Consider the following 57671-nt stretch of genomic DNA (forward strand, 5'->3'; position numbering starts at 1 on the left):
CGGGTCGAGCACCAGCGTGCGCTCGAACGGCACGTCGTCGCCCGCACCCTCGAGCAGCAGCGTCGGTGGGGTCGACGAGACCTGCAGGCGCGTCGAGGGGCCGAACCGGTCGTCGTACTTCTGCCCCGTCGCGGGCGTGAACACCACGTCGAGGCGCACCCGCGGCGCGAGGTCCGTGACGGGCCGCTGCGTGCGGTGCGAGCCGCCGTCGACGGTCGCGTCGACCACGCCGGTCAGCGCGACCCGCGTGACCCGGTGGGCCGCGGACTCGACGACGAGCAGCACCGCGTCGGCACCCTCGCCCAGCACGACGAGGCCGCTCGGCTCGGCCAGGCCCGTGGCGATCGTCGTGACCTCGCCCGGCTCGTCGTCGGTGCGCGACGGGACGTAGCGGCGGACCGCGCCGTTGTACGTGTCGGCCACGGCCACCGAGCCGTCGGGCAGCACGGCGACGCCGAGCGGGTGCTGGAGCCGTGCCTCGTCGGCCCGCCCGTCGCGGTGGCCGAAGTCGAACAGGCCTTCGCCGACGACCGTGCGCACGGTGCCGTCGCCGATCGTCGCGTGCGTGGGCGTGACGACGCGCAGCGCGGAGGTCTCCGAGTCCGCGAGCCAGATCCGCCGGTCCGGGCCCACGGCGAGGCCCGACGGCTGCGCGAACCACGCCCCCGGCAGCGGGCCGTCGAGCAGGCCCTCGTTCATGGTGCCGCCGACGTGCGCGATCGAGCCCTCCTTGTCGTCGAACGCCCACAGCGTGTGGTTGCCGGCCATCGCGACGACGAACGCGCCCCACTCCTGCGACCACGCGACGTCCCACGGCGACGAGAGCCGCACGGCTCGCGCGGGCCCGGCGAAGCCCGCCCCGGTGCCGCCGCCGAGCGCCGCCGACACGTTGTCCGACGCACCGACCATCAGCTGCTCGCCGGTCCCCGCGACGGTCGTGACCGTGCCGTCGTCGAGCCGCACGCCGCGCAGCGCGTGGTTGACGGTGTCCGCGACCAGCACGTCGTACCCGAGCCACGGCCGCAGCTCGTCGGGCACGAGGCACAGGCCGTTCGGCTCGCTGAACCGCGCCTCGTCGGGGCCGCCGTCGACGAGCCCGCGCTCGCCCGCGCCGATGCGCCGCACGAGCGTCTCGCCGTCGGCCTCGAGCTCGGCCAGCGAGTGGTGGCCCGCGTCGGCCACGAGCAGGTGCCCGTTCGGCAGCGCGACCGCCTTCGCGGGGAACCGCAGCGTCCCCGGCGTGGCCTGGGGCGGGACGTACGGTCCGGACCCGCGGTGCAGCGTGCCCTTCGCGTCGTGCTCCGCGACGAGCTCGCGGACCAGCACCTCGAGGTTGTGCCGGTGCCCCTCGCCCGCCATCTGCGCGACGACGTACCCCTCCGGGTCGATCACGACGAGCGTCGGCCAGGCCCGCGCGGCGTACGCCTGCCAGGTGTGCAGCTGCGGGTCGTCCAGGACGGGGTGGTGCACCTCGTACCGCTCGACCGCCGCCGCGAGCGCGACCGGGTCCGCCTCGTGCACGAACTTCGGCGAGTGCACGCCGATCACGACGAGCACGTCGGAGAACTCGGCCTCGAGCTCGCGCATCTCGTCGAGAACGTGCAGGCAGTTGATGCAGCAGAACGTCCAGAAGTCGAGGACGACCACCTTGCCGCGCAGGTCCGCGAGCGTCACGTCCCGCCCACCGGTGTTGAGCCACCCGCGGCCGACGAGCTCCGACGCACGCACCCGGGGCAGCCGCCCCGCCTTCACCTCAGTCACCCCCCCATTCTCACCGCTCCCACGGCCGCCCCCCGCCGACCCCGCCGACCCCGTCGTTCCTCCGGCTCTGACACGTCGATCCCGGAGCGACCACGGTCTCGTCGTCCGTCCCCGCCGCGACCCCGCGGTTGCTCCGGCTCAGCGGTCGCACACCCGGAGGAAGCGCGGGGTCGCGGACCACCCGTGGGGAGGGATCGCGGGGGCGGGGGTGGTCTGCCACGATCGGCTGCATGAGCGTGGGCTTCGTGCTCGGCGGCGGTGGCGTGCGCGGCGCGGTGCAGGTCGGGATGCTGCGGGCGCTGTTCGAGCGCGGGATCGTTCCCCAGGTCGTCGTCGGGACGTCGATCGGCGCGATCAACGGCTCCGCGGTGGCGGCGGACCCGACGCCGGCGGTGGTCGAGCGGCTCGCGGAGGCGTGGGCGTCACCCGCGGCCGCGGCGGTCTACGGGGACTCGTGGCCCAAGCAGCTCGCGCGCCTCGTGCGCTCCCGCACGCACCTGAACGACCCGAGCCCGCTGCGTGAGCTGGTCGCGGGCATGATCGGCGCGGACACGCGGTTCGAGGACCTCACGGTGCCGCTCGCGGTCGCGGCGGCGTGCATCGAGCGGGCGGCCGAGAAGTGGTTCGACTCGGGCCCGGTGCTGCCCGCCGTGATGGCGTCCGCGTCGGTGCCGGGGATCCTGCCGGCCACCGAGATCGACGGCGAGCACTACGTCGACGGCGGGCTCGTGAACTCGATCCCCCTGTCGGAGGCGTGGCGGCGGGGTGCGACCGCGGTGTACGTGCTGCAGGTCGGGCGGATCGAGGAGCCGCTGACCAACCCGGACCGGCCGTCGGACGTCGCCCGCGTCAGCTTCGAGATCGCGCGGCGGCACCGGTTCTCCCGCGAGGTCGACGAGGCCCCGGAGGGCGTCACGGTGCACGTGCTGCCGGGCGGCGGTCCGACGAAGGGCGACGACAAGCTCTCGTCGTACAAGCGGATGGACACGGTCCGTGCGCGGATGGACGCGGCCTACGCGGCGAGCGGCGCCTACCTGGACGGGCGATGACCGACCAGGGCGGTGCGCCGATCTGGCGGCTCCCGCCCCGCTGGGTGCGCCGCGTGGTGCTCGCCCCGCTCGTCGTGCTGCTCGCGCTCGTCGTCCTGCCCGTGGGCGTCCTGCTCGCGGCGTTCGTCGGAGCGGTGATGACGTGGCTCCTGCCCGGCCGGCTGCGCCTCGTGCGGGCCGTGTGGATGGCGGTGTTCTACCTGTACTGGGACGCGGTGGCGCTCGTCGTCGCGTTCGCCCTCTGGGTGGGCAGCGGGTTCGGGTGGCAGCTGCGGGCGCCCGCGCTCCAGCGCGCGCACTACGTGTTCGCCGCGCGGATGCTCGACGTGCTGTTCTGGCAGGTGCGCTGGACGTTGCGGCTGCGCATCGTGGTCGAGGACGCGGACCTCGGGCACCTCCTCGAGGGGCGGCCGGTCGTCGTCGCGAGCCGCCACGCCGGGCCGGGGGACTCGTTCATCCTCGTGCACGCCCTGCTCACCCGGTTCGACCGTGAGCCCCGCATCGTCCTGAAGGACACCTTGCAGTGGGACCCCGCGATCGACGTGCTGCTCAACCGCCTGCCCACGCAGTTCGTCACGCCCCGCAGCGCGCGCCCCGCGGCCGGACCGGGCATGTCCGACCTCGTCGGGGACCTCGCGCGCGGGCTGGACCACGACGACGCGCTGCTGATCTTCCCCGAGGGCGGCAACGTGACCCCGCGTCGCCGGCTCGGCCGCATCGAGGCGCTGCGCCGCGCGGGCCGCACCGAGCTCGCCGCGCAGGCCGAGCAGATGGCGCACGTCATGGCCCCGCACGCCGGCGGCCTGCTGTCGGCGCTCGACGCGGCCCCGCAGGCGGGCGTCGTGTTCGTCGCGCACACCGGCCTCGACCGGCTCGTCACCGTCGCGGACATCTGGCGCGAGCTGCCGATGGACAAGGAGATCGTCATGAAGGGCTGGTCGGTGCAGCCGGACGACGTCCCGCGCACGACCACCGATCAGGAGGCCTGGCTGTTCGACCACTGGCGCCGCATCGACGAGTGGATCGCCGACCGCCGGTCCTGAGGCGTCAGTTCGCGCGGTCGAGGAGCCAGATGCGGGGGTGGTGGCCCTTGGCGTAGACGCGCACCGGGGGGTGCGCGCGCCACAGGGCCGCCGCCTCGCGCACGGCGGCCTCCATGACCTTGACCTCGTGCGTGAGCACGACGAGCCGCGCGCCGGGTGCGGAGGCGGCGTGCGCGGCGCGCAGCAGGCCCGCGTGCACCGCCCGTGCGTCGGCGTGCGAGCCGTGCAGCGTGCCCCACGGCGGGTCGGCGAGCACCAGGTCGGCGGGCTCGGTCGCGGGGCCGGTGGGCCACACCGACGGGTCGAGCGCGTCGGCCCGCACGAGCGTGACCTGGCGGGTCAGCCCCGCGGCCTCGAGGTTCTCGCGCGAGGCGGCCAGCGCGTGCTCGTCGAGGTCGATGCCGACGGCACCCGCGGCTCCCCCCGCGAGCAGGCGCTCGACGAGGAGCGTCCCCGAGCCGCACATGAGGTTGAGCACGCGGTCCTCGTCCCGCACGCCCGCGAGCCGCACCATCGCGGCGGCGATGGTCGCGTTCGCGGCGCCGGGGAAGTCCGCCACGCGCCAGGGCCGGGCGGACAGCGGGCGCGGGCCGACGCGCACGAGCACGTCCCAGCCCGGGTCGGTCCGCTCGTCGCGCCGCGCACCGCGCCGGACCTTGACGACGAGCTCGCCGTCGGTCGCGTCGTGCTTGAGGCCCGTCGCGCGCGCGAGCTCGTCACCGAGCCGCGCGAACACCGCCGAGTCCGCGCCCGCGGCCTCGAACCGGAATGTCGACGACCCCGCGACGCGCAGCGACGCGTACGCCGCGTCGACGATCCTCTGCAGGTGCTCGCCCGACAGCAGGGACTTGGGGCGCGGCACGTCGTGGTGCAGGACGACGAACGCCGCGACGGCGGTGCGCAGGCGGCGCACCTGGGCGAGCCGGTCCCCGGGGAGGTCGACGACGAGGGCGTCGTCCCGCCCCGGCACGGGGCGCGGGTCGACGGCGAGGACCTCGCGCACCTCGTCGGCCAGGACGTCGCCCAGCCCGCCGAGGAACGTCAGCTCGACGCGCGTGCGGCGCGGCGACGGAGGGCTCGCGACGCGCGCGGGCGCGGGACGGCGGCGGCCCGACGAGCCCGCGCGTCCCGACGAGGGTGCGCGGTCCGACGAGCCCGCTCGGCCCGACGAGCCCGCGCGGCCTGCGGAGGCGTGCGGGCGGCGGCCCTGCTGCGGCACGCGGGTCAGGCCGTGAGCGCGGCGGGCACGCGCTCGTCGGACGAGGTGGTGACGTCGTCGTCGGAGGCGGTCGCGGCCTCGTCGGCCACGGGGGTGCCCGGCAGGACCTGCACGCCGACCGCCCGCAGCACGAACGACTCGGTCTGCACGATCGCGCGCTCGCGCTCGGGCCCGTCGTCGGGCACGCCCCGGCCGGACAGGCACGCGTTGACCAGCGGGACCGTGGTGTCGAGGTCCTGGTCAGGGAAGACGCCGGACGCGATGCCGTCGGAGAGGATCTCGCGCAGGATCCGCTCGACGACGACGACGTGCTCGCGCACGCGCGCCTGCGTCTGGCGGGACAGGACGCTGCGCAGCTCGGGTCCGGGCGCCAGGTGGTAGATGCGCTTGAGCTGGATCTGCTGGCTGACGTAGGTGCGCAGCCGCTCGACCGGGTCGTCCAGGTCGTCGAGCGCGCGCTGCAGCGTTGCGGCGTACTCCTCGGTCTCGTTCGTGATGAACCCGACGAGCAGCGCCTCCTTGTCGGGGAAGTGGTTGTAGACGGCGGTGCGGCCGACGCCGGCGGCCTGGGCGATCTCGGCGAGGGTGATGGCGTCGAAGCCGCGCTCGGCCATCAGGGTCGACAGCGCTGCGAACAGCTTCTGCCGGGTCTGCTCGCGGTGCTCGTGCAGGGACCCGCCGATGATCTTGGGCATGCTGACAGCATGACACAACATGTCAGATCCGCTTCACGCGCCCTGTGCGCGAGCGCGTAGCCGCGGCGTCCTGGGGTGGATGCGTGTCGGGGGTCGCATCTAGCGTCGGGGGTCGAGCGACGTGGCGCGGCACGGGCCGGCACGACGAGACGAGGACGAGGGTGACGACGTGGTGCTGATCGGTGCGCACACGCGCGGTGACGACCCGGTGGCGGCCGCCGCCGAGACCGGCGCGCAGGCGGTGCAGGTGTTCCTCGCGGACCCGCAGGGCTGGAAGAAGCCCGTCCCGCGCGAGGACGCCGACGCGATCGTCGCGAGCGGTCTCGGGGTGTACGTGCACGCTCCCTACCTGGTCAACGTCGCGTCGACCAACAACCGCATCCGGATCCCGAGCCGCACCATGATCGCGCAGCACAGCGCTGCGGCCGCGACGCTGGGCGCGCGCGGGCTGATCGTGCACGGCGGGCACGTCGGCGCGGGGGACGACCTCGCCGTGGGCGTCGAGAACTGGCGCAAGACGTTCGAGCGCGCCACGTTCCCGGTGCGCGTGCTCGTCGAGAACACCGCGGGCGGCGAGAACGCGTGCGCGCGCACGCTCGACGCCATCGCGCGGCTGTGGGACGCGATCGGGCAGTACGACGTGGGCTTCTGCCTCGACACGTGCCACGCGTGGGCGTCGGGCCTGGACCTGGAGACCGTGGTCGAGCAGGTCACCGCGATCACCGGCCGGATCGACCTGGTGCACGCGAACAGCTCGCGCGACGAGGCGGGGTCCAACCGGGACCGGCACGCGAGCTTCGCGCACGGCACCATCCCGCCGGAGCTCATCGCGCACGTGGTGCGCGAGGCGGGCTGCGACGCCGTCGTCGAGACCCCGGCCGAGGGCCAGGCCGAGGACATCGCGTTCCTCAAGGCCGCCCTCGCCGGCTGACCCGCGCGACCGACCGGGGGCGGACCGGCACCGTGGCAGAGAAGGGTGCGAGAACGGCGGTGGACCCTCTCGTCGTCGAGAGGTCGCATTGCTAGCGTGCGGGGGCATGAGCGAACCCGACACGATCGTGCCCGACGAGAAGGACTGGACCTGGGTGCTGTACGAGCGGTGCGGCGAGTGCGGGTTCACCGCCGCGGACGTCGACCCGCGGCACATCGGGCCGACCGTGCGGGACCTGCTGCCGCGCTACGTCTCCGCGCTCAGCCGCACGGACGCGCGGGAGCGCCCGGCGCCTGCGGTGTGGTCGGTGCTCGAGTACGGCGCGCACGTGCGGGACGTGTTCCGCATCTTCGGTGAGCGCCTCGCGCTCATGCTCGAGCATGACGACCCGCTGTTCGAGAACTGGGACCAGGACGCCACGGCCCTCGCGGACCGGTACGACCTGCAGGACCCGTCGGTCGTGGCCGACGAGCTGGTCGAGGCGGGCGAGGCGACGGCGGCGGCGTTCGACGAGGTGCCGCACGACGCCTGGGAGCGGACGGGCCGCCGGTCGAACGGCTCGTTCTTCACGGTCGGGACGCTCGGGCAGTACTTCCTGCACGACGTGGTGCACCACCTGCACGACGTCCGCGCCTGACGCGCGTCGTCGCCGGGCGCGCGTTGTCCACAGGCTTACCCACACCCGTGGGTATCCGCGCGTACGGGCTGTGGACGAGCGCGCGCCGACCGGTGGACGAGACGCTCCGGAGGGTGGACGGCCGGTGGACGACCGGGCGAAACGTGTCACTCGCACCAAGTGACACGGACGAAACACAAGCGCAGCATCCGTGCCCTAGCGTCCGCTCCCATGAACGTCACGCTGCCCGTCGAGCTCTCCGACCAGCACGTTCTCGCCCTGCCCCAGGGCACCGACCTCCTCGCGCTCGCGCGCGCGTGGTTCGCGGACGCCGCATGGGAGCGCGAGCCCGCGACCGCCGCCCCCGTCGCCCGGCCGATGACGGGTGCGCGGTTCCGCGGGATCGTCGTGCAGGACGCCCCGAGCGCGGTGCCCGGCCGGCTCGCCGTGGGCGGCGCGGTGCTCGTCGGGCCGCGTCCCCTCACGTCCGACGAGGTGCGTGCGACCGGTCTGCGCGCCGGCGAGGCGCTCGACCTCTACGGCGTCGAGGGGCCCGCCTCGCCCCAGCTGAGCGCGTGGTGCACGGCCGCCGCGCGGCACGCCGGCGGTCTGCTCGTGCCCGCGTCGCGCACCGACGTCGTCGTCCCCGACCCGCAGGGCGCCCCCGGGCTGACCCTGTGGTCGCCGGTCCCGCTCGCGCCGCGCGACGTCCTGCCGCTCGTGCGTCCGGCGATGGTCGGGGCGCGCGTCTCGCCCACGGAGGTCCCGACGCAGGTGGGCGGCGGACCGCAGGAGTGCGCGGTCACGGCCGTCTTCGACTACGACGGCACGGTGACGCTGCGCTCGGCGCGGTCCGACGACGTGCCCGCGGTGCTCGCGACCCTCGACTGGCGCGAGTACGGGCCGTGGGCGTACCACGTGCGCTGGCAGCCCGCGGACGGCGAGGACCCCGACTCGTCGCTGTCCGCGATCGCACGCCGGCGCGTCGCACCGACGATCGCGCGCGTCACGGCGGCGCTGTGGCGTGCCGCGGGCGGGACGGTCGTCGACGAGGGGGGCTTCGTCGTGCGGTCCGACGAGGTCACCCGCCGCGCGGTCCCCCCGCGCTGATCACTCGAACGCGGGCGACCCCGCCGGCACCAGGTCGACCTGCACGGACAGCCTCGAGCCGCGACCCTCGGTGAAGATCACGCCCCGCAGCGGCGGGACGTCGTGATAGTCGCGGCCCCAGCCCAGCACCACGTAGCGGTCGTCGACGAGCTGGTCGTTCGTCGGGTCCGCGTCGACCCACCCGGCCCCCGGGACCCACACCGAGACCCACGCGTGCGACGCGTCCGCGCCGCGCAGCTTCTCGCGCCCCCGCGGCGGGAGCGTCTCGATGTACCCGCTGACGTACCGCGCGGGCACCCCGTGCAGGCGCAGCGCCGCGATCATCAGGTGCGCGAAGTCCTGGCACACGCCCGCACCCTGCGCGAGGAGCTGCCGCTGCGTGGTGTGCACGGTCGTCGACCCGGTGCGGTACGTGAGCTCGTGGCGGATCCGGTGGCACAGGTCGACGAGGACGTGCGCGAGCGGCCGACCGGGCACGAACGACGGCTCGGCCCACGCCCGCACCTCGTCGACGAACGTGACGTGCGTCGACGGGAGCACCATCTCACGGACCTGCACCAGCACGTCGGAGGAGAACGCGGCGGCGGCCGAGCCGGTCGCCACGGCCTCGGCCGCGTCGTCCCACGCGACCTGCGGGAGCGCGCCGGCGTCGGGGCGGCCGCGCGTGATCTCGATGGTCGAACGGGCGGTCACGACGAGCGTCGTGTGCGGCTGCGTGACCGCGTAGAACGTGGTGCGGTTGCCGAAGTAGTCGTGCTGGACCGCCGTGTCCGCGGGGGCGGGGTCCACCTCGACGTGGCTGGTCAGGACGGTCTGACCGGGCAGGTCCCGGGGCGTCATGACGGTCCGGCCGTAGGAGTCCGTGACCTCCTGCGGGTAGGTGTAGGTCGTGCGGTGCACGAGGTCGTACGTGCGGCTCACGGCACCTCCTCCTCGTCGCCCGCGTCCCACGGGTCGTCGAGGGCGCGCGCCGCGACGGGCCGCGCGAAGTGCACCGCCTCGATCTCCTCGGCGAGCGCGAGCAGGCGCCAGTGCATCGAGTCGAGGAGCTCGGCGAGACGCGTGCGGCGCCCGTCGTCGTCGGTCGTGGCGGCGGCCGCCGGGTCGAGCTCGGCGACCAGGTCCCGCACCTGCGCGAGGAGCCGGTCGCGCTCGTCGGTCGGCCGCGCGCGCATCGGGATGCCCGCGAGGTCGCGCTCGAGGCGGTCGAGCTGGAACGCCAACGAGCGCGGGTTGCTCTCGTCGAGCAGCAGCAGGTCGAGCACCGCGGGGACGCCCGTGTGGTCCCCGTAGCGGCGGCGGAACGTGATCGAGGAGTCGTGCGCGAGCACCACCGAGTCGACCAGGTGCGCCTCCACGGTGCGGGTGAGGGGCCCGACGAGCGTGCGGCGCAGCGACGCGACCACGTGCTGCGCGCGCTCGAGCCGACGGCCCGCGTCGAGCAGGTGCCAGCCGACGTCGCGCACGAGGCCCTCGGCGACCGTGCCCGCGACCGCGAGCAGCCCCTCGAGCGTCCGGTCGAGCACCGGGCGCAGGCCCGCGGTGGCGGCGCGCGCGTCGTCGACACCCAGGTCGAGCCCGCCCTCGGGCACCCGCTGGCGCGCGCGTTCCGCGCGCAGCGCGCGCTCGATGCGCGCGAGCGGGCCGAACGTGTCCGTGGAGAGCTGGTCGCGCACCGCGGCAGCCGCCTGGCCCAGGCCGCGCACCGACGCGGCGATCGAGCCGTCGAGGCCGCGCTCGAGCGTGAGCTCCCGCAGGGTCGGTGCGGGGCCGTCGGCGGGCGCGTCCGGGTCGCGCAGCGCGGCGACGAGCACGGCGAGCGCGCGGCCGCCCGCCGAGCGCGGCCGGCCGTGGAAGTCGTCCCACCGGTCGACGACGACCCGCAGGTCGCGCGCCTGGTCCTCGGCGCGCTCGGCGTAGCGGCCTAGCCAGAACAGGTTCTCGGCGGTGCGGGAGGACACGCCCAGTCGCGTGCGCCGCGCGGCGTCGACCTCGGTGACGCCCTCGGCCGCGTCCGGTGCCGCATCGCCCACCGAGCCGGAGAGCACCCACACGTCCTTCGCGACCGCGCCCGTGCGTGAGGACACCACCGGTCCGTGGGCCACCCGCGCGAGCCCGCCCGCCATGACCGTGTACGAGCCGCGGTGCGCGACCGCGAACGTGCGCAGCACCCCGACGCCCGGACCGTCCGGCCGCGCGACCTCGTCGGACGCCACGGGCTCGACGACCGCACCGCCGCCCACGCGCGCCTGCCCCGCCCACTGCCACGGCTCCGTGGCGATCCGCGCCGCGAGCTGCTCACGTGCCGCGGCGTCGAGCGTCCAGCCGAGCACCGCGTCCTGATCACGGGACAGCGGCAGCACGACGAGCTCGTCGAGGTGCGCGAGCACGTGCGACAACGACGACGCCTCGCCGCACCACCACGTGGGTGCGGACGGCAGCAGCAGGTCCTGGTCGAGCACCGTGCGCGCGAGCCGCGGCAGCGCCGCCAGCACCGCGGGGTTCTCCAGCACGCCCGAGCCCAGCGGGTTCACCACCGACAACGCACCGCCGCGCACCGCGCGGACCAGGCCGGGGACGCCGAGCCGCGAGCCGGAGCGCAGGTCGAGCGGGTCGCACCACGCGGCGTCGACGCGGCGCAGCAGCACGTCCACGGGCTCCGTGCCGCCCAGCGCGCGCACCCACAGCCGCCCGTCGCGAACCACCAGGTCGGACGCCTCGACCAGCGGCAGGCCGAGCATCGAGGCGAGGTAGGCCTGGTCGAACGCCGTCTGCGAGCCCGGTCCGGGCGTGAGCAGCGCGATGCGTGGCGCGCTCGCGGACGGCGGCGCGACGTCGTGGAGCGTCTGACGCAGCGCGCGGAAGAACGGTCCGAGCCGGGCGATCGGGGTCGCGCGGTAGACGCCGGCGAGCACCTGCGCGACGACGCGCCGTCCCTCCATCGTGTACCCCGCGCCGGAGGGCGCCTGCGTGCGGTCGGCCAGCGACAACCACGTGCCGTCGTCGTCGCGTGCGAGGTCCGTCGAGGCGAGCACGAGCTCGCGACCGCCCGGCAGGCGCAGGCCGTCGACCGCGCGCAGGAACCCGGGGTGCGCGACGACGGCCGTGGGCGGCAGGACCGTGTCCGTCAGCAGCCGCCGTGCGCCGTACAGGTCCTGCAGCACGGCGTCGAGCAGCTCGGCGCGCTGCGTGATGCCGGCCTCGAGGCCGGCCCAGTCGTCCTCGTCGAGAACGACGGGTGCCGGGTCGAGGCGCCACGGCTCGTGCTCGTCGGCCGCGCCGTACGTGACGCCGTGGTCCGCGAGCAGCGCCTCGGCCTCGGTGCGCGCCCGCTCCAGGTCCGCCGTCGAGGGCGCGTCGGCCTGCTCGGGCAGCCAGTGCCACGCCGGCGCGCCGGGGGGACCGGCGGAGGAGAGCGCGTCGATCACCCGTCGAGTCTGACGTACGCCCAGGCAGACCGGCCGTCGTCTCGCATCGTGAACGCGGCGGGCTGATTACTTGACTGTTTCAGTCTGGATTACGCAGGGTTGCCCCGTGGGGCCGGCCGTCGGGGGACGGGCCGGCCCCTCATCACATCCCGCCCCGCCACAGCCCCGACGCCACCGCAGCACCCCACCCACCCCCCGGCCAACCCACCCTGCCGACCCCCCGACCAACCCCCACCCGCCGACCCCGCGCTTGCTCCGGTCATGAGCGACCTGACCCGGAGCAACGACGGCCTCGCGGGGGTGGGGTCCGCCGACCCCGCGGTTGCTCCGGCTATGAACGGGCTGACCCGGAGTAACGACGGTCTCGCGGGGGGCGGGGCGGGTTGCGCCGACCCCACCGGCCGACCCGCACCGGCCGACCCTGTGGTTGCTCCGGTTATGAGCGGCCTGATCCGGAGCAATGACGGTCTCGCGGGGGTGGGGTCTGCCGAGCCTGCGGTTGCTCCGGTTATGAACGGGCTGACCCGGAGCATTGACGGTCTCGCGGGGGTGGGGTCCGCCGACCCCGGGGTTGCTCCGGTTCTGAGCGGCCTGATCCGGAGCATTGACGGTCTCGCGGGGGGGGTGGGGTCCGCCGAGCCGGTGGTTGCTCCGGTTATGAACGGGCTTACCCGGAGTGATGGCGGGCTCGCGGGGGGTCAGGGGTGGGGCAGGAGGGAGACGAGCTGGGCGCGGGAGCGGACGCCGACCTTGCGGTAGATCGCCGTGAGCCGCGACTCCACCGCGCGCACGGACAGGAACAGCCGCGCGGCGATCTCCCGGTTGCGCAGGCCGGCGACGACGAGCTCGACGACGTCCCGCTCGGCATCGGACAGCGCCGCGACGAGGTCGGACGAGCGTGCGTCCGACGAGCCTGCACCCGACGAGCGTGCCGCCGACGAACGTGCGCCCGACGAGTGTGCGACCGACGAGCGTGCGCCCGGCTGGCCGGGCGACGACGAGCCCGGCCCGGCGGGCGACGGGCCGGCCGGTGCGCCGGGGGCGAGGGACGCGTCGTCGTCGGCCCCGACGAGGTCCCCGGCCCACCACGGCAGACCGATGCGCCGGTAGGTCGCGGCCGCGTCGTCGCGCACGCGCTCGGCGCGCTCGCCCGCCCCCATCGCGTCGAGCCGCGCGGCGAACGCGGACAGCGTGCGGGCGAGCTCGTAGTCACTGTCCCGCGGCCCGAACATCACGGCGGCGTCCTCGAACGCGCGCACGGCCTCGTCGTCGGGCGCGAGCAGGGCCCGGCACCTCGCGAGCGCGAGCGCGGACCAGCGGGACGACGCGGCCGCGGACCGGCGCGCGAGGTCGTCGACGATGGTGCGCGCGGCGGCGGTGTTGCCGGTGCGCACGAGCACCTCGACGAGGTCGGCGTCGCACCGGTAGAGGTGGGGGCCGGGCGGGCCGGCGGAGACCATGCGGCACCGCATGAGGGCGCGGGCGGCCTCGTCGAGGTCGCCGGCGTGCAGCGCGCGCGCCCCGAGGTAGGCGTCGACGCGCGCGGAGATCGCGGGGTTGCGGCTGCCGCGGGAGATGTCGAGCAGCTCGTCCTCGCAGGCGCGTGCGCGGTCGGGACGGCCGGTCTCGTGGAAGTACCACAGCTCGTGGAACAGCCGGTAGGGCCGGTGCACGTGGGGCAGCTCGTCCTGCTCGACGAGCGCGGCGACGGTCGCGGTCGCGGCGCGCAGGTCACCGGCGAGGCGGTCGTTGTCGGCGTCGTAGAGCCGCGTGGTGACGACCCACAGCGGGTCGACGGCCGCGGGTGACGCGAGCAGGGTGCGGAACAGGTCGCGCGCCTCGTCGTACCGCTCGGCGTAGGTCAGGGCGCGGGCGCGGGTCATGAGCGCGGTGGTCGACGACGGGTTGGGGCCCACCTGGACGGCGACGACGGTGCTGCGCGAGCGGGCGCGCGCGCTGGACATCGCGTCGAACAGGATCGCGGCGCTCTCGGCGACGGTGTGCGCGGGCTCGTGCGCGACACCGAGGAGGGCGTCCATGCGGGCGAGGTACTCGGCGGCACGCACGAGCTCCCACCGCTCGGTGCTGTACGTCGCGAGCAGCGCGAGCAGCAGCACGGACTCGTCGGGCGCGGAGGCGCCGTGCAGCTCGAGCGCGCGCTCGGCGAGCGCGGTGAGCAGGCTCTGCGTCGCGACGTACTCGATGCGCACGCGCAGGCTCGCGACGACGAGGCGGGAGTGCGGCGACGCCTCCTCGACGGACTCGGCGATGTCGACGTAGCGCCGCGCGATCTCCAGGTGCCCGCGGTAGAAGTACGCGGCGGCGACGACGAGCAGGTGGTCGGCCGCGCGGGCGCCGGGCTGCGCGAGCAGCAGGGAGCGCTCGACGTACTCGAACGCGACGTCGGGAGAGCCCTCGGCGAGCAGCCCGAGCGCGGCGCGGCGCAGCGCCTCGGCCGCGCGCGGGCCGGGGTCGACGAAGCTCGCGTGCCAGTCGCTCGCGTACGGGTCGCTCACGTGCTCGACGGCGCGGCGGTGGTGCTCGCGGCGGCGGCGCGCGCTCGTCGAGTGGAACACCGCGGAGCGCACGGGCTCGCGCGTGAGGCTCAGCCACGCGCCGTCGCGTGCGACCCAGCCGGCCGCGACGAGCTCGTCGACGACCTCGAGCTCGTCACCGCCGCCCAGGTCGTCGGCGTGCGTGCGGGGTGCGAGCGCGAGCCGCTCGACGAGCGCGGCCTGCGCGGGTGGGAGCTGCGCGAACCGGCGCGCCACGTGCTCGACGCGGCCCGGCCGCAGCGGCAGCTCGAGCGGTGCGCTGCCCGCCGCCTGCGCGGGCGTGAGGCCGGCGAGCAGGTCCACCGCGTCGGCGGGTGAGCCGCCGCTGCGGTGGGCGACGACGTCCAGCACGGCGGGGTGGTGCCGCGCGGGCGCGAGGTGCCCGACGAGCGCGCGGGTGCGGCGCGCGTCGAGCGGCCCGAGCACGACCTCGTCGAGACCCCCGAGCTCGGGCGGGACGCTCTCGACGAGGAGCACGAGCCGCAGCCCGGTCCCCGCGAGCCGGCGCGCCAGGAACCCGACGACGGCACGGCTGCGCGGGTCGAGCAGGTCGGCGTCGTCGACGAGCAGCACGGTCGCGGGGGCGTCGTGCTCGTGCAGGAGCGTCAGGATGCGGTGGGCGACCACGACGACCTCGAGGTCCGGTGCGGAGCCGAGGCTCAGCGCGAGGTGCCGCCAGCGTTCGTCGTCGATCGCGTACAGCAGCGACGAGATCCCCGCGAAGGGCCACGACGACTCGGTCGGGTTCGCGCGCACGTCGAAAGCGCGCGGCAACCGCTCGACGGCCTCGCGCACGAACGTCGACCGTCCGGACCCGCGTGGGCCCCGGACGACGATCGCGATCTCCGAGGCGTCGCACGCACGTTGCACGCGCGCCAGCTCCTGCTCGCGCACGAACACGACGATCCCCCCTCGACGTCGGCCTCAGACTAGCCCGCGAAGCGGGCCCGTCCGGGGCCGACGCCGGGGTGAAACGCGTGCTCAGACCGGCACGGCGGCGGTGCGCGTGGCCGCGCGGGCGGCGTTGCGCATGAGCAGGCCGAGCATCACGGGACCGATCCCGCCGGGGACGGGCATGATCGCGCCGGCCACGCGGGCCACGTCGTCGGTGTCGACGCCGCCGCGCAGCACGGGCACCACGGTGCCGTCGTCGCGCGTCGTCGTGCCGACGAGCATCGGGTTGAAGTCGATCACGGTGGCGCCCGGGCGCACCCAGTCGGCCGTGACGACCTGCGGGTGCTCGAGGCTCACGACGAGCACGTCGGCGGTGCGGGCCAGCTCGCGCGCCTGCGGGTGGTCGACGGGCACGAGCGAGAACGGCGCGGACAGCGGCAGCAACGCGGGGGCGGCGACGCGCGCGACGACGTTCGCGACGGGGTTGCTCGCCATGAGCGGCGTCTCCGTGAGCAGCACGATGGTGCTGCCCTCGACGGGGATGTCGGACGCGGCGAGCGCGAGCAGCACGGCCTCGCCGACGAGCGGCAGCACCGCGTCGTCCTCGCGGACGTTGGACGCGAGCAGGCCCGCGGAGTGCCGCGGGTGCAGGCCCTCGAGCTCCTTCTCCGGGGCGATCGCCGGCAGCACGTCGCGCACGCCGATGTGCGCGGGCAGCGGCATGAGCACCATGATCCCGTGCACGTCCGGGTCGGCGTTGGCGAGCGAGATCGTGGCGAGCAGCGTCTCGAGCGAGGTGTCCGGGCCGAGCGTCACGTCCTCGCAGTCGATGCCGTACGCGGTCAGCGTGCGCACGTGCAGGCCGCGGTTGACGGCCAGCATGGGGTTGGGGTTCTCGACGCTGACGAGCGTGACGCGCGGCCGGACGCCGGCGGCCGCCGCGGCGGCGACGGCGGGGGCGACGAGGCTGCGCTGGAGCGAGCGCCCGTCGATGAGGGTGGCGGTCATGGGACTTCCTCTCGGTGGGTGTGGGTGGCGGGGCGACGGAGGGGCGTCAGCGGCGCAGGAGCCGGGCGAGGCGCAGCGAGCCGACGATCACGGGCAGCGTCACGACGGCGCCCGCGGCGACGCACGCCGCCGTGGTGCCGGGCCGCAGGCCGCCGGCGCGCGCGGCGGACCGGGCGGCCCGTGCGGACGCGACGAGCAGGGCGGGCGCGGTGACGAGCCCCGGGTTGTACTCGCGCAGGCGCACGGCGCGCCCGACATGGCTGGCACCGTTGAGCGCGAGCGCACCGGCCGCGGCGACCGCGGCGCCGGCCCGCACCGGCCCGGGTGAGTCCTCGAGCCCGCGGGTCAGGGCCGCGACCGCGGCGGTGATCACGGCGGTCGCGAGCGCCATCCGCCGCGGCCCGTAGTCCTCCGGCTCGAGGCCGACGCGCGCGAGCACGGCCGGGTCGAACGGTGTCCCGCGGTCGCCGAACGCGATCTCCTCGGCGTTGTGCACCGCGAACACCGCGAGCATCGTCGCGCGCTCGCCGCTCATCGGGTGCCGGCCAGGGCCGCGTCGTGGTGCGCGTCGGGTGCCGCGTCGAGCACCGACGACAGCGCGCGGGCGATCGTCGCGAGCGCGTCGTCGTCGCGGAAGATCGAGTAGTGGTCGCCGTCGACGGGTGCGTACGCGACGAGGCTGCTCGCGTACCGCTGCCACTCGCGCACGCTGGTGTGCGCGATGCCGAGCCGGTCGAGCACCTCGGGCGGCTCGGGCCGGGACGCCTCGACGACGAGCACGGGGCACGTGAGGTCCGCGTCGGGGGTCCACCGCTTGAGCGCGCGGTGGTTCTCCTGCCACATCGCGAAGAACCGCGCGAGCTCGTCGCGCACGCTCGTCGGCCACGCGGGCTCGACGACCCGCTCGAGGACCTCCCGCGGGTCGCGTGCGTGCTCGACGCCGGGCCGCAGGCGCAGGCCGGGGACGAGCGCGTGCAGCAGCGCGGGGAACGCGGCCAGGTAGTCCTCGGGACCGCAGTCGCCCGAGGTGTACGCGTGCGGGGGGTGCGAGTCGACCATCACGAGGTGCTCGACCTGCTCGCCCGCCTGCTCGAGCTGCAGCGCCATCTCCGCCGCGAGGTTCCCGCCGAACGAGTACCCGCCGATGAGATACGGGCCGTGCGGCTGCGCGGTGCGGATCGCGTCCAGGTACGTCGCGGCGAGCGCGCGCATGCTCGGGCCCTGCCCGACGAGCTCGGGTGGGTAGCCGATCGCGACGATGCCGAGCCGCGGGTCGACGTGCGGGGCCAGGCCCGCGTAGCAGGTCGTCGTGCCGCCCGCGGGGTGGACCAGGTAGACGGTCCGCTCGCGCGGCGCGGTGACCCGCACGAGCCCCACGGGTGCGAGCACGTCCGCGCGGGTGGCGGCGGGCGTGCGCGCCGGCGCCGCGGCGGGGGCGTCCGACGAGGCGCGGCGCGACACGACGGTCGCCGCGAGCGCCGCGACCGTGCGTGCCTGCTCGAGGTCGGCGAACTCGAGCGTCGGCTCGACGTCGTCGCGCAGCGTCGCGAGCAGGTCGACGAGCGTGAGGGAGTCGGCGCCCGCGTCGACGAGGTCGTCGTGCGGGGCGAGCGTCGGGTGCACCAGGAGCCGGCGCGCGATGGCGAGCACCTGCTCCTGCACCGGGCCGGCGAGCTCCCCGGACGGTGCGGACGTCCCGGACGCCGCAGCCACCGCCGGCGCCGCAGCCGCCGGCACCGCAGCCGCCGTGGGCGCCGCGTCGTCGAGCCAGTGCCGCGTGCGCGCCAGCGTGCGTCCGCCCCACGGCGCGGGCCGCCGCGCGCGGTCGGCGCGGCGGCGCAGCACCACGTGCACGTTCGTGCCGCCCATGCCGAACGAGCTGACGCCCGCGGCGTCGAGCCACGGCGCGTCCACGGCGCTCGTCGGGAACGCGAAGCCGTCCGTGGCGAGCAGCGGGTTCGGCGTCGTGAAGCCCGCGAGGGGCGGGACCACGCCGCGCTCCAGCACGAGCGCCGCCTTGATGACGCCCGTGACGCCGGCCGCGGCGTCGAGGTGGCCGAGGTTGCCCTTGACCGCGCCGAGGTAGCAGGGCGCGCTCGTCGTCCCCGTACCGGCGTCCCGGGCCAGGGCCAGCGCCCGCAGCTCGATCGGGTCGCCGATCGCGGTGCCCGTGCCGTGCGTCTCGACGTACCGCACGTCGTCGGCGGTCAGGCCCGCGTCGCGCAGCGCGGCCGCGACCACGGCGCTCTGCCCGGGGACGCTGGGCGCGGGGTACCCGACCTTGTCGGCGCCGTCGTTGTTCACGGCCGAGCCCGCGACCTCGGCGTACACGCGGTCGGCGGGCGCGTGCGACGTCCGCGTGAGGACCACCGCCGCGGCACCGTGCGCCTTGACCGTACCGTCGGCGGCCGCGTCGAACGGCCGGCACGTGCCGCGAGCGCTGAAGATGCTGCCCGCGCGGTGCAGGTACCCGCCCAGGTGCGGCAGGGACACGGACACGCCGCCGACGACCGCGACGTCGCACTCGCCCGCGAGCAGCGCGGCGCGGGCGAGGTGCACCGCGAGCAGCGAGCTCGAGCACGCGGACTGCACGACGACGGAGGGTCCGGTCAGGCCGAGCGCGTAGCTCGTCCGCGTGCACAGGAAGTCCTTGTCGTTCGCGAGCATCGCGGAGAAGTTCAGGTCGGTGGCGTCCCACAGCCCGGCGCGGGTCACGGGCCCCGGCAGGTACGTGCTGCTGCTGGACGAGCCGAACACGCCCACGCGCAGCGCGCGCAGGTCGCCGTCGAGGCCCGCGTCGTCCAGCGCCTGCCGCACGGTCTCGAGGAACACGCGCTGCTGCGGGTCCATGAGCGCGGCGTCGCGTGCGCTGATGCCGAACGCGTCGGCGTCGAACGCGGCGACGTCACGCAGCGCCGACCGCACGGGCACGAACGCGGAGTCGGCGAGCTGCTCGTCGCGGTACCCCGCCTGGTGCGAGTCCTCGCGGGGCACCTGCTCGAACGTCGTGCGCCCGTGCACGGTGAGGTCCCAGAACGCGTCGGGGTGGTCGGCACCGGGCACGCGCAGCGCGACGCCGACGACGCTCACGGTGTCTCGGTGCTGCTCGCGGTGGTCCCGCTGCTCGGGTCGGGCGTGGTCGCGGGGGGTGGGCTGCGTGGTCATGGCGGGCTCCCGTTCGTGTGGTCGGGTCAGCGGGTCGCGCGGCTCGAGACGAAGTCCGCGAGCTCGGCGGGCGTGGCGTGCTCGAACAGGTCGACGAGCGTGACGTCGGCGAGCCCGAGGCCGGTGCGCAGGCGCTCGTGCACCTGCATGACGTGCATCGAGGTGCCCCCGACGTCCATGAACCGGTCGTGCGGGCGCACCCGCCCGGCGCCGATGACGTCCTCCCACACGCGGGCGATGCGGTGCGCGAGATCGTCGGCGTCCTCGTCGGCGGCCGCGCTGGTTCCTGTGCCGGTTCCTGTGCCAGCGCCCCCACCCGCCGTCCCGGGGTGTGCCGCGTCGGCGCGGGACGCGGCCGGCGCGGGCAGGCGGTCCAGGTCGGGCTTGCCGTTCTGGTTGGTCGGGATCGCCGCCACGGGCACGATCGCGGCGGGCACCATGTACGCGGGCAGGCGCTCGGCGAGCGCGCGACGCAGCGCGCCGACCGCGTCGTCGTCGAGCGTCCGGCCCGGCGCGGGCACCACCCACGCCGCGAGGAACGGCTCGGTGCCCGCGGGGGCGAGCAGCCGCACGACGGCCGCGCCGACGCCCGCGTCCGCGGTGAGCGCGGACGTCACCTCGCCGAGCTCGATGCGGTACCCGCGCAGCTGCACCTGGTCGTCGACGCGGCCCACGTAGACGAGCTCGCCGTCACCGTCGCGCCGCACCCGGTCGCCGGTGACGTACGCGCGCTCGCGGCGGCCGTCGACGACGACCGTGCGGAAGCGCTCCGCGGTCAGGTCGGGCCGGCCCAGGTACCCCTGCGCGAGGCCCGCGCCCGTGACCAGCAGCTCGCCGCTCACCCCGGGCGGGCACAGGCGGCCGAACGGGTCGACGACCACGGCGCCCAGGTGCGCGAGCGGCTCGCCGATGAGGCTGCGCACCTGCGTGCGCGCCTCGGTGGGGGTGATCTCCCGGGCCGTGACGTGCACGGTCGTCTCGGTGATGCCGTACATGTTGACGAACCGCGTGCCGGCGCCGACGTGGTCGAGCCACGGGCGCAGGTCCTGCGGGTACAGGGCCTCGCCGCCGAACACCGCGAGCCGCACGTCCGGCAGCGTCGTGCCGGCACGGACGAGCACGTCGGACAGGCGGCGGAACGCGGACGGGGTCTGGTTGAGCACCGTGACGCGCTCGCGGGCGAGGAACGCGGCGAACGCCTCGGGGTTGGCGACCTCGTCCCCCTGCGGCACGACGAGGCACCCGCCGCGGGTCAGCGGGCCGAGCACCTCCCACACGCTGAAGTCGAACGCGAGGGAGTGGAACAGGCACCACCGGTCGCTCGGCTCGTGCGGGACGGCGTCGAGCGCCGCGTCCAGGAGCGCGGTCACGTTGTCGTGCCGCACGACGACGCCCTTCGGCTCACCCGTGGAGCCCGACGTGAAGATCACGTACGCGAGGTCGGTGCCGCGCCGGGGGGCGGGTGGCAGCTGCGCACCGTCGCCGCGGGTCAGCGCGAACCCGTCGAGCAGGTGGACGTCCGCGCGGCACGCGAGCGTGTGCTGCGCGCCGGGCTCGGCGAGCACGGTCACGCGGCCGTCGAGCTCGCGGGCGACGCGCGCGTGGATGAGCTCGGCGCGCCGCGGCGGCGCGGCCGGGTCGACCGGCACGTACGTGCGGCCGGACGCCATGACGCCGAGCATCGCGACGACCGCCTCGACGCTGCGGGGGAGCGTCACGACGACGAACGGCGAGGCGCCGGCCGCGTCGAGCGCGGCCGCGGTGGCGCGCACCCGTGCGACGAGCGTCGCGTAGTCCACGTCGAGCCCACCGGCCCGCAGCGCGACCGCGTGCGGCGTGCGCCGCGCGACGTCCTCGAGGTCGTCGACGACCGTGCGGCGCGTGCCCGGGCTCGCGGGCTGCTCGTCGGCGTCCGTGAGGACCACGTCGCCGATCACCGGGGCGTCGGGCGTGCGGGTCAGGGCGTCGAGCGCGGCGCGCAGCAGGCCGGGTGCGTCCGCGGCCTCGAGGTGGTCGGCCACCGCGACGTCGAGCTCCATGCGCTCGCCGTCGTCGGACGCCGTGACGGTGAGCGGGTAGGGCAGCGCGTCGCGGCGCAGCGGGACGGACGTGACGCGCGTGCCGGGCAGCCGCAGCACGAGGTTCTGCTTGTAGAACGTCACGGCGTTGTCGACGCCGTGGAACGCCCCGCCCAGCAGGTCCGCGCCGTCGGGCCCGGACAGGTCCAGGCCCTGGTTCGCCTGCAGCAGCCGGATCCCGGTGCGCACCTGCGCGGCGAGCTCGCGCCACGTCGTGGTCGCGTCGATCCGCACGGGCAGCGGGAGCGTGTTGACGAAGAACCCGATCGCGTTCTTCGCGCGGTGGCCGGCGCGGCCCGCGAGGGGCACGCCCAGCGCGACGGTCTCGCGGCCCGCGAGGCGCTGCAGCGTCGCGGCGTACGCGGTGAAGAACGTCGTCGCGGCGCCGTGCTCGGTCCACGTCTCGCTCGCCCGGATGCGCGCGGCGGTCGCCGGGTCCGGGGACCAGCGGTGGTGCGTGCCCGTGACGGGCCCGTCGCCGCGCCGCGGCTCGAGCTCGGAATGCCGCAGGTCGTCCGCGGTCGCCAGCAGCTCGCCGTACCTGGCGACCGCACCGGGTGACGTGGGCGTGGGCGGCACCGTGCCGGGGTGGTCGCGCAGCCCGTCGAGGACCTGCGGCCAGGCCTCGCCGGGCAGCGTGCACAGCGTCGAGATCGCGTCGACGACGCGGTAGAACGAGTACGCGTCCCCGACGAGGTGGGATGCCACCAGCGTCAGGTGGTGCACGCCCTCGCCCGGGTACACCCGGACCGTGAGCTGCTCCGGCGCGCCCGGCGGGATCGGGCCGGCCGCGATGATCGCCTCCGTCTCCAGCGCGATGCGTGCGTCGCGGTCGAGGTCGGCCACCGGGTCCGGCGCCAGCTCGACGACGCGGACCCCGGCTCTGCCCGGCCGCACGACGGCGGTCACGCCCTGGGGGCCGTGCTCGAACGACGTGCTCGCGCCGACCGCCGCGGTGAACACCGCGCGGGTCGCCTCGACGAGCAGCCCCAGGTCGACCGGCTCCTCGATGCGGAACACGAACGCGAGGTCGAACGCCGTGTCGGTGGGGTTCGCCGCGTGGTGCAGGAACATGCCGCGCTGCGCGGGGGTGGCGGGGTAGCGGGACGTCACGGTCACGGTGGTGCCTCCTGGGTCGAGGGGGGTGCGTGTGCGGACGAGAGGTCAGGCGGTGGCCTCGACGAGGTCGTCGGTGCGGCTGCCCCGGCCGCCGTGCCGGCGGTCCGCGGCGAACACGGCGACGACCGCGAGGGCGACCCCGGCGCAGATCAGCGCCAGGACGGTCAGGCCGGTGCTGTAGGCGGAGATCTCGGCGGACCGCGCGGCCTGCGCGACGAGCTGGTCGCGGATCGCCGCGGCCTGCGCGGAGCCGGGCTCGGCACCCGCGGCGGCGACGGCCGACGCGATGCTCGCGCGCAGTTCGTCGGCGCCGGACGTCAGGGTGCGGGTCATGGCGTCGGCCGCGACGGTGGACAGGAACGCGACGCCGAGCGACGCCCCGAGCTGCTGGCTCGTATTCGCGAACGCCGACGCGATGGACGAGTGCGCGGGCCCGATGCCGTGCGTCGCGGACGACATCGCGGGCGCCATGACGAGCCCGAGGCCGATCCCGGCGACGACCATGGGCGCCACGAGGGGGCCCGCGTCGGTCGTCGTGACGTCGACGCGCGTCGCGATCCACGCGAAGCCGGCCGCCTGCACCGCGGCGCCCGTGACGAACGTCGCGGCGAGCCCCACACGCGGCACGAGCACGCGCGTCGAGACGACGGCCGCGACGACGAGGCCGCCGACCATCGGCAGGAACGCGACACCGGTGCGCAGCGGCGTGTACCCGAGGTCGCGCTGCAGGTAGAACGTCAGGTAGAGCGAGCTGCCCATCTGCGCGAGCCCGACGAGCCCGATCGTGAGGTACGAGCTCGCGCGGCGCGCGTCGGTCACGATCGACAGCGGCACCAGCGGCGAGGGCGCGACGCGCTCGCGGGCCAGGAACCCGGCACCCAGCAGCACGCCCGCGCTGAGCAGGCCGACCGTCAGCGGGTGCCCCCAGCCGAGGGTCTCCGCGCGGGAGAAGCCGAGCACCACGCAGAACACGGCGCTCGACCCGAGCAGCAGACCCGCGGCGTCCTCGAGCACCACGCCGCGGCGGGCCGGGGACGTGCCGCGCAGCCCGCGCGTCGCGAGCAGCACCGTCACGAGCGCGAGCGGCACGTTGACGAAGAAGCACCAGCGCCAGCTCCCCGCCTGCGTGAGCGCGCCACCGAGCACGAGCCCCAGCGCGGCACCCGCGCCGGCGACCGCGCCGAAGATCGCGAACGCCTTGGCCCGCTCGTCCTTGCCGGGGAACGCGGTGTTCATCAGCGAGAGGTTCGTCGGGGCCATGAGCGCCGCGAACACGCCCTGCGCCACGCGCGCCGCGACCAGCAGGCCGAAGCTTGTCGCGAACCCGCCCGCGAGGCTCACCGCGCCGAACCCCGCGACGCCCAGCATGAACGCGCGGCGCGCGCCGAGGACCTGCGAGATGCGCCCGCCGACGAGCAGCAGCGAGCCGAACGCGAGCGTGTACGCGGTGATCGCCCACTGCCGGTCGGCGTCGCCGAAGCCGAGCTCGGCCTGCGCGTCGGGCAGGGCCACGGCGATGATCGTCGTGTCGAGCACGACGACCACCTGGGCCAGGCAGGCGCACAGCACGAGGGACCTGGACGACGTGCGCTGCGGTGCGGTGATGCTCATGCCTCGCTCCTGGCGTCGGGACGGGTGGGAACGCCTCGACGCTAGGAGCAGGACGGACCGGACGGAACGCCCGCGGGCTCGCTCTGTGGTCGCCGTGTGGTCGGTCTGTGGGTTGCCACATCCCCGTAGTCAGCGCGTCCGCAGCGCCCTCGCGCCGACCAGCGCGTCCAGCTCGGGGGCCACGTCCACGCCGAGCTCGCGGCGCAGCAGGGTGCGGTGCTCGTCGAGAGCGCGGTGCGTGCTTCACGACTCACGCTGGCTCGATCGCGGACCGACCTCCCCCGCGGATCACGGGCACTGCGCGTAGGAGCTCCGGCAGGATGCTCGTGCGGACGTGACCTTCGTGAGAGCCAAGGACGGTCTTCGGACGCACTTCTCGGACCGGCATGGGGTCCGAGAAGTGCCCGACCGGGCGTCTGCAAGTCTCTGACCTGCGGAGATGATGGAGCGGGTGACGGGAATCGAACCCGCGCTGTCAGCTTGGGAATCTGACGGATGTACGTTCCTGACTACGCCTTCTGCGACGTCAGTGCAGGTCACAGCGGTTCGATGCGACAACTCACGACAACGGACGCCGGTCTGTGCCACCCCGCTATGGTGCAATATGGTGCAAGGGGAGCGGGGGATCATCCCCACGGGGCGTACGGGCTACCCGCGTCGATCCGCTTCACGATCCGCCGCAGCTCCTCGGCGACCTGCGCATCGCGCTCTTCGATCGAGGCGATGGCGAGTTCTAGGTTCCTGGCACCGCTGCGGACCTCCCATGCCAGGTCTCTGAGCAAGTTGTAGAGCAGTTGCGTCAACTCAGCGACGTTGTCGCTCGGCCCGTGCGCACCAAGCCCGATCGTGGCGTCACGTGCCACGGCGCGTCGTAGCGCCGACGAGATCGGTACACCCCCAGCGACAGCGTCGAGCTCCGTCGCGATCTCCGGCATGTAGACCGCGTAGATCTCCTCGAGCAAGGACGCGTTGAGCACCATCGCGGGCTCGAGGTCGTAGACCGCGGGCTGCGACAGGTCGTATGACGTGCGGTCCTGAGTGATCTGCGTGACGTTGCGCGCCGCGTTGCGGGCGACGAGCCGTTCCTCGGACTCGATCCGGTCGGAAAGTCGCGAGAGCTCGCTCCGAAGAGAGGCGATCGCGCCCGCGTACGATGTCGGGGCCTTGACCTCGGGCGACGGGCTAGGGGCTGCCGTCGCCGACAGGACGTCAATCGCGATCCCGCCGACCTCGAGCGCGGCGCTCACCCCACCCGTGGCGAAGATCCCCGCGCCCTTCGCGACCCACGCCGCAGCCTGCAGCGCGTCATTCCACTCCGGGCCCCGTCCGTGAGCAATCGCATCCAGGGCCGTGCGAGCCGTGACGAGGATGTCCTCGAACGCCGTCTGGGCCTCAGCCCACAGGGCCTGCTGTGCGGCGACGTCGATCCCGCGCACGACCGAGATGGCATGCATACCGCCGATGGCCCGAGCCAACTGGCCGAGAAACTTCGCCTTCAGCGACGCGATGAGCGTGCCTGACATGGCGGTGAGGTTCTGGCTCACCAGTGAGACGTGGACAGTCAGCTCGCCGCCACCGGTCACCTCGCCGTCCTCGATGCGTGCGGCACCCGACAGCCGGCGCGTGGTCTGTCGGCACTCCTCAACGAGGGGCGCGATCGATGCGGGCGACGGCAAGGCCAGCCAGGGGGCGACGATCTCGTCGATGGTCCGGCGCACGGCGTCGAACTGGGCGATGAAGAACTCGTCCCGGTCGACGCGGCCGAACAGCGTGGAGAGAGCGTCGGCGGACCAGTCACCGCCACCCGACCCGTCGGTGTTCGGTCGGGTGACCTTCGCGACCGAACCGCGCGAGCCGTTCTCGTAATGGTCGCCGTACAGCCGCCATCCCTGCTCACGCATCCACACGTCGATGGCTGACTGCTTGAGCTGGCCGACCAGCAAGTCGGTCATCGTGCACTGGTACGTCATGCCACGTCTCCGTCAAGCCTCTCGGAGCGCACGTCGTCGTCGGTCCGGCTGGAGCGGCTCGACGTGGACCCGCGAGAGACGACGAGCCAGCCGAGCACGACGAACCCGACGACGACGATCAGGGTCTGACGGTCCTGTCGTGCATCGGTGCACGCGGTCGCCACACGGGCCTGAGCAGCGACCTCGTCCGCGAGACCGCCTTCTGCCACGTAGTGCGTGACCGCATCGATCTGGCTGTCGGTCAGCGTCCGAGACAGACTCACCGGCTCACGCCACTCCAGACCGAGAGAGCGGCACCAGGCGATGTCGCCCGTGCTCGCGATTCGGACACTCGGAGGCACGAGAAGAAGTGCGGCGAACCCCGCCACCAGAGCGACGTTCCGCCACGCTCGCCGCCACGTCATAGTTGTCCCCCAGATCGGTAATAACGGGTGCAACCGGACCATAGCGAGAACGGCTGTGCGGGGGACGCGGTTGTCCACAACCCAGCGCACCAGAGGGTCAGGGGTGACGAGTCCGCCTGGGCGGGCACGCTCGCCAGCAGATGACCCACTCCCAGAGCTGCTCGGCCACGCAGTGCGCGTCATCGCAGGCGTGCCCGTCGACGCACGACCCGGGCCCGCGTACGAGCCGGGGCGGACGGTTCGGGACGCGCGCATAGGCGACTTCGAGGTCGCCCGGGTCGATCCAGGCGCGCACGAGGCCGTCGTAGGACAGGCCGACGCGGATGTACGGGTCATCCTCGACGTACTCGGCTACGGCCGGGACGCCCCAGCGGCTCAGGAGCGCGGCGACGGCCTGCGCGTGGGCCAGCGTGCGGACCGTCATCGCAGACCTCCTCGTGGTCGGGGTGTCGGGTGCTGGCACGGTGGCACGGGCGAATCCCCTGGTCAGCGGGTGGGGACACGCACTGTGGACGACCCCCGGGGCTCGTGGGGCTGGGGTCGGGTCGCTGTCCGTCACCGCTGCGTGGCGGCCCACGCGGCGAGCAGCTCCGCCGTGAGCGCATCGGCCGGCTCGTGGCGGATGCCGTGCTGGGCGCCCCACGCACGCGCGTACTGCTCGTACTCGCGGACGTCCGCCCACCCGGCCGGGGCGAGCGGGCGGATGTGGTCCGGGCCACCGTCGCCGTGCTGCACGATGCGAGCCACCGGCTCGCCGTCGCAGGTCAGGACGGCGTCGACCCATACGCCACCAGGGGCGCTCCCGAGCGCAACCTGGGCGAGCGCATACGGGCAGCCGGGCGGGACGGGGCGCTCGCTCATCGGGCGCCCGCGTTGGCGCTCTGGCTGCGCTCGCGCTCGATGGCGCGGTAGAGCGAGGACCGTCCGACGCCGAGCGTCTTGGCGACGGACACCACGCTCTGACCCTGGTCGATGAGGACGCGAGCCGCAGCGAGGCGTTCGGCGTCGACCACGGGGGGACGGCCGGGGATGCGACCGCGTGCGCGCGCGGCTTCGAGCCCGGACTTGGTGCGCTCAATCAGAACCTCGCGCTCCAACTCCGCCAGCGCCGCGAAGATCGACAGCAGCAGCACGCCAAGCCCTCCGCCCTGGCCGGGGGTCGTGTCGATCGCCTGGGTCAGGCTGCGGACGCCGACGCCCTTCTGCCCGAGGTCGTCGACGAGCGTGACGAGCTGCCGGACGGTCCGCCCGAGCCGCGAAAGCTCGGTGACCACGATCGTGTCGCCGTCGCGCACGTAGCCGAGCAAAGCGTCGAGCTCCGGTCGGGACGCCGCCGCACCGCTCACGCCATGGTCGACCCACACGCGCTCGCACCCGGCGCGCGTGAGCTCGTCGACCTGCCGACGCGGGTCCTGCTCCCGCGTGGACACCCGCGCGTACCCGAGCAACGCCACGCTGCCCCTCCGATCCCGCCGGACCGTCCGGCGTCACGACAACGTCCTAGCCGGCTGGACGCCCGCGTGTCCCGAATCCGTTCGCGGTTCACTCTTTCGGCACAGCGACTTCCGGTCACGGCTTCTGGCACAGCGCGCACGGGAGCAACCGGACAGCGATCGACGGGCTCGCTGGCTGCCCCACGATGGGTCGTATGTGGGAATCGAGTCCGCCTCGAGCGAGACTGTGGACGACTACGCACATCCCGGGACGGGCTTCGCAAACCTCGCGGGCATGACCAGGGGGCAACAGGCTGGGGGGCGCGGGTTCACAGCCGACGTCGACGAGCTTCACCGCGTGCCGGACAAGCTGCTCGCGCACGCGCACGACATCACCGACGTGCCGCTCATGCCCCGGCGGGCTGAGTACGGCGAGGCCGAGCTCGTCGCTGCCGCCGACCGGTGGGTGCGCGCGTGGGAGAAGGGTGCGGTCGTGCTGCGCGAGGAGATCGTCAACGTCGCAGGTGCCGTCCAGGACTGCGCGACGTCCTACGACCAGGTCGAGCAGATGCTGAAGGCCCGCATGGTCGAGGGCATCTCGATCGTCGACATCGCAGCCGGCTGCCGGGCGGACCTCCAGTGGGGGTGAGCGAGCTCGCGACCGCCACGTGCGGCGCCGACCTGATCGCCGGAGACCCTGGCGCGCTGCGTCTGGACGCCGTGACCCTGGAGGCCCGTGGCCGGCTGTACGGGCGGATCGCCGGCATGAGGATCGACACGTCGTGGGAGGGCGAGGCCGCCGACCGGTTCCGCGGCCAGCTCGGCGTGACGGTCCGCAAGGCGGAGGTCGCCGAAGCCATCGCGCACGGGGCCGCTGCGGCACTGCGCGTGTACGCCGAGGTGCTGGAGTGGGCGCGCGAGCAGGCCGAGGGCGCCCTGGCGCTGTGGCGCTCCGGCGACTACTGCATCCCGCCGACCGGGACCGGCCTGGACCGCACCACGCTGACCCCCGAGCAGGTCAGCGCACAAGCCGCACTCGACTCGGTCCGTGCGTCCGTGCGTGCGGCCGCTCGGGACACCGCCAAGGCGCTGAACGCCGCCGCCGACGAGGGCCCGGACGGGCTGTTCGCCGAGTGGTGGAAGCCGTTCGTCAGCACGGTCTCGGGGCCCCCGGACAACCCGTGGCACTGGGACCAGTACAGCGGCGCGCGAGGCATCGCCGAAGCCGTCCTCATCCCGCCGCTCGGCCCGGGGGTGCGGCCGGTCCCGCGCGTCCAGCTCGGCGAGGCCGCGACCAAGCAGTACCGCAACACGTTCTTCGACGCGCACCCCGAGCTCAAGCCTCGCGGCGACTACTGGGTGCACCACGCGATCGAGCAGAGGGTGCTCAGGCGCTACCCGGGTCTGTTCACCGAGGCTGAGATGCACTCGCTCGGTAACCTGCGGGGCGTCCACACGTCCGTGAACAGGGAAATCCACCTGAGGCAAATCCGGCGCATGTGGGACAGGTTCTACGCCGAACACCCAGTCGGAAGCGGAGTCACTCGCCAGGACTTCCTGGACTACGCCCAGTACGTCGACCAGCAGCTCGGCAGCAACTTCACCCCGCCCGTCGTGCCGTGATCAGGAGAGAGATGCCCTACTACCAGCTTGAGCCGTCGGTGCCAGGCGACCTGGCCAACGAGACGGGCGTCGACTACACGGTCGTCCCGCCGAGGTTCACCGAGACGCCGATCTACGAGTTCGTGATGCCGCCAGAGGCTGACCTGGTGACCGCGCTCGCCACCTACTTCGTCACCCCAGCGCTGGCCGACGCGATCATCGCCGCGCAGATCACCGGGGTGAGCTTCGCCGACGCGCGGGTCACGGTCGACGACCAGGTGCACGTCGTCTACCCCGGCACCGATATCGGCACCTGGTTGTGGATGAAGGTCGACGGCATCGAAGGCGTACACGACGCCTGGCGCGCCGGACGCCTGGGATACCTCACGGTCAACGAACGCTTCATGGACCTGCTGCGGCGGTTCCGGCTGCACGACGCCGAGATCACCGAGGTGCCCGACGGAGCGTGACGGCATCACCGGCGGTCGTTGGGGCCCGTCGTGCGGGACTTGCGCGAGGGGTGATATACGCCAGTACCAAGGTTTCGAGAACGCGCCCGCCGCGTCGCGAACTCACCCTCGGACCAGCCGTCGACAGCGCACAGCAACGGCAGAATCGCATTTATGGGATGGGTGGAGGACTTTCGGTCAAACTCCGTGTGGGCGACACTCCATGCTGCGCGGGCGCGGCTCGACGAGCTCTGGTCTAGCGGAGAGCTCCCGGCCGACGACGAGCGAGTCGAGATGCTCCGTGCTCTCCTTGCACGGGTCGACGGAGTGCGAGACAGCCCTGACATCCTCATCACTCAGCGAGACCTCGGCGCTCTCAGCAACCACCTTGAGTCACTGCTGGCCCACCTGCCGAACCTGCAGCCCATCTTCTCGCCGTTCTCTGGGTACGACCCCGTGTTCGACCTCATCGCAAAGCTTGTCGCGACGTGGCCCCCGTCGGGCTCTGCGAGCCTCAGGGGGCTCGCTTCGCACGTACGTTCCGAGGCTGCGGTGCTTCCCGGGGGCGTCGGGGACGGGCACGCGCGCGGTCCAGCGCCCGCTCCGCTCTTGCCGGACGGACCCCCACGGGAGCCTGCCGGACCTGCCTGCCACGAAATCCTCCCATGACTCCTATGGTGCGTTATGGTGCAACGCCACTGCGGAGAGACTATTTCGGGTGGGGTGGTCGGGCTGGGATGTGGCCTCTGACCTGCGGTTTCATCTGGGAGCGGGTGACGGGAATCGAACCCGCGCTGTCAGCTTGGGAAGCTGAAGTTCTACCATTGAACTACACCCGCGCGAACCGTCCTCGGACGCCCGGAGGCGCCGAGCCGCGGTCGGCATCCGACAGCATAGCGGCCGCTCGCGACGAGTCGAACCGCGTCCCGCCCGGCACCGCCGCCCCGCGGCACACCCCCGCTCCGACCTCCCCACGACGACGACCCCGCGGTTGCTCCGTCTCCGGCCGCTCATACCCGGAGCGACGACGGGGTCGTCGTCGTGGTGGCGGCCGAGACCGTGGTTGCTCCGGGTAGGGGAGAGCGGAGCCGGAGGAACCGCGGGGTCGTCGGGCGGCGGGCCGGCCGGGGGGCGCGGGTCAGGGGCCGGGACGGGTCAGGGGCGGGGGGTGAGCTCGGTGACCTCGTCCGGGGGGTCGATCCGCACCTCGGTGTTCCAGCCCGTCAGGTCGGCCTCGACTGTGCCGGCGGGCTCGGCGTAGCGGCGGACCAGACCGTCCGGGCCGATCCACAGCCGCAGCATCCAGTACGGGTTGGCGACGGCGCCGCTGGTGAACCGCTCACCGGTCGCCCCGGTCGCCCGTCGGAGGTCGACGACGACGTCGAACGGCTGCGCGGTCACGCCGTCGACGGAGATCGACGCACCACCCGGGGCGACGGACGCGACCGCGTCGCGGACCTCCTCGAACCGGCGGGACAGGTCCACCACCGCGAGGTAGTCGACGTACGCGCCGACGAGCAGGTCGGCCGGGTCCTCGCGGGACGTGCGGGCGAAGCCGTCGGTCAGGCCGGGCAGGGAGGCGTACGCGTCGTCGTCGACGAGCCGCAGCTCGCTCACCGCGCCGTCCTCGTCGATCCGTCCGACGAGGTCCCAACGGTCGCCGTGACGCTCGGCGCCACCCGTGACGACCGGAGCCTGCGGATCGAGCCGCAGCTCGAACGTGTACGTGTCGACCGCCCGCAGCGCGTCGGCGAGGTCGGCGACCACGTGCTCGGTGTCGTACCGCACGGCGACGTCCGGGAGCGGCCTCGGACCGCCCTCGTCGGCGAGGGCACCGCCGGCGAGCGCACCGGTGACGCCGCCCGCGAGCAGCCCGGTGACGGCGACGAGCGCCGGGACCCGGGACAGCGGCGGAAGGTGCACGGCCGAACTCTGTCAGCACCGGGCACGTTCGCGCAGCACCCCGACGAGGGACGGCGCGCGGGCAGGCGACGACGCGGCGCCGGCCCGGTCAGCGGTTCAGCACGAGCTCCACGTCACCGAGGTCGAGGTTCTTGCCCCGCTCGACGGTGATGACGCGGTAGGCGGCGGGCAGCGTGTACCAGTAGGGCACCTCGTCGTCGCGGGTGTGCCCGATGGAGGGTGAGAGCGTGAGGCGGTAGGTGCCGGGGTCGACCGCAGCCCCGGTGTAGAGCCCGTGGGCGGGGTGGTCCCACGAGGACGTGACCGAGCCGTGCTGCATCAGGTTGACGTTGCCGTCGAACGGGACGCCCCGGTAGTACAGGCGTACCCGCACGCTCCCCTGCCTCTCGGTCAGGCGCAGCGCGATCCTCGACCCCCCGTCGTCGATCTGCGTGTCGGTCTCCGTGGAGACCCACCCCTTCTGCCTGACGGTGACGCGCGCCGCTCCGGGTACGAGACCCCTCGCCACGAAGTCGCCGTTCCTCCCGACGGCCGCACCATGGGTGTAGTCGACGCAGTCGACGCCGCACACGACGACCTCCCGCCGCGGGTCCTGCCAGGTCCCCTTGTCGCCGCCCGTCACGTTGCCGGCCAGGGCCACGGCCGTCCTGTTCCCGCGCAGGTGCCCGGTGGTGGTGACCTTGCCCGCGCGGACCGTGACGGGCTTGCGGATCCAGAGGTCGCCTATCGAGTACACGTAGTACCGGCCGGGCGGGACGGTGAACCGGGACCGGAGGGGCTGGCGGATCCCCTTGGCGTTCGCGTCGGCCAGGTAGACGGTCCCGTCCGCCGAGGGAACGTAGATCGTCCCCTCGCGCGTGAGCGTCAGGTGGCGTGTCGTCGTCGCGCCCGAGGTGACCTTCAGCAGCGCGGAGCCCGAGGACCAGCCGTTGTCGTCCGCGCTCTCGGCGAGGCGGTAGGTGCCCACGGGCACCCGCGTGAAGCGGTAGCGACCGGTCGCGTCGCTCGTGGTGCTCCGGAGGTAGCGGCCGTCGGCGTCGGCCGACTGCAGGGTGACCTCGACGCCGGGTCGGGGCGCGTCGGACCCGACGAGGCGGCCCGTGACCGTCCCCGGAGGTGTCGCGGGCAGGCTCGTCGTGGAGCGCTCGCCCGCCCGGACCGTCACCACGTCCGACGTGATCTCGACGCCGCTCTTGAGCCACGCCTGGATGCGGTAGCGCCCGGGGACGAGGTACCGGAACTGGACCTTGCCGTCCTCGATCCCGTTGGCGTGCTGGCCGCGGATCGGCGTCCCGTCGAGCCGCTGGATCCACGCGTGGGCGCTGGGGCTCTCGGCGCCTGCGACCGTGGCGCCGACCGACCCGGTCCGGTCGAGGTCGATGTCGACGGTCGCGTCGGCCGTGGCCGCGGGGCGCAGCGGGACGCCCTGCCAGGCGTAGTCCGTCCGGCCTCCCGCCCCGACGTACGCGGGTGCGAACGTCCGCGGGTCGTCGGCGCCGGTGTTGGCGGTGAGCACCCAGGCCGTCGCGTCCGTGGGCACCGGGAGCGCGTAGGTGCCGTCGGCCGAGGTGGTCGTGGTGCCGGTCCGGCCGGTGGCGGGCTCCCGCCAGGAGACCTGCACCGGACGCGGCGGGGCCTCGCCCTCCGCGGTGACGCGTCCGCTGTAGACGACGTCGTCAGCGGCCGTGGCGGGGGTCAGCCCGCCCAGCAGGAGCGCTGTGGTGGCGAGCAGGGCGCCGGAGGGTCGCAGCATGTCAGGAGTGTGGCAGCGGCAGCACGCTCCGCGCCACCATCGTGGGGTCGACCGCGGCGGGTCCCGCTACCGGCGGAACGCGACCTCGACGGTGCCCAGGTCGAGGGTCTGGCCGGGCTTCACGGTCACCGTGGTCAGCGCGCTCGGCAGGTCGTACCAGAACGGCGCGCCGACGAGCACGTTGCCCGCGGAGGCGTTCAGCGTCATGCGGTACGTGCCGGGCGCGAGGCGTGCGGCGCCCGTGTCGAGCGTGCCGCCCGTGAGCTCGCGCATCAGACCGGGCGCGTCGTTGCGGGAGAACGTCACGGTGCCCGTGACCGGCGCACCGCGGTAGCGCAGCACGCCGCGCACCCGGGCGTTCTCGGTCGTCAGGCTCAGCTGCAGGTTCGTCGTCGACGCCGTGCCGATGCGGGCGGTGACCCGGCCGGGCTGCCAGCCGGTCTGCTCGGCCTGCACGTGCGCGATGCCGGGCACGAGCCCGGTCACCCGGTAGGTCCCGTCGGCGCGGACGGTGGCCGCGCGGCCGTCGGTGCCGCCGCACAGGACGTCGCACACGGCGACGGTCCGCTTCTTCGCGCCGTCGCCCGTGTCGCCGCCCGTGACCGCGCCACGCAGGCTGACGAACGCCTTGTCCGGCCGCATGGTCCCGGCGTCGGTGACCTTGCCCGCGCGGATCGTGACGAGCGTGCGGGTCCAGCGCAGGCCGCTCGCCGCGTACACGTAGTACGTGCCGGGCGCGGCCGTGATGCGCGTGCGGTCGAGCTCGCGCACCCGGGTGCCGTCCGCCCGCGCCAGGACGACGAGCTGGTCGGGGGCGCGCACCACCAGGGCCCCTTCGCGCTCGAGCGTGAGGTCGCGCGTCGTCGTCGCACCCACCGTCACCTTGACGAGCCCGCTGCCCGAGCGCCACCCGTTGTCCTGGCCGCTCTCCGCGACCCGGTAGGTGCCGGCCGGCAGGCCCGAGAACCGGTACCGGCCCTGGGCGTCGGTCGTCGTGTCGGCCGGGGCGCCGTCACCGCTGATGGTGACGCGCACGCCGGCGACGGGCTTGCCGAACCCGAGCAGGCGCCCGGTGACGGTGCCACCCTTCGACCCGACCATCGACAGCGTGGCCTCCTGCCCCGGCCGAACCGTCACGACGTCGGACGTCGTCGCCGTGCGACCACCGCGGCTCGGCTGCAGGATCACGCGGTAGCGGCCGGGCACGAGGTCGCGGAACTGGAACGTGCCGTCGTCCTGGACGTCGCGCTGCGCGTCGTACAGGTACCCCTTGCCGTCGGCGCGCTTGAGGTCGACCCACGCGCGTCCGGGCGTGAACCCGGCCGCGGTCCCGACGATCGAGCCGCGCAGGTCGAGGTCGATGTCGACCGTCGCGTCCTGCGCCGCGTCGGGGCGCAGGACGAGCGGCTGCCACGCGTAGTCGCTCTGCCCGTCGGCGCCGACGAACTCCGGCGCGTACGTGCGCGGGTCGCCGTACTCGTCGTTCGCGACGAGCACCCACTCGGACGCGGTCACCGGGACCGGCAGCGAGTAGGTGCCGTCCGGCGCGGTGACCACCGAGTGGTAGTCCCCGCTCGCGGGCTCGAACCAGCCCACGTGCGTCTGACCGGTGAGGGCGGCACCGGCGGCGGTCACGCGGCCGGTGTAGGTCACGTCGTCCTCGGCCGCGGCGGCGGGCGCCGTCGCAGCCGTCACCAGGGCGAACGTGACGACGCCGACGACGGCGGACTTCGAGAGCATCCGCCGATTGTTGCACTCGTCGCGTCCGCTGCGGTGCGGTTCGGCCGGGTCTGTGGACGGGAGGGCGTCAGCACGGTCACACGCTTCCTATCGCTGCAGCACGGTCCGCACGGTGCCCAGGTCCAACCTCTCGCCCGGCCGCACGGTGAACGTGCCGGGCACGTCGAGCCAGAACGGCGTGGCCGCGCCGCGCGAGCCCAGGATCCTGTCGGACGTGATCCGGTACGTCCCGGGCGCGATCCGGCCGTCCCACGTGTCGATGGAGCCGTTCTCGAGCCAGAAGGACTCGGTCACGGTGTCGCTCGTCAGGCTGACCCGGCCGGTCAACGGGACGCCGTTCGGCGTCACCAGCTTCACGCGCAGCGCGCCGCCCTGCGTGGTCAGGCGCACGTCGACCCTCGTCGACGACCCTCCCGTGACGGTCTTCTTCGTCACGGGCTGCCAGCCCTTCTGGCTCGCGGTGACCGAGACAGCCCCCGGGATGACCGAGGTGGCCACGAACGTCCCGTCCGCAGCGACGCTGACGGGCGCGGGGGTGAAGCCCGTCGGCGGGACGTCGCACATGAGGTCGCAGACGCGGACCGTCTTGGGCCGGGAGGTCGTGGACGCGCCGCCGCCCGTGATCTTCCCGCGGACGGTCACGAACGGGTGGTCCGCACGCAGCTTCCCGGTCTGCGTCAGCTTGCCGGAGCGGATCGTCACGGCGGTGCGCGACCAGCCGCTCTTCGCCTTCGTCCAGACGAGGTACTGACCGGGCGGCAGCGTCAGGCTGTGGTCGCTGAAGAGCCATCGCCGCCAGGTGCCGTCGGCGTCGGCGAGCGCGACGTCCTGCCCGCCTGCGTCGACCGTGAGCCGGCCCTCACGCACCAGCGTGAGGTCGCGGGTCGTCGTCGCGTTCGACGTGACCTTGAGCAGGCCGGAGCCCGACGTCCACCCGTTCTCGTCGCCGGACTCGCTGATGCGGTACGTGCCGGGCGGCACGTCGTCCGCGCGGTAGCGGCCCTGCGCGTCGCTCGTGAGCCTGCGGGCGAAGTACGTGCCCGCCAGGGTGACCTCGACGCCGGCGACCGGACGGCCGGACCGCAGCAGGCGACCCGTGACCGTCCCGCCGGCGCGCAGGTCGGTGCGGACCGGGATCTCGTCACCGCCGAGCACCGTCACGGTCGTCGTGTGCACCGGGGTCCAGGTCCCACCCCGGTGTACGAGGATGCGGTACCGGCCCGGGATCAGGAACCGGAACACGTAGGAGCCGTCGCGCACCCGCTTGCCGTCGACGAACGTCCGGCCGCCGTCGGCGCGCTCCAGGAAAACTTCCGTCCCCTCACCTCCGCCGGTGACCGTCCCGACGACGGTCCCCGCCGGCACGAGGTCGATGTCGACCGTGGCGTCTTCCGTGGGCGCCGGACGCAGCTCGAGGCCCTCCCAGGCGTGGTCGGTGGCGCCGTCCGCGCCCACGTACTGCGGCGCGAACGTGCGCAGGTCCTGGTAGTTGTCGTAGTACGAGCGCTCGGCCTCGTACGGGTTGGCCACCAGCACCCACTGCGACACGCGCCCCGGCACGAGGAGCGAGTACGTGCCGTCGGCCCGTGTGAGCGTCGAGGCGTTGAGCCCCGTCGCGGGCTCGTACCAGCGCACGTGCACGGGCTTGGGCAGGGCCTTGCCCGCGGCGGTGACGCGTCCGGTGTAGGTGACGGTCGTGGTGGCCGCGGTGGCGGGGGCCAGCGAGCCGGCGACGAGGGCGAGTGCGAGCGTGCCGATGACGGCGAACCTCGAGAACATCCGTGCAGTCTGGCACCCGTCCCGCCCGCCAGGGGCCGGTTGCGGCCGATCTGCGCAGGAACGTCACACGGGCAGCGCGAGCACCTGGTCTCGCACGACGCGCCGGAGTACCTTGCCGACCTGCGAGCGCGGCAGGTCGGGCAGCACGACGATCCGCCGCGGCACGGCGTAGCGCGCGAGGCGCCGCCCGCACCACTCGCGCACCGCCGCGAGGTCGACCTCGTGCCCCTCGCGCAGCACGACGGCCGCGACGACGGACTCGCCCAGGTCACCGCCCGGCACGCCGACCACGGCGACGTCCGCGACGCCCGGCATGGTGCGCAGGTGGTCCTCGACCTGCGACGGGTACACCTTGAACCCGCCGGTCACGATCATCTCCTTGATGCGGTCGACGAGCAGGACGAACCCGTCGTCGTCGACGCGCACCACGTCGCCGGTCCGCAGCCAGCCGTCCGCCAGGAGCTGCCCCGCGGTCTCGTCGGGCCGGTTCCAGTAGCCCGCGAAGACCTGCGGGCCGCGCACGAGCAGCTCACCGGCCTCGCCGGGCGCGACGTCGAGCGTCGGGTCCTCCTGCGAGACGACGCGCACCTCGGTGCCCGGGAACGGCAGGCCGAGCGCACCCGGCCGCCGCGTCGCGTCGAACGGGTTGCCGAGCGCGACGGGGGACGTCTCGGTCATGCCGTAGCCCTCGACGACGAGCCCGCCGGTCGCCTCCTCCCAGCGTCGCGCGGTCGCGGCCGGCAGCGCCATCGCCCCCGAGATCGCGCGCGTGAACGAGCGCAGCGAGACGCCCTGCTGCTCGGCGGCGGTGACGAGGCGGTCGAGCATGGGCGGCACGGCCGGGATGAAGGTTCCGGGCCGGCGGCGCTGCGCCGCGAGGACGAGCGTCGGGTCGAACGACGGGAGCACGACGAGCGTCGCGGCGATCCGCATCGAGTACGTCAGGCACAGTGTCAGGCCGAACGCGTGGAAGAACGGCAGCACGCCGTAGACGACCTCGCGCCCGCGCTCGTGCCGCGTCCACGCGTGCCCCTGCTCGGCGTTCGCGACGAGGTTGGCGTGCGTGAGCACCGCGGCCTTGGGGGTCCCGGTGGTCCCGCCGGTGTACTGCAGCAGGGCGATGTCCGACGAGGTGGGCTCGGGGTGCGACGCGGGCAGCGGGTCCGCGGCGCGCACGAGCCGGTGCCACAGCGGGACGTCGCCGGGCACGGGCCCACGCATCGCGGCGGCCGTGCGGCGAGCCTTGGCGACGGGCAGCCGCAGCGCGAGCCGGTCGCGTGCGCGCAGGTCGTGCGCGAGGTCCACGGCGACGACCCGCAGGTCGGCCAGGGCCGCCGTCCGCTCACGGGCCTCGAGCACCGCGGGCACGGCCTTGGTCCAGGTCAGCGCGACGGCCGCCCCGGAGTCCGCGAGCTGGTGCGCGAGCTCGTCGGCGGAGTAGGTGGGGTTGTGCTCGACGACGACGCCGCCGACCCGCAGCACCGCGTAGAACGCGACGAGGTGCTGCGGGCAGTTGGGCAGCGCGATCGCGACGCGGTCCCCGGCGCGTACGCCGAGCGCGACGAGCGCACCGGCGGCGCGGGCGACCTCGTCGGCCAGGGCGCGGTACGTCGTCGTCGCGCCGAGGAAGTCGACGGCGATGCGGTCGCCGTGGTCGGCGGCGGCGCGCGCGAGGCCCGCGGTGAGCGGCTCGTCGGGCAGCGGGGGGAGGGTGACGGGTGAGGTCGCGGCGGGGGCCGCGGGTCGGCGGGCCGCGTCGTCGGGCGTGCGGTCGGTCGCCGGGCCGTTCCAGGTCATGCCTCAGCGTAACCTACGCCACCGTAAGTTACTACTCCGTAACCTCCGCTCCCCGTGCCCCTGCCGTCCGCGCGGCCGCCCCCGCCCCACCCTCCGTGAGCCCGTGGTTGCTCCGGGAACCGCGCCGCAGAGCCGGAGCGAGCGCGGGCTCGGCGCCGCCTACTCCCGCGAGCCCGTGGTTGCTCCGGGAACCGGGCCGTGCAGCCGGAGCGCGGGCGGGGTCAGGGGGTGGACGGGGGCGTGCGTCGCGGCGGGACGTGGTGGGATCGGGGCATGGCGCCGACGATCCGTCCGTTCCACCCGGTCGACCTCGCAGGGCTCTACCGGCTGTGCCTGCTCACCGGGGACGCCGGCGGCGACGCGAGCGCGCTCTACCGCAACCCCGACCTGCTCGGTCACGTCTACGCCGGTCCCTACCCGGTCGCCGACCCGGGCCTGACGTTCGTCCTGGCCGACGAGCACGGCGTCGGCGGGTACGTCGTCGCGACCGCCGACTCCCGCGAGTTCCTGCGCTGGCTCGACGCGCACTGGTGGCCGACGCTGCGCGCGCAGTACCCCCGCGTCCCGGACCCGGGCGACGGCACGCAGGACCACGTCCTCGTCGACCGCATCCACGGCTGGCCCACCGCACCCGAGCCGTACTACGACGAGTTCCCCGCGCACCTGCACATCGACCTCGCACCGCGGCTGCAGGGACAGGGCTGGGGCCGCCAGCTCGTCGCGACGCTCGCCGACGCGCTGCGCAGCCGCGGCGTGCACGGCCTGCACCTGGGCGTCAGCGAGCGCAACGCCGGCGGCATCGCGTTCTACGACCGTCTCGGGTTCGAGACGTACGCGCGGCACGCCTGGGGCCGCACGCTCACGCTGCGGTTCTGATCAGCGCGCGTCTGCGCCTCACGCGCCGAAGGCGTCCTCGAGCTCGTGCCAGTCGACGAGCTCGTCCGCGCCGGGCGTGGTCACGACGATGCTCGGGTCGTTCCAGTCGCGCATCGTGGTCGTCGACGTGATGCCCATGAACTCCGAGACGGTGCGCACGAGCCGGTCGTCGGCGTTGACCCAGTAGTCGCCCTCCATGCTCGGCGGGATCGACTCGAGCGCCTCGGCGAGCGTGGGGTCGAACGCCGAGCCGAGCGCCTCGAGGTACTTGCGGGTGTCGACCGTCACCCGGTAGTGCCGGGCGGGCACGCCTTCGACCTCCTCGACGCCGAGGTCCTCGCTCGACAGCAGCGAGCCCTCCTGCAGCTCGGCGTTGCGGCCCAGCTGGGACAGCGCGTCCAGGTCCGGCACGGCAGCCGCCAGGGGGTTCTCGGCGTCGGCGGGGTCGATGGTCACGAACTTGTCCTGCGACATCTCACCGAGGTTCATGTAGAACATGCCGTCGACCCACCGCGACCGCGTCGCGACCCCCTGCGACACGAAGTCCATGTTCATCGCGATGGTGTCGCCGTCGAGGACCATCTCGTACTCGTAGGTCATCTCGACGCCGCTGCCGGAGCTCTCCATGGTCATGCGGTAGGACGTCACGTCGACGCTCGCCGCGTTGACCGCCTTCGCGAACTCCTCGGTGGAGTAGGACGCGGGCTCGCCCGCGGCGGCGTCCGGCGCGGCCGGGGTCTGCGCCGCGGTCGCCTCGGGCGTGCCGGCGGGCTTCGAGCGGGCGTCGTCGTCCGACGACGAGCCGCACGCGGCGAGGGTGAGCGCGAGCGCCACGCTCGTCGCGGCGGCGAAGGTGCGAGTGACGGCGCGCATGCGCGGATCCCCCTGGGCGAAGAAGTGATGTGTGCGCTCCGATGGTGGCACCCCGTGGCGGGCCGACCCAGGTACGGGAGTCCCGATCGACCAGGTTCACCCACCCGGGTGCACGGCGAGCGGCGCCGCGCTCGCAGGACAGCACGAGGGCCGGGACGCGCGCTGCGTCCCGGCCCTCGTGGCGTCCGTGCCGGTGGGTCAGCCGCCGAGGCCGCCCGCGCCCGACATGAGCTCCTCCCACGTCAGCGGCGAGAGCTCGTCACCGCTCGGCGCGACGACCGTGAGGCTCGAGTCGTTCCAGTCGGTGTACGTGGTGGTCATCTTCTCGCCCGCGATGTCGATGACCATCTTGGCGGGGCGGTTCTCGTCGTCGAGCCACAGGTCGTACGCGACGTCCTCGAGCGCCGAGGCCGCGTCCGTCGGGACCGTCCCGTCGCCCATGGCGGCGACCGCTGCGGACGGGTCGACCGTCACGACGTAGTGCGTCGTCGAGACCCCGTCGAGGTCCTCCTCGCCGACCTTCTTGATGGACTCCACGGAGTCCTTGAAGCCCGCGAAGCTCTTCGACAGGTCGCCCATGTCCTCGATCGGGCCGAGCATCGCGCCGAACGGGTTCGTCTCGTCGGACAGGTCGATCTTGATGAACTTGTTGTCGCTCATCTCGCCGAGGTCCATGTAGTACGCGCCGTCGGTGAGGACGATGCGCGTCTTGGCGCCGGCGGCCTCGCTGACGATCGACATGCTGGTCTTGCCGCCCTTGACGACGACGACACCCTCGAACGTCCCCGCCGCGCCGGGCGTGGTCGAGGTCATCCGGTAGGACGTGTCCTTGCCGACCTGGCTGGCCAGGGCGGAGTACAGCGTCTCGGCGGTGATCTCCTCACCGCCGTCGTCGTCCTTCTCCGGCGCGGGCGTGGCGGAGGTCCCCGCGGGGGCCTTCGTCTCCTGCTCCGACGGGCCCGAGTCCGAGCCGCAGGCGGCGAGCGAGAGCGCGAGGACCGCCGCAGCCCCCGTGCCGACGATCCGTGTGATGGCGCGCATGTGTGTTCTCCCGTGGATCCGTGTTGTGGCACGCCATGGTGGCACGCGGGACGAACCGGAAGTGCCGGTTGTCCACGACGAGCCGATGGTGCGGTGGCGGCTAGAGGGTCACGTCGACGCGGACCGTCGACCCGGCGGGGGCGTACGGCACGAGGTTGCCCTCGACCGGCGTGCCGTCCACGACCAGCCGGCCGCGCGAGCCGTCGGTGCCCGAGTTCGTCACCGTGATCTCGTACGTCGCCCCGCGCGCGACGCGCGTGACGGTGAACGACGGCACGTCCGGGCCGATCTGCGGGTCGACGACGAGCCCGTCGTACTCCGGCCGCACACCCAGCAGGTACTGCGAGACCGTGACGAAGTTCCACGCAGCGGTGCCCGTGAGCCAGGAGTTCTTGGCCTCGCCGTGGCGGACCGCCTCCTTGCCCGCGATCATCTGCGCGTACACGTACGGCTCGAGGCGGTGGACGTCGGAGATGTCCTCGCGGTAGGCGGGCGTGATGCGCTTGTAGTAGTCGAACGCGCGCGCACCGCGGCCCACGACCGTCTCGGCGATGATCACCCACGGGTTGTTGTGGCAGAAGATGCCGCCGTTCTCCTTGTACCCCGGCGGGTACGTGGAGACCTCGCCCATGTGCACCTGGTACGTGGTGTACGCGGGGTACTGGAGCACCATGCCGTGGTCGGTCGCGAGCATCTCGTTGACCGAGTCGAGCGCCTTGATCGCGGGGGCGTCCGTGTCCTGCGGGCCCTCGCCGACGCCGACGCCCGCCATGACGGCGAAGCCCTGCGGCTCGATCCAGATCTTGCCCTCGTCGTGCGCGTCGGTCCCGATCGGGTTGCCGTAGTAGTCGTACGCGCGCAGGAACCAGGAGCCGTCCCAGCCGTCGGTGAGCAGCGCGTCGCGCATCTCGGCGACGTGGCCGCGCGCCCGGTCGGCGACGTCGGCCAGGCCGCGGCGCGCCGCGAGCTCGGCGTACTGCTCGCCGTACAGGACGAACTGCGCGGCGATGAACGTGGACTCCGCGACCCCGCCCGCCTGGTTCTCGGTGGTCTGGAAGGACTCACCGGGCGTCGTGGAGAAGCAGTTGAGGTTGAGGCAGTCGTTCCAGTCGGCGCGGCCGATCAGCGGCAGGCCGTGCGGGCCGCGGTGCGTGACCGTGAACTCGAACGAGCGCGTCAGGTGCTCGAACAGCGGGACCTCGGAGCCGGGCTCGTTGTCGAACGGCACCGGCTCGTCGAGGATCGAGAAGTCGCCGGTCTCCTTGATGTACGCCGCGGTGCCCGCGATCAGCCACAGCGGGTCGTCGTTGAAGCCCGAGCCGATGTCGTTGTTCCCGCGCTTCGTCAGCGGCTGGTACTGGTGGTACGCCGAGCCGTCCGCGAACTGCGTCGAGGCGATGTCGATGATCCGCTCGCGCGCCCGCTCCGGGATCAGGTGGACGAAGCCCAGGAGGTCCTGGTTGGAGTCGCGGAAGCCCATGCCGCGGCCGATCCCGGTCTCGAAGAACGACGCCGAGCGCGACATGTTGAACGTGACCATGCACTGGTACTGGTTCCAGATGTTGACCATCCGGTCGAGCTTCTCGTCGTTCGAGCTGACCGAGTACGTCGACAGCAGGTCGGTCCAGTAGTCCTTGAGCGCCGCGAACGCCGCGTCCGTCTGCTCGGACGTCGCGAACCGGGACAGCAGCGCGTGCGCGCGCTCCTTGTTGACGACCTGCTTCGCCTCGTCGGCCCACTTCTCCTCGTCGGGGTTCTCGACGTAGCCGAGGACGTAGACGAGCTCGCGCGACTCGCCGGGGGCGAGGGACACCGCGACGGAGTGCGAGCCGATCGGGTACCAGCCGGACGCGACCGAGTTCGCGGACTCGCCCTTGAGCGGCACCGCGGCCTCGCCGAGCGAGTTGTACGCGCCGACGAACGTGTCACGGTCGGTGTCGAAGCCCTCGGCCTGCGTGTTCACCGCGAACACCGCGTAGTGGTCGCGGCGCTCGCGGTACTCCGTGCGGTGGTAGATCGCCGAGCCGTGCGGGCTCTCCTGCTCGACCTCGACCTCGCCGATCGACAGGTTGCGCTGGTAGTTCGTCTGGTCGTCCTGCGCGTTCCACAGGCAGAACTCGACGAACGAGAACAGCGTGAGCGACTTGTAGGAGTCGGACGTGTTGGTGACGGTGACCTTCTGCACCTCGGCGTTCTCGCCGACCGGTACGAAGAACAGCGTCTCGACGCGCACGCCGCCGCGCTCACCCGTGATCGTCGAGTAGCCCAGGCCGTGGCGTGCCTCGAAGTGGTCGAGGTCCGCCTTGACCGGCAGCCACGACGGGGTCCACACGTCGCCGCCGTCGTTGACGTACAGGTAGCGGCCGCCCGCGTCGGCCGGGATGTTGTTGTAGCGGTACCGCGTCAGGCGGCGCATCTTGGCGTCGCGGTAGAACGAGTACCCGCCGGCCTGGTGCGACAGCAGCGAGAAGAACTGCTCGGAGCCCAGGTAGTTGATCCACGGGTACGGGGTGTGCGGCGTCGTGATGACGTACTCGCGTGCCTCGTCGTCGAAGTGCCCGTAACGCATGGAGGTGCCTCTCGCCGTGCTGGTCGCAGTGCTCGTCGCAGTGCTGCGTGGCGGGCCGCGCGGACCGGTGCTGCCGTGCCTCCGGTGCCGCCGACGACCCGTGGATGGTCAGGTGTGGAGCGGGGTGGTGCAGGGGCGGAACGTGTGCGTGCGAGAGCGCTCCCATGCGTCTCACGAGACAGGACTATAGCGGGGCGTGCACCGCACTGACACCATGCCCGCGCGCGGGGCACTACCGTGGGCGCGTGCTGCTCTCCGACCGCGACATCACCGCCGAGCTCGACGCAGGCCGCGTGGCACTCGAGCCCTACGAGTCCGCGATGATCCAGCCGTCGAGCATCGACGTGCGGCTCGACCGGTTCTTCCGGTTGTTCGACAACCACAAGTACCCGTACATCGACCCCGCCGCCGAGCAGCCGGACCTCACGCGCCTCGTCGAGGTGCCGGCGGGCGAGACGTTCGTGCTGCACCCCGGGGAGTTCGTCCTCGGGTCGACGTTCGAGCGGGTGACGCTGCCCGACGACATCGCGGCGCGCCTCGAGGGCAAGTCGTCGCTCGGCCGCCTCGGCCTGCTCACGCACTCGACGGCGGGCTTCGTCGACCCCGGCTTCAGCGGTCACGTGACGCTCGAGCTCTCGAACGTCGCGACCCTGCCGATCGTGCTCTACCCGGGCATGAAGATCGGCCAGCTGTGCTTCTTCCGGCTGTCGTCGGCCGCGCAGCACCCGTACGGCTCGCAGCGCTACGGCTCGCGCTACCAGGGCCAGCGTGGCCCGACGGCGTCCCGCTCCTGGCAGAGCTTCCACCGCACGGAGGTGTGACGCGATGACGCGTGACCTGCCGCGTCTTCCCCTGTCCGACGAGGGCCTGCGCGGACGCCACCTGCTCGCGCTGCCCGAGGGCGTCGAGCCCGACGAGGTCGAGGTGCTGGCCGCCAGCCGGTTCCTCAACGCGCGCTGGGAGGAGCCCGACGCGGACCCGACCGGCCAGCGCGCCCGGCCCCTGACCGCCGCGCTCGGCATCCGCATCGGCGCCGCCCGGCCGCAGGCGCGCGTCCTGCGGCTCAACCGGCACTCCACGCTCACCGGCCCGTACGCCGTCACGCAGGCCGACGCGGTCGCGCTCGGCCTGCCCGTCACGACCGTCACCGCGTTCGACGTCGCGTGCCCCCGCGACCGGGGCGTCCGGCCCGCACCCGGTGGCGACCGGCACGGGCTCAAGCGCGCGTTCCCGGACGGCTACCCGAACCGCGAGGAGGAGCGCGTCCTGCTGTGGCTCGTCGCCGCCGCGCGGCGGCTCGGCGGCGCCGTGCGCACCGGTCAGAACGGTGTGGTGCTGCAGCCCGACATGGAGTCCGCGATCGACCTCACCGTGTTCTCCGACCGGTGGGTCGAGCCCGACGAGGCGCTCGCCGTGGTGCAGCGCGCCGCGCCGCGGGCGCGGCTGTCGGTCCCGACGAGCGAGTGGTCCGGTCCCATGGCGGGAGCCGGACGCGCCGAGCGGCACACCCTCGCCGGCATGCCCGAGCCGGGCGGGTCCGGGCTGCGCGACGCGCTCCTCGAGCACGGGGTCCTGGACCCCGACGAGCGTCGGCGCCTCGCGCAGGAGGCTGCCGCGTTCGACGAGCTCATGCTGGCCGCGCCGCCCGCCGCCGAGTCGTACGGCGTGCTCGTCGAGCTCGGCGTGGACGGGATGGTCGCGGTCGAGGCGTCCGAGGAGACCGCGCTGCCGCCGCTGCTCCAGGGGCTGCCGTGGACCGAGCACGGCGTGGTGGCGTACCGCGTGCGCTGGGAGCCGATGCTCGTCGAGGAGCTCGAGCTCGAGAAGCCGTCGTTCGAGCACCGCGTCGCCCGCACCCGCAGCGCCCCGGTGGTCCAGGCGATCGCCCGCGCGCTGCACGCGGCGGTCGGCGGCGAGATCGCCGACGAGGACGACTTCCTCATCGCCCCCGACGACCTCTGACCCCGGCACACACCCCCACCGACCCCGCCCTTCCTCCGGCTCCCGCGGCCCACACCCGGAGCAACCCCAGGGTCGCGAGAGGGGCAGTCCGGCCAGCCCGCGGTTGATCCGGCTCTCGGTAGCCATACCCGGAGCAACCGCAGGATCGCGGGAGGGGCAGTCCGGCCAGCCCGCGGTTGATCCGGCTCTCGGTGGTCATTCCCGGAGCAACCGCGGGGTCGCGGGAGGGGAGTCGGCGAGGCCGTCGTTGCTCCGGCTCCGGGGGCGGTTACCCGGAGCGAGGGCGGGGTCGTGGGGTGGTCGTGGCCGGGGCGGGGGCGGCTGAGCGGGGGTCAGGTGGTGGGGGCGTCGAGGCGGTCGCGGAGGAGGACGGCGATGTCGGCGACCTCCGGGACGCCGACCTGGGTGCCGGACTGCGCGCCCGACGACGAGCCCGCGTCGGCGGTGCGCGCGGCGGCGACGCCGTCGGTGAGCATGACCGTGCAGTAGGGGCACGCGGTGGCGATGATGTCCGCGCCGGTGCCGAGCGCCTCGGTCGCGCGGGTGGTCGAGATGCGCGTGCCGATGGACTCCTCCATCCACACGCGAGCGCCGCCCGCGCCGCAGCAGAACGAGTCCGCACCGGAGCGCGGCATCTCCGCCACGGTGACACCGGGGATCGCCCCGAGCAGCTCGCGGGGCGGGGAGTAGACCTGGTTGTGCCGGCCCAGGAAGCAGGGATCGTGGTAGGTGACGGTGCGCTCGTCGTCGGCGGGCAGCAGCGTGAGGCGGCCGTCGGAGACGAGCCGGTCCAGCAGCACGGTGTGGTGCACGACCTCGTACCGGCCGCCGAGCTGCGGGTACTCGCGGCTGATGGTGTTGAAGCAGTGCGCGCAGGTCACGACGATGCGCGTCGCGCCGACCTCGTTCAGCACCTCGACGTTCTGCGCGGCGAGCATCTGGTAGAGCAGCTCGTTGCCCGCGCGCCGGGCGGGGTCGCCCGTGCAGGTCTCGCCGTCGCCGAGCACCGCGAACGACACCCCCGCGGCGTGCAGGAGCTCGACCACGGCCCTCGTCGTGCGCTTGGCGCGGTCCTCGTACGCCCCCGCGCACCCGACCCAGAACAGGTAGTCGACGTCCGCGGCGGACTCGACGTCCGCCCCGACGACGGGCACCGAGAAGTCGAGTCCCTTGGCCCAGTCGAGGCGTGCGCGGGCGGGCAGACCCCACGGGTTGCCCTGGCGCTCGAGCTTGGTGAACGTGCCGCCGAGCTCCTTGGGGAACGCGGACTCCATGAGCACCTGGTAGCGGCGCATGTCGACGATCGCGTCGACGTGCTCGATGTCCACCGGGCACTGCTGCACGCACGCGCCGCACGAGGTGCACGCCCACAGCGCGTCGGGGTCGATCACGCCGGTGCCGATGAGGTCGAGGCCCGCGTGCTCGTCGTCGGGGGTGCGCGTGCCGTCCGGTGCGCGCAGGTACGGGGCGGTCGCGGCGGCGTGGTCGCGCAGCGCGAGCGTGACGAGCTTGGGGGACAGCGGCTTGCCCGTGGCCCACGCGGGGCACTGGTCCTGGCAGCGGCCGCACTCCGTGCACGTCGAGAAGTCGAGCAGGCCCTTCCACGTGAAGTCCTCGATCGCGCCGACGCCCAGGCGCGCGTCGTCGGGCAGGTCCTCGAGGGCCGCGAGGTCCACCGGGGTGCCGCCGGCCAGCGTGAGCGGCTGCAGCGGGCCGAGCGCGGGGGTGCCGTCCGGCTCGCGGCGCGCGTACACGTTGACGAGCGCGAGGAACCGGTGCCACGCGACGCCCATGGTGGGCTGCAGGCCGATGACCACGAGCCACGCCATCGAGACCAGGATCTTCACGGTGGCCAGCACGACGACCGCGGTCTCCAGCGCGCTAGTCGACGCGCCCTGCCACAGCTGCCCGAGCCACGCGGTGAGCGGGAAGTGCAGCGCGCTCGCCGTGCCCTCGCCGGCCGCCGCCTGCAGCGCGTACTCCAGGCCGCGCAACGCGATCACGGCGACGACGACCGCGGCGATCGTGGCCTCGACGTAGAACGCCTGCCACTGCGTCGAGCCGAAGAACCGCGAGCGACGCTGCTGGGCGAGCGGCTGCGCGGTGCGCGGCCGGATCCGCAGGCGCAGGACGAGCAGCACGACGATCCCGACGAGCGACGTCCACGCGAGCGCCTCCACCGCCCACTCGAGCGGCCACAGGTGCCCGACGAGCGGGAGCGCGCCGGACGGGTCGACGACCTGCACGTACGCGGTCGCGACCGTCACGAACAGGACAGGGAACGAGACCATGACCACCCAGTGCGCCGCGCGCACCACGGGCCGGTGCTGGAAGCGCCCGTGCCCGAGCACCTCGCGCGCCAGGGTCGCCAGGCGGGTGCCGACGGGCGCCAGGCGCCCCGGTGCGGGCCGCCCCACGCCGACCGTGCGCACGATCGTCGTGACCCCGCGCGCGAACGACCACACGCCGGCGACGGTCGCCACCACGACGACCACGACCCCCACCCACTGCACCCCGTTCACGCCGCACAACCTACCGACCGCCCCCGGGGCGCGCGGGGAGGGTCCATGTCACACGGCTGCGCGGCCGTCCGGCAGCCGCTCGGGGGCGAGGCGTTGGTAGAGTCTTGACCGATCCCCTGCCCACGCACGGCGTCGTCCGGAACGATCCGGACGACGGTGATGCGCCCCGACAGGACGGAGCTCGCCCGCGTGCTGCTGCTGCTCGTCATCCACCTCGCAGCAGCCCTCGCCGCGCCCACGCTCGTCCGGCTGTGGGGTCGCAAGGCGTTCTGGGCCCTCGCGCTCGCCCCGGCGTCCGCCGCGGTGTGGGCGCTCAGCTGGACGTCGCAGGTGCGGGCCGGCAAAGGGCCCGTGGAGAGCGTCGAGTGGGTCGGCCAGCTCGGGCTCGAGCTGACGTTCCGCCTCGACACGCTGTCCTGGCTCATGACGCTCGTCGTCGGCGGCGTCGGTGCGCTCGTGCTCGTCTACTGCGCGGCGTACTTCTCGGCGTCCGCACAGGGGCTCGGGCGGTTCGGCGGCGTGTTCGTCGCGTTCGCCGGCGCGATGCTCGGGCTCGTCACGTCCGACGACATGATCCTGCTGTTCATCTTCTGGGAGCTGACCACGGTCACCTCCTACCTGCTGATCGGGCACTACAGCGACCGCAAGGCGAGCCGTCGCGCCGCGATGCAGGCGATCGTCATCACCACCGCGGGCGGGCTCTCGATGCTCGTCGGCGTGGTCCTGCTGGGCGAGACCGCGGGGACGTACCGGCTGAGCGAGGTGATCGCGGACCCGCCGGGCGGCACGGTCGCCACCGCAGCGATCGCGTGCCTGCTCGCGGGTGCCGCGACGAAGTCCGCGCTGATCCCGTTCCACTTCTGGCTGCCCGCCGCGATGGCCGCACCCACCCCCGTCTCGGCGTACCTGCACGCCGCGGCCATGGTGAAGGCCGGGGTGTACCTGGTCGCACGGTTCGCGCCCGCGTACTCCCACCACACGCTGTGGCGCTGGACGATCGTCGTGCTCGGCTGCGGCACGCTCCTGCTGGGCGGCTACCGCGCGCTGCGCCAGCACGACCTCAAGCTCGTGCTCGCGTTCGGCACCGTCTCGCAGCTCGGCCTCATCACGCTGCTCGTCGGGCTCGGCACGCAGGCGACCGCGCTCGCGGGCCTGGCGATGCTCGGCGCGCACGCGATGTTCAAGGCGACGCTGTTCCTCGTCGTCGGCGTGGTCGACGCCGCGACCGGCACGCGTGACCTGCGGCGGCTGTCCGGGGTGGGGCGCGAGCTCAAGCTCACGGCGCTCGCGGGCGCGCTCGGCACCGCGAGCATGATCGGGCTGCCGCCGTTCGCGGGGTACGTCGCCAAGGAGGCCGGTCTCGAGGCGATCGAGCACCTCGAGGACCACACGGTCGGGCTGGTCGTGCTCGTCAGCGTCGCGGTCGGCTCGGCGCTGACCGTCGCCTACGGGCTGCGGCTGTGGTGGGGCGCGTTCGCGACGAAGCGGGCCGTGATCCCCGAGTCCGCGCTCGCGGCGGCGGCCGCCGCGACGCAGGCCGACGGCGCGCGGGGCCCGGGCGCGACGAGCCGCGTCGCGACCCAGCCGGACGCGGAGCCCGCCGCCATCTCCCACCCGTCGCTGCTGCTCGTGTGGCCCGCGATGGTCCTGGCGCTGCTCGGCCTCGTCGCCGCGCTCCTGCCGCACCTCGGTGAGCACCTGCTCCAGCCGTACGCGGCCACGCTGCCCGCGGGCGAGCCGGGGCACCTCGCGCTGTGGGCCGGGTTCACGCCCACGTTCGTCCTCACGCTCGTGATCCTCGGCTCGGGCGCCGCGCTGTTCGCGGTGCGCGAGCGCGTCGAGGTGCTGCAGAGCCGCCTCACCTACCGCGGCCCGGACGCGGACCACCTCTACCGGCGCTCGATGCGCCGCCTCGACGACGTGGCGGCCGACGTCACCGCGACCACGCAGCGCGGGTCGCTGCCGCTCTACCTCGGCATCGTGCTGGTCGTGTTCGTCGTCGGCGTGGGCGCGAGCCTGCTCGCGGGCGGCCGGTGGCCGCAGGCCGTGCGTGCGTGGGACCACCCCGGGCAGGTCCTGTTCGCGGCGGCCGCGGTCGTGTCCGCGGTGCTCGTCGCGCGGGCGCGCCGCCGGCTCAAGGCCGTGATCCTGCTCGGCATCGGCGGCTACGCCGTCGCCGGCCTGTTCCTGCTGCAGGGTGCGCCGGACCTCGCGCTCACGCAGGTGCTCACCGAGACCGTCACGCTCGTCGTGTTCGTGCTCGTGCTGCGCCGCATCCCGCCGTACTTCTCCGACCGGCCCCTCGCCGCGTCGCGCTGGCTGCGGCTCGCGCTGGGCCTCGCGGTCGGGCTGACCGTCGCGGGTGTCGCGCTCGTCGCACCGTGGGCCCGCGTGCACGCGCCCGTGACCGAGCACTTCGCCGACGAGGCCGTCAGCTGGGGCGGCGGCAAGAACATCGTCAACGTCACGCTGGTGGACATCCGCGCGTGGGACACCATGGGCGAGATCTCGGTGCTGCTGGTGGCCGCGACGGGCGTCGCGTCGCTCGTGTTCCTCTCGCGCCGCACGGGGCAGATCTTCCGCGCCAAGGAGGCCATCAACGAGCACAAGGTGTGGGCGGGCACCGACCCGATGGCCGCGCTGCGCCGCGGCACCGACCAGGCGCGGGTCGACGCGCCCGCGACCAACCGGGTGTGGCTGAGCGCGGTCGCGACGCTCGCGCCCCAGCGCCGGTCGGTGATCTTCGAGGTCGTCGTGCGGCTGCTGTTCCACACGATGGTCGTCTACTCGGTGTTCCTGCTGTTCAGCGGGCACAACGCGCCGGGTGGCGGGTTCGCCGCAGGCCTCGTGACGGGCATCGCGCTGATCGTGCGCTACCTCGCCGGCGGGCGGTACGAGCTCGGCGAGGCCGCGCCCGTGCAGCCGGGTCTGCTGCTCGGCACGGGGCTGTTCCTGTCCGCGGGCGTGGGGCTGGTCGGGCTCGTCGTCGGCGGGTCCGTGCTGCGGTCCTGGATCATCGACTTCCACGTGCCGGTGATCGGGCACGTGCACCTGGTGACCAGCCTGTTCTTCGACATCGGCGTGTACCTCGTCGTCGTCGGGCTCGTCCTGGACATCCTGCGCTCGCTCGGCGCGGAGCTGGACCGCCGGGCCGAGACCGGCGAGGACCCCGCGTTCGCCGAGGGCACGGACCTGCTCAGCGAGGCGGGTGAGCGCCGGTGATCGACATGACCCCCAACCTGACGCTCGTCGTCGCGATCGGCGTGCTGTTCGCGGCGGGCGTGTACCTGCTGCTCGAACGGTCGCTGTCGCGCGTCCTGATCGGCGTGATCCTGCTGGGCAACGGCGCGAACCTGCTGTTCCTCGTCGCGGGTGGCCGCGCGGGACGGCCGCCGATCGTGGGGACGGCCGCCGAGGGGCAGATGAGCGACCCGCTCCCGCAGGCGATGGTCCTCACCGCGATCGTCATCACGCTCGGCATGACCGCGTTCCTGCTCGCGATGGCGTACCGGTCGTGGCAGCTGCAGCGGCACGACGAGGTGCAGGACGACGTCGAGGACCGGCGCATCGCGCGCCTCGCGGCGATCGACGAACGCGCGGTCACCGACGCCGACACCGAGGCGACCGCGCAGTCGCTCGACGAGGAGGCCGAGGAGGCCCGCGACGAGACCGACGAGGGAGCCGTGCCCGGCCAGGAACCGCGCCGCGAACAGGGGGTGACACCGTGACCGACTGGACCTGGATCGTGCCGCTGCCGGTCGTCATCCCGCTGTTCAGCGCGGGCCTGACGCTCGCGATGTACCGCCGCCCGCGAGTGCAGCCCGTGGTCTCGGTGACCGCGCTCGCGCTCGTGCTCCTCGCGTCCGTCGCGCTGCTCGTGCTCGCGGACGACGGCCCGCTCGTGGTCGACGTCGGCGGGTGGGCCGCGCCCGTGGGCATCAACCTGGTGGCCGACCGGCTCTCGTCGCTCATGCTGACGATCTCGTCGGCCGTGACGCTGTGCGTCCTGCTGTACTCGCTCGCGCAGGGCCGGGACGACAACGAGGAGTCCGCACCCGTCTCGATCTACCACCCGACGTTCCTCGTGCTCGCGGCGGGCGTCGCGAACGCGTTCCTCTCGGGCGACCTGTTCAACATCTACGTCGGTTTCGAGATCCTGCTCGCGGCGTCGTTCGTGCTCATCACGCTCGGCGGCACGCGCGACCGGATCCGTGCGGGCACCATCTACGTCGTCGTCGCGCTGCTGTCGTCGGTGCTGTTCCTCGTCGCGCTCGCGGCGATCTACGCCGCGACGGGCACCGTCAACCTCGCGCAGCTGTCGCTGCGCCTGCCGCACATCGACCCGGACGTGCGCCTCACGCTGCAGGTGCTGCTGCTGCTCGCGTTCGCGGTCAAGGCGGCCGTGTTCCCGCTCTCGGCCTGGTTGCCGGACTCGTACCCGACCGCGCCCGCACCGGTCACCGCGGTGTTCGCGGGCCTGCTCACCAAGGTCGGCGTGTACGCGATCATCCGCACGCAGACGCTGCTGTTCCCGGGCGGCCGGCTCGACGACGTCCTCATGTGGGCGGCGCTCGCGACGATGGTCGTCGGGATCCTGGGCGCGGTCGCGCAGGACGACATCAAACGTCTGCTGTCGTTCACGCTCGTCAGCCACATCGGCTACATGATCTTCGGCATCGCGCTGTCCACCGAGGCGGGCTGGACCGCGGCCGTGTACTACGTGGCGCACCACATCACCGTGCAGACCGCGTTGTTCCTCGTCGTCGGCCTCGTCGAGCGGGTGGGCGGGTCCACGTCGCTGACCCGGCTCGGCGGCCTGGCGAAGCTCGCCCCGGTGCTCGCGATCCTGTTCTTCGTGCCCGCGATGAACCTCGCGGGGATCCCACCGCTGTCGGGGTTCCTCGGCAAGCTCGGGCTCCTGCAGGCCGGCGTCGACGCCGGCACACCGCTCGCGTACCTGCTCGTGGTCGGGTCCGTCGTCACGTCGCTGCTCACGCTGTACGCGCTGGTCAAGGCGTGGAACAAGGCGTTCTGGCAGTCGCCGCAGGACGAGCCCCGCCCGGGGCGCCTGCCGTTCGGGATGGTCGGACCGACCGCCGCGCTCGTGCTCGTCGGGCTCGGGCTGACGTTCGCGGCCGGGCCGCTGTACGCGTACACCGAGCGCGCGGCCAACGCGTTCGCGCTGCGCACCACGTACATCCGCGCGGTGCTGCCCGACGGCGAGCGGGGCGAGGGCGAGTCCGCGGACGTGGCCGACGAGGACGCGCGACGCCAGGGCGCCGACGAGGACGCGCGGACGGGGGCGGAGCCGTGAGCCTGCACCCGCGGCGCGCGCGCCGCCTGCCCTGGGGCACGGTCGTCTGGCTGACGGTCGTGTGGGTGTTCCTGTGGGGCGACCTCAGCGCCGCGAACGTCGTCGCGGGCGTCACGCTCGCGCTGCTCGTCACGCTGGGTCTGCGCATGGCGTCGGTCGACTTCCACGGCACGGTGCACCCGTGGGGCGTGGTCCGGCTGTTCGCGCGGTTCGCGTGGGACCTGCTGCGCGCGTCGTTCGAGGTCGCGTTCCTGGCCCTGCGCCCGCGGTACACCCCGCACGGCGCGGTGATCGGCGTGCAGCTGCGCAGCCACTCGGACCTCTACCTGACGATGACCGCGGAGCTGTGCTCGCTCGTGCCCGGCTCGCTCGTCGTCGAGGCGCACCGGCTCACCGGCCGGCTGTACCTGCACGTGCTCGACGTGCGCGCGGCGGGCGGGATCGAGGCGGCGCGGCAGGCCGTGCTCGACCAGGAGGAGCGCGTGCTGCGGGCGTTCGCGTCACGTGCCGAGCTCCGGTCGGCGGGTCTGCTGGGCCCCGAGACGGCGGGGGTGCGCGGATGACGTGGGTGGTGCTGGTCTGCGCGGCCATGATCACGGTGGGTGCGGCGCTCGCGATCGTGCGGGCCGAGCGGGGTCCCTCGATGCTGGACCGGACCATCGCGCTCGACATCACGGTGACCGCGGTGATCGCGGCGTTCGCGCTGTACGCGGCCGCGCAGCGGCGCACCGACGTGGTGCCCGTGCTCGTCGTGCTGTCGCTGGTCGGCTTCGTGGGATCGGTGACGGTCGCGCGGTTCGCGGCCGTCGAGCCCGAGGGTGAGGGCCGGGTGCGCACGCGCGAGGAGGTCGCGGCCGAGGAGGCCGCCCGGCGCGAGGCCGAGGAGGCCGAGCTGCGGCCCGCGGCGGAGCCCGAGGAGCACCACGGCGGCGGCGCGGAGGGAGAGGTGCGATGACCGCAGGTTCGGGCTGGGACACCCTCGCGGACGTGGTGTCGGTCGTGGCGCTGCTGGGCGGCTCGTTCCTCGTGCTCGCGGCGGGGGTGGGGGCGCTGCGGTTCCCCGACCTGCTCGCGCGGATGCACGCCGGGACCAAGCCGCAGGTGCTGGGGCTCGTCCTCGTGCTCGTCGGGCTCGGGCTGCGGCTGCGCTCGGGCGGTGCCGTGTGGGCGCTCGTGCTCGTCGCGGTGTTCGGGCTGCTCACGGCGCCCGTCGCGGCGCACATGGTGGGACGCGCGGGGTACCGGACGGGCAAGGTCCGCAACGACCTGCTGGTGGCCGACGAGCTGACCCGCGACCTGCGCGAGGCGCGCACGCGCGACGACGTCTGAGCCGCGCCTCGTCGTCGGGGTGCCGACGACGAGCGGTCAGCGCGTGTAGGTGCGGGCCACGGGACGCTCGACGAGCAGGCCGTCGCGCAGCTCGACCACGCGGTCGGCGAGGCACGCGAGCTCCGGGTCCTGCGTCGCGACGACGACCGCCGTGCCGCAGTCGCGCGCGACGGCGACGAGCAGCCCGAACAGCGCGAGCGCGCGCCACGAGTCGAGGCCCGCGGTCGGGTCCTCGGCGAGCACGACGCGGGGGCGGTGGACGAGCGCGCGCGCGACCGCGGCGCGCTGGCGCTGACCGAACGAGACGGCCTCGGGCAGGTGGTCCGCACCGGCGCCGACGAAGAGCCGGCCGAGCAGGGTCGCGGCGCGCTGGCGGGCCTCGGTGCCGGGCACGCCCATGCGCAGCAGGGGCAGCTCGACGTTCTGCACGAGCGTGAGCTCGGGGAGCAGGTCGTCGTCGGGGAAGACGAGGCCGAGCGCGCTCAGCCGCGTGGCGGCGAGCTCGTGCGGGCGCAGCGTCGCGAGGTCGCGGCCGTCGAGGCGGACGCGGCCGCGCAGGGGGTGCACGAGGCCGGCGAGCGCCTGGAGCATCGTGGTGGTGCCGGAGCGGGCGGGCCCGAGCAGGGCAACGGCCTCGCCGTCGTGGACCTCGAGGTGGGCACCGCGCAGCTCGGCCGGGGATCCGGTGCGTGCGACGAGGTCGCAGGCGGACAGCACGGACATGGCGCCTCGCAGCGTTGCGTCGGGGGTGGCCGGGGATCGTGGGGAGAGCCGGCCGCGGGGTGCCGAGGTCCGGCGACCCGCTTGGGTGGCATCTTGGCGGGCGACGCGCGGAGATTTGTCCGAATGAAACGATTAACTGCGTCCGATCGCGGCGCGCACCGGTCTCACGTCCTCCAGGCGGCGGCCCGTGGCGAGGCTCATCGGCACCGCGACGGCCACCGCCGTGAGCACCCACGCCGAGTAGTCGATCCCCAGGAACAGCCAGATGTTGGCGTGCATCACCGCGACCGCGAGCGCGAACAGTGCGCGCGTGCGGCGCCACAGCAGCCACACGGGCGCGGTCAGCTCGAGCAGCAGCGCACCAGTCGCGAGCCCGCTCGCCAGCACCGCGTGGTCCGCGACCCACTGCGCGACCCCGGCCGCGTGCGGCGACGTGCCCTGCCGCAGCACCCACGTCATGTTGTCGGACAGCGCCCACCCGATCCCCGAGTGCCGCAGCTTCTGCGCGCCCGTGAGCCAGTAGACGAGCGCCAGCACCGCGAGCGCCGCGCGCGGCGGCCACCCCCACACCACCGCACGCTCGTCGTCCTGGTCGCGGCGCGGCACGCGCGCGAACAGCAGCGGCACCGCGACCCACACCGTCAGCACGTCGTTGTGCAGCACCTTGCCCGACGAGCCCCACGACGCGCACAGCACCGCGTAGCAGACCCACGCGAGCACGAACCCGGCGTGCGCGCGGCGCCGCGCGAGCACCAGCGCGACCCCCGCCGTGCCGAGCACCGCGAGCGTCACGGGTAGCCACGCGGGCAGCGCCGCCGGCAGCCACGACACGAGCGTCAGGCCGTCGGTCAGCGCGGCCGGCCGCTCGGCGATCGCGGCCCAGTCGCGCGCGACGAGACGCAGCCCGATCACGAGCGCGACGAGCGTGTGGACCTCGCGGAGCCGGTAGCCCGGCCCGGGCGCGGTCAGCCGGGCGTCGAGCGTCCCGACGAGCGCGCGCACGCGGCCGTCACGGCTGCGCACGGCTGGACGGCGCTCCGGCGCCGAGACGCTCACAGCGTCACCTGCGCGAGCACCGTCGTCGGCCCGTGCTCGTGCCGTTCACGCGTCTCGCCGTCCATGGTCCACGCGGTCCGCTCGACCGCCGCCGAGGTGAACGCCGCGGGGTCGAGACCCGCGAGGCGCAGCCACGCGACGACCTTCTCGCGGCGGGCGCCCGTGGGCAGGTCGCGCAGCTCGGCGAGCTGGTGGGACGTCGCCGCGAGCGGCGCGTCGGCCGGCATCGGGACGGTCACGCGCACGCCGTCCGTCCCCGTCACGACGAGCCGCA

General features: G+C 74.0%; 45 protein-coding genes and 1 tRNA gene (2 of these 46 only partly in view). 17 read left to right on the plus strand and 29 right to left on the minus strand.

Annotated features, from left to right (window positions below):
* On the minus strand, nt 1-1761 hold the 5' portion of the coding sequence (locus tag ACT17Q_RS00510; RefSeq protein WP_444663955.1) for an NHL domain-containing thioredoxin family protein. It extends 165 nt beyond the left edge of the window; only the first 1761 of its 1926 coding nucleotides appear in the window; its start codon is at nt 1759-1761; the stop codon falls past the left edge of the window.
* A 230-nt stretch (nt 1762-1991) separates the two neighbouring features.
* On the opposite strand from ACT17Q_RS00510, the gene ACT17Q_RS00515 reads away from it, so the two are divergent.
* Nucleotides 1992-2810, plus strand: a complete 819-nt coding sequence (locus ACT17Q_RS00515; RefSeq protein ID WP_444663957.1) for a patatin-like phospholipase family protein — start codon at nt 1992-1994, stop codon at nt 2808-2810.
* On the plus strand, nt 2807-3853 hold the full coding sequence (locus ACT17Q_RS00520; RefSeq protein WP_444663959.1) for a 1-acyl-sn-glycerol-3-phosphate acyltransferase: 1047 nt from the start codon (nt 2807-2809) through the stop codon (nt 3851-3853). The genes ACT17Q_RS00515 and ACT17Q_RS00520 overlap by 4 nt, the downstream gene beginning before the upstream one ends.
* A gap of 4 nt (nt 3854-3857) precedes the next feature.
* On the opposite strand, the gene ACT17Q_RS00525 is transcribed toward ACT17Q_RS00520, so the two are convergent.
* Nucleotides 3858-5072, minus strand: coding sequence for an RsmD family RNA methyltransferase (locus ACT17Q_RS00525; protein ID WP_444663961.1), 1215 nt, complete (start codon nt 5070-5072; stop codon nt 3858-3860).
* Between the two features lie 5 nt (nt 5073-5077).
* A complete protein-coding gene (locus tag ACT17Q_RS00530) occupies nt 5078-5767 on the minus strand; it encodes a TetR/AcrR family transcriptional regulator (protein ID WP_232514491.1) in 690 nt (229 codons plus the stop codon).
* Nucleotides 5768-5936: 169 nt separating this feature from the next.
* Between ACT17Q_RS00530 and ACT17Q_RS00535 the strand changes: the two genes are divergently transcribed.
* From ACT17Q_RS00535 to ACT17Q_RS00545, 3 genes are all read left to right on the plus strand, one after another.
* Entirely contained in the window at nt 5937-6698 is a 762-nt protein-coding gene (locus ACT17Q_RS00535; RefSeq protein ID WP_444663963.1) for a deoxyribonuclease IV, read from the plus strand.
* Between the two features lie 106 nt (nt 6699-6804).
* The gene (locus ACT17Q_RS00540) at nt 6805-7335 is read left to right on the plus strand and encodes a DinB family protein (protein ID WP_094181349.1); all 531 of its coding nucleotides are present in this window, start codon (nt 6805-6807) and stop codon (nt 7333-7335) included.
* A gap of 210 nt (nt 7336-7545) precedes the next feature.
* Entirely contained in the window at nt 7546-8424 is an 879-nt protein-coding gene (locus ACT17Q_RS00545) for a hypothetical protein (protein WP_141318781.1), read from the plus strand.
* Here ACT17Q_RS00545 and ACT17Q_RS00550 read toward each other — a convergent pair whose 3' ends face one another.
* The 13 genes from ACT17Q_RS00550 to ACT17Q_RS00610 all read right to left on the minus strand — a co-directional run bounded on the left by ACT17Q_RS00550 (nt 8425) and on the right by ACT17Q_RS00610 (nt 28110).
* Nucleotides 8425-9345: a transglutaminase family protein gene (locus tag ACT17Q_RS00550; protein ID WP_444663966.1), complete on the minus strand. Its 921-nt coding sequence runs from the start codon at nt 9343-9345 to the stop codon at nt 8425-8427. It abuts the gene before it with no gap.
* On the minus strand, nt 9342-11852 hold the full coding sequence (locus ACT17Q_RS00555) for a circularly permuted type 2 ATP-grasp protein (protein ID WP_444663968.1): 2511 nt from the start codon (nt 11850-11852) through the stop codon (nt 9342-9344). Before ACT17Q_RS00555 ends, ACT17Q_RS00550 begins: the two co-directional genes overlap by 4 nt.
* Nucleotides 11853-12550: 698 nt before the next feature.
* Nucleotides 12551-15301 carry a LuxR C-terminal-related transcriptional regulator gene (locus ACT17Q_RS00560; RefSeq protein WP_444663970.1) on the minus strand — a complete coding sequence of 917 codons (2751 nt, stop codon included), beginning with the start codon at nt 15299-15301 and terminating at the stop codon, nt 12551-12553.
* 87 nt (nt 15302-15388) lie between these two features.
* Nucleotides 15389-16309, minus strand: coding sequence for a bifunctional 5,10-methylenetetrahydrofolate dehydrogenase/5,10-methenyltetrahydrofolate cyclohydrolase (locus tag ACT17Q_RS00565; RefSeq protein ID WP_094181344.1), 921 nt, complete (start codon nt 16307-16309; stop codon nt 15389-15391).
* A 46-nt stretch (nt 16310-16355) separates the two neighbouring features.
* Nucleotides 16356-16844 carry an HXXEE domain-containing protein gene (locus ACT17Q_RS00570; protein WP_094181343.1) on the minus strand — a complete coding sequence of 163 codons (489 nt, stop codon included), beginning with the start codon at nt 16842-16844 and terminating at the stop codon, nt 16356-16358.
* The gene (locus ACT17Q_RS00575; RefSeq protein WP_141321013.1) at nt 16841-19474 is read right to left on the minus strand and encodes a beta-ketoacyl synthase N-terminal-like domain-containing protein; all 2634 of its coding nucleotides are present in this window, start codon (nt 19472-19474) and stop codon (nt 16841-16843) included. The genes ACT17Q_RS00570 and ACT17Q_RS00575 overlap by 4 nt, the downstream gene beginning before the upstream one ends.
* A 26-nt stretch (nt 19475-19500) precedes the next feature.
* The gene (locus ACT17Q_RS00580; RefSeq protein ID WP_444663973.1) at nt 19501-22671 is read right to left on the minus strand and encodes a non-ribosomal peptide synthetase; all 3171 of its coding nucleotides are present in this window, start codon (nt 22669-22671) and stop codon (nt 19501-19503) included.
* A gap of 45 nt (nt 22672-22716) precedes the next feature.
* Nucleotides 22717-24282, minus strand: a complete 1566-nt coding sequence (locus ACT17Q_RS00585; protein ID WP_094181340.1) for an MFS transporter — start codon at nt 24280-24282, stop codon at nt 22717-22719.
* 626 nt (nt 24283-24908) lie between these two features.
* Complete coding sequence (locus ACT17Q_RS00590; protein ID WP_444663975.1) at nt 24909-26252, minus strand: hypothetical protein; 1344 nt, start codon at nt 26250-26252, stop codon at nt 24909-24911.
* The gene (locus tag ACT17Q_RS00595; protein ID WP_444663977.1) at nt 26249-26620 is read right to left on the minus strand and encodes a hypothetical protein; all 372 of its coding nucleotides are present in this window, start codon (nt 26618-26620) and stop codon (nt 26249-26251) included. The genes ACT17Q_RS00590 and ACT17Q_RS00595 overlap by 4 nt, the downstream gene beginning before the upstream one ends.
* Before the next feature lie 133 nt (nt 26621-26753).
* The gene (locus ACT17Q_RS00600) at nt 26754-27080 is read right to left on the minus strand and encodes a hypothetical protein (RefSeq protein WP_444663979.1); all 327 of its coding nucleotides are present in this window, start codon (nt 27078-27080) and stop codon (nt 26754-26756) included.
* A 131-nt stretch (nt 27081-27211) separates the two neighbouring features.
* Nucleotides 27212-27517, minus strand: coding sequence for a hypothetical protein (locus tag ACT17Q_RS00605; RefSeq protein WP_444663981.1), 306 nt, complete (start codon nt 27515-27517; stop codon nt 27212-27214).
* On the minus strand, nt 27514-28110 hold the full coding sequence (locus ACT17Q_RS00610) for a recombinase family protein (protein ID WP_444663983.1): 597 nt from the start codon (nt 28108-28110) through the stop codon (nt 27514-27516). The genes ACT17Q_RS00605 and ACT17Q_RS00610 overlap by 4 nt, the downstream gene beginning before the upstream one ends.
* A 337-nt stretch (nt 28111-28447) precedes the next feature.
* On the opposite strand from ACT17Q_RS00610, the gene ACT17Q_RS00615 reads away from it, so the two are divergent.
* The 3 genes from ACT17Q_RS00615 to ACT17Q_RS00625 are packed head-to-tail and all read left to right on the plus strand — an operon-like array spanning nt 28448 to nt 30161.
* The gene (locus tag ACT17Q_RS00615) at nt 28448-28738 is read left to right on the plus strand and encodes a hypothetical protein (RefSeq protein ID WP_444663985.1); all 291 of its coding nucleotides are present in this window, start codon (nt 28448-28450) and stop codon (nt 28736-28738) included.
* Nucleotides 28735-29712, plus strand: coding sequence for a putative T7SS-secreted protein (locus tag ACT17Q_RS00620; protein WP_444663987.1), 978 nt, complete (start codon nt 28735-28737; stop codon nt 29710-29712). Before ACT17Q_RS00615 ends, ACT17Q_RS00620 begins: the two co-directional genes overlap by 4 nt.
* A gap of 11 nt (nt 29713-29723) precedes the next feature.
* Nucleotides 29724-30161, plus strand: a complete 438-nt coding sequence (locus ACT17Q_RS00625) for a hypothetical protein (protein WP_287922260.1) — start codon at nt 29724-29726, stop codon at nt 30159-30161.
* A gap of 747 nt (nt 30162-30908) precedes the next feature.
* Here the strand turns inward: ACT17Q_RS00625 and ACT17Q_RS00630 are convergent.
* From ACT17Q_RS00630 to ACT17Q_RS00655, 6 genes are all read right to left on the minus strand, one after another.
* A tRNA-Gly gene (locus ACT17Q_RS00630) sits at nt 30909-30979 on the minus strand.
* 316 nt (nt 30980-31295) lie between these two features.
* Complete coding sequence (locus ACT17Q_RS00635) at nt 31296-32063, minus strand: hypothetical protein (RefSeq protein ID WP_141321019.1); 768 nt, start codon at nt 32061-32063, stop codon at nt 31296-31298.
* A gap of 88 nt (nt 32064-32151) precedes the next feature.
* Nucleotides 32152-33816, minus strand: coding sequence for an MSCRAMM family protein (locus tag ACT17Q_RS00640; RefSeq protein WP_444663989.1), 1665 nt, complete (start codon nt 33814-33816; stop codon nt 32152-32154).
* Between the two features lie 66 nt (nt 33817-33882).
* Entirely contained in the window at nt 33883-35556 is a 1674-nt protein-coding gene (locus ACT17Q_RS00645) for a carboxypeptidase regulatory-like domain-containing protein (protein ID WP_444663991.1), read from the minus strand.
* Between the two features lie 87 nt (nt 35557-35643).
* Nucleotides 35644-37335 carry a carboxypeptidase regulatory-like domain-containing protein gene (locus tag ACT17Q_RS00650; RefSeq protein ID WP_444663993.1) on the minus strand — a complete coding sequence of 564 codons (1692 nt, stop codon included), beginning with the start codon at nt 37333-37335 and terminating at the stop codon, nt 35644-35646.
* 63 nt (nt 37336-37398) lie between these two features.
* Nucleotides 37399-39132: an AMP-binding protein gene (locus ACT17Q_RS00655; RefSeq protein ID WP_444663995.1), complete on the minus strand. Its 1734-nt coding sequence runs from the start codon at nt 39130-39132 to the stop codon at nt 37399-37401.
* A gap of 273 nt (nt 39133-39405) precedes the next feature.
* Here ACT17Q_RS00655 and ACT17Q_RS00660 point away from each other — a divergent pair, with 273 nt between their 5' ends.
* Nucleotides 39406-40008 (plus strand): GNAT family N-acetyltransferase, encoded by a 603-nt coding sequence (locus tag ACT17Q_RS00660; RefSeq protein WP_444663997.1) that lies wholly within the window; start codon nt 39406-39408, stop codon nt 40006-40008.
* A gap of 18 nt (nt 40009-40026) precedes the next feature.
* Here ACT17Q_RS00660 and ACT17Q_RS00665 read toward each other — a convergent pair whose 3' ends face one another.
* The 3 genes from ACT17Q_RS00665 to ACT17Q_RS00675 all read right to left on the minus strand — a co-directional run bounded on the left by ACT17Q_RS00665 (nt 40027) and on the right by ACT17Q_RS00675 (nt 44491).
* Nucleotides 40027-40881 (minus strand): hypothetical protein, encoded by an 855-nt coding sequence (locus ACT17Q_RS00665; protein ID WP_444663999.1) that lies wholly within the window; start codon nt 40879-40881, stop codon nt 40027-40029.
* Between the two features lie 198 nt (nt 40882-41079).
* A complete protein-coding gene (locus tag ACT17Q_RS00670) occupies nt 41080-41922 on the minus strand; it encodes a hypothetical protein (RefSeq protein WP_444664001.1) in 843 nt (280 codons plus the stop codon).
* A gap of 100 nt (nt 41923-42022) precedes the next feature.
* Nucleotides 42023-44491, minus strand: coding sequence for a GH36-type glycosyl hydrolase domain-containing protein (locus ACT17Q_RS00675; RefSeq protein ID WP_444664003.1), 2469 nt, complete (start codon nt 44489-44491; stop codon nt 42023-42025).
* A 245-nt stretch (nt 44492-44736) separates the two neighbouring features.
* Between ACT17Q_RS00675 and dcd the strand changes: the two genes are divergently transcribed.
* Nucleotides 44737-45312, plus strand: coding sequence for a dCTP deaminase (gene dcd / locus ACT17Q_RS00680; RefSeq protein ID WP_444664005.1), 576 nt, complete (start codon nt 44737-44739; stop codon nt 45310-45312).
* A gap of 4 nt (nt 45313-45316) precedes the next feature.
* Entirely contained in the window at nt 45317-46453 is a 1137-nt protein-coding gene (locus ACT17Q_RS00685; RefSeq protein WP_444664007.1) for a hypothetical protein, read from the plus strand.
* A gap of 332 nt (nt 46454-46785) precedes the next feature.
* On the opposite strand, the gene ACT17Q_RS00690 is transcribed toward ACT17Q_RS00685, so the two are convergent.
* Nucleotides 46786-48975 carry a (Fe-S)-binding protein gene (locus tag ACT17Q_RS00690; protein WP_444664009.1) on the minus strand — a complete coding sequence of 730 codons (2190 nt, stop codon included), beginning with the start codon at nt 48973-48975 and terminating at the stop codon, nt 46786-46788.
* 189 nt (nt 48976-49164) lie between these two features.
* Between ACT17Q_RS00690 and ACT17Q_RS00695 the strand changes: the two genes are divergently transcribed.
* From ACT17Q_RS00695 to mnhG, 6 genes are read left to right on the plus strand one after another with little or no spacing between them, the layout of a single operon-like run.
* Nucleotides 49165-52197 (plus strand): Na+/H+ antiporter subunit A, encoded by a 3033-nt coding sequence (locus tag ACT17Q_RS00695; RefSeq protein ID WP_444665419.1) that lies wholly within the window; start codon nt 49165-49167, stop codon nt 52195-52197.
* 5 nt (nt 52198-52202) lie between these two features.
* Nucleotides 52203-52703: a Na(+)/H(+) antiporter subunit C gene (locus ACT17Q_RS00700; RefSeq protein WP_141321038.1), complete on the plus strand. Its 501-nt coding sequence runs from the start codon at nt 52203-52205 to the stop codon at nt 52701-52703.
* On the plus strand, nt 52700-54289 hold the full coding sequence (locus tag ACT17Q_RS00705; RefSeq protein ID WP_444664011.1) for a Na+/H+ antiporter subunit D: 1590 nt from the start codon (nt 52700-52702) through the stop codon (nt 54287-54289). Before ACT17Q_RS00700 ends, ACT17Q_RS00705 begins: the two co-directional genes overlap by 4 nt.
* Nucleotides 54286-54852, plus strand: coding sequence for a Na+/H+ antiporter subunit E (locus ACT17Q_RS00710; protein ID WP_141321040.1), 567 nt, complete (start codon nt 54286-54288; stop codon nt 54850-54852). Before ACT17Q_RS00705 ends, ACT17Q_RS00710 begins: the two co-directional genes overlap by 4 nt.
* The gene (locus tag ACT17Q_RS00715) at nt 54849-55244 is read left to right on the plus strand and encodes a monovalent cation/H+ antiporter complex subunit F (RefSeq protein ID WP_141321042.1); all 396 of its coding nucleotides are present in this window, start codon (nt 54849-54851) and stop codon (nt 55242-55244) included. The genes ACT17Q_RS00710 and ACT17Q_RS00715 overlap by 4 nt, the downstream gene beginning before the upstream one ends.
* Nucleotides 55241-55618, plus strand: coding sequence for a monovalent cation/H(+) antiporter subunit G (mnhG, locus tag ACT17Q_RS00720; protein ID WP_094181325.1), 378 nt, complete (start codon nt 55241-55243; stop codon nt 55616-55618). The genes ACT17Q_RS00715 and mnhG overlap by 4 nt, the downstream gene beginning before the upstream one ends.
* Nucleotides 55619-55654: 36 nt before the next feature.
* On the opposite strand, the gene ACT17Q_RS00725 is transcribed toward mnhG, so the two are convergent.
* From ACT17Q_RS00725 to ACT17Q_RS00735, 3 genes are all read right to left on the minus strand, one after another.
* Nucleotides 55655-56341 (minus strand): ABC transporter ATP-binding protein, encoded by a 687-nt coding sequence (locus ACT17Q_RS00725; RefSeq protein WP_094181324.1) that lies wholly within the window; start codon nt 56339-56341, stop codon nt 55655-55657.
* A 132-nt stretch (nt 56342-56473) separates the two neighbouring features.
* Entirely contained in the window at nt 56474-57397 is a 924-nt protein-coding gene (locus tag ACT17Q_RS00730; RefSeq protein ID WP_444664014.1) for a hypothetical protein, read from the minus strand.
* Nucleotides 57394-57671 carry the 3' portion of a hypothetical protein gene (locus ACT17Q_RS00735; RefSeq protein WP_444664016.1) on the minus strand. The gene runs 241 nt beyond the window's last position, so 278 of the gene's 519 nt are visible here — the last part of the coding sequence; its start codon lies off the right edge, out of view; its stop codon occupies nt 57394-57396. Before ACT17Q_RS00735 ends, ACT17Q_RS00730 begins: the two co-directional genes overlap by 4 nt.

This window comes from Cellulomonas sp. CW35 (genome assembly GCF_052378485.1).
Classification (GTDB): domain Bacteria; phylum Actinomycetota; class Actinomycetes; order Actinomycetales; family Cellulomonadaceae; genus Cellulomonas; species Cellulomonas uda.

Excerpts from the sequence above, each read along its gene's own strand:
- ACT17Q_RS00515 (WP_444663957.1), top strand. The coding sequence starts at position 1,992 with ATGAGCGTGGGCTTCGTGCTCGGCGGCGGTGGCGTGCGCGGCGCGGTG.
- ACT17Q_RS00520 (WP_444663959.1), top strand. The coding sequence starts at position 2,807 with ATGACCGACCAGGGCGGTGCGCCGATCTGGCGGCTCCCGCCCCGCTGG.
- ACT17Q_RS00530 (WP_232514491.1), bottom strand. The coding sequence starts at position 5,767 with ATGCCCAAGATCATCGGCGGGTCCCTGCACGAGCACCGCGAGCAGACC.
- ACT17Q_RS00540 (WP_094181349.1), top strand. The coding sequence starts at position 6,805 with ATGAGCGAACCCGACACGATCGTGCCCGACGAGAAGGACTGGACCTGG.
- ACT17Q_RS00545 (WP_141318781.1), top strand. The coding sequence starts at position 7,546 with ATGAACGTCACGCTGCCCGTCGAGCTCTCCGACCAGCACGTTCTCGCC.
- ACT17Q_RS00565 (WP_094181344.1), bottom strand. The coding sequence starts at position 16,309 with ATGACCGCCACCCTCATCGACGGGCGCTCGCTCCAGCGCAGCCTCGTC.
- ACT17Q_RS00570 (WP_094181343.1), bottom strand. The coding sequence starts at position 16,844 with ATGAGCGGCGAGCGCGCGACGATGCTCGCGGTGTTCGCGGTGCACAAC.
- ACT17Q_RS00575 (WP_141321013.1), bottom strand. The coding sequence starts at position 19,474 with ATGACCACGCAGCCCACCCCCCGCGACCACGCCCGACCCGAGCAGCGG.
- ACT17Q_RS00585 (WP_094181340.1), bottom strand. The coding sequence starts at position 24,282 with ATGAGCATCACCGCACCGCAGCGCACGTCGTCCAGGTCCCTCGTGCTG.
- ACT17Q_RS00590 (WP_444663975.1), bottom strand. The coding sequence starts at position 26,252 with ATGACGTACCAGTGCACGATGACCGACTTGCTGGTCGGCCAGCTCAAG.
- ACT17Q_RS00600 (WP_444663979.1), bottom strand. The coding sequence starts at position 27,080 with ATGACGGTCCGCACGCTGGCCCACGCGCAGGCCGTCGCCGCGCTCCTG.
- ACT17Q_RS00605 (WP_444663981.1), bottom strand. The coding sequence starts at position 27,517 with ATGAGCGAGCGCCCCGTCCCGCCCGGCTGCCCGTATGCGCTCGCCCAG.
- ACT17Q_RS00625 (WP_287922260.1), top strand. The coding sequence starts at position 29,724 with ATGCCCTACTACCAGCTTGAGCCGTCGGTGCCAGGCGACCTGGCCAAC.
- ACT17Q_RS00640 (WP_444663989.1), bottom strand. The coding sequence starts at position 33,816 with ATGCTGCGACCCTCCGGCGCCCTGCTCGCCACCACAGCGCTCCTGCTG.
- ACT17Q_RS00645 (WP_444663991.1), bottom strand. The coding sequence starts at position 35,556 with ATGCTCTCGAAGTCCGCCGTCGTCGGCGTCGTCACGTTCGCCCTGGTG.
- ACT17Q_RS00650 (WP_444663993.1), bottom strand. The coding sequence starts at position 37,335 with ATGTTCTCGAGGTTCGCCGTCATCGGCACGCTCGCACTCGCCCTCGTC.
- ACT17Q_RS00655 (WP_444663995.1), bottom strand. The coding sequence starts at position 39,132 with ATGACCTGGAACGGCCCGGCGACCGACCGCACGCCCGACGACGCGGCC.
- ACT17Q_RS00660 (WP_444663997.1), top strand. The coding sequence starts at position 39,406 with ATGGCGCCGACGATCCGTCCGTTCCACCCGGTCGACCTCGCAGGGCTC.
- ACT17Q_RS00665 (WP_444663999.1), bottom strand. The coding sequence starts at position 40,881 with ATGCGCGCCGTCACTCGCACCTTCGCCGCCGCGACGAGCGTGGCGCTC.
- ACT17Q_RS00670 (WP_444664001.1), bottom strand. The coding sequence starts at position 41,922 with ATGCGCGCCATCACACGGATCGTCGGCACGGGGGCTGCGGCGGTCCTC.
- ACT17Q_RS00675 (WP_444664003.1), bottom strand. The coding sequence starts at position 44,491 with ATGCGTTACGGGCACTTCGACGACGAGGCACGCGAGTACGTCATCACG.
- ACT17Q_RS00685 (WP_444664007.1), top strand. The coding sequence starts at position 45,317 with ATGACGCGTGACCTGCCGCGTCTTCCCCTGTCCGACGAGGGCCTGCGC.
- ACT17Q_RS00700 (WP_141321038.1), top strand. The coding sequence starts at position 52,203 with ATGACCCCCAACCTGACGCTCGTCGTCGCGATCGGCGTGCTGTTCGCG.
- ACT17Q_RS00715 (WP_141321042.1), top strand. The coding sequence starts at position 54,849 with ATGACGTGGGTGGTGCTGGTCTGCGCGGCCATGATCACGGTGGGTGCG.
- mnhG (WP_094181325.1), top strand. The coding sequence starts at position 55,241 with ATGACCGCAGGTTCGGGCTGGGACACCCTCGCGGACGTGGTGTCGGTC.
- ACT17Q_RS00725 (WP_094181324.1), bottom strand. The coding sequence starts at position 56,341 with ATGTCCGTGCTGTCCGCCTGCGACCTCGTCGCACGCACCGGATCCCCG.